This window comes from Streptomyces monashensis (assembly GCF_001866665.1).
Classification (GTDB): domain Bacteria; phylum Actinomycetota; class Actinomycetes; order Streptomycetales; family Streptomycetaceae; genus Streptomyces; species Streptomyces monashensis.
This window is the reverse complement of record NZ_MLYO01000100.1, coordinates 1-56,328: the sequence shown is the minus strand read 5'-3', so window position 1 is coordinate 56,328 and position 56,328 is coordinate 1. Positions and strand designations below refer to the sequence as shown.

53 protein-coding genes and 1 pseudogene are annotated in these 56,328 nt (G+C 71.0%); 11 read left to right on the top strand and 43 right to left on the bottom strand.

The annotated features are described in order from the left end of the window. Window positions 1-106 precede the first annotated feature (106 nt). Window positions 107-1,309, top strand: coding sequence for an amino acid deaminase/aldolase (locus BIV23_RS41980; protein WP_071386264.1), 1,203 nt, complete (start codon window positions 107-109; stop codon window positions 1,307-1,309). A 20-nt stretch (window positions 1,310-1,329) separates the two neighbouring features. Here the strand turns inward: BIV23_RS41980 and BIV23_RS41975 are convergent, their stop codons facing one another. Genes BIV23_RS41975 through BIV23_RS41965 form a run of 3 tightly spaced genes read right to left on the bottom strand, consistent with a single transcriptional unit; the run spans window position 1,330 to window position 4,870 of the window. Further along, window positions 1,330-2,112, bottom strand: a complete 783-nt coding sequence (locus BIV23_RS41975) for a 3-oxoacyl-ACP reductase (protein ID WP_071386263.1) — start codon at window positions 2,110-2,112, stop codon at window positions 1,330-1,332. After that, on the bottom strand, window positions 2,109-3,482 hold the full coding sequence (locus BIV23_RS41970) for an aldehyde dehydrogenase family protein (protein WP_071386262.1): 1,374 nt from the start codon (window positions 3,480-3,482) through the stop codon (window positions 2,109-2,111). The genes BIV23_RS41975 and BIV23_RS41970 overlap by 4 nt, the downstream gene beginning before the upstream one ends. Before the next feature lie 23 nt (window positions 3,483-3,505). Continuing rightward, entirely contained in the window at window positions 3,506-4,870 is a 1,365-nt protein-coding gene (locus tag BIV23_RS41965) for a glutamine synthetase family protein (protein WP_071386261.1), read from the bottom strand. A gap of 107 nt (window positions 4,871-4,977) precedes the next feature. Between BIV23_RS41965 and BIV23_RS41960 the strand changes: the two genes are divergently transcribed. Together BIV23_RS41960 and BIV23_RS41955 are read left to right on the top strand one after the other, a co-directional pair. After that, window positions 4,978-5,715: a FadR/GntR family transcriptional regulator gene (locus BIV23_RS41960; protein ID WP_071386260.1), complete on the top strand. Its 738-nt coding sequence runs from the start codon at window positions 4,978-4,980 to the stop codon at window positions 5,713-5,715. Window positions 5,716-5,769: 54 nt separating this feature from the next. Further along, window positions 5,770-6,468: a gamma-glutamyl-gamma-aminobutyrate hydrolase family protein gene (locus BIV23_RS41955; protein ID WP_071386259.1), complete on the top strand. Its 699-nt coding sequence runs from the start codon at window positions 5,770-5,772 to the stop codon at window positions 6,466-6,468. Here the strand turns inward: BIV23_RS41955 and BIV23_RS41950 are convergent. Together BIV23_RS41950 and BIV23_RS41945 are read right to left on the bottom strand one after the other, a co-directional pair. Further along, the gene (locus BIV23_RS41950; protein ID WP_071386288.1) at window positions 6,443-7,414 is read right to left on the bottom strand and encodes a phosphotransferase; all 972 of its coding nucleotides are present in this window, start codon (window positions 7,412-7,414) and stop codon (window positions 6,443-6,445) included. The two genes, BIV23_RS41955 and BIV23_RS41950, sit on opposite strands and share 26 nt — an antisense overlap. 58 nt (window positions 7,415-7,472) lie before the next feature. Continuing rightward, window positions 7,473-8,396 carry a LysR family transcriptional regulator gene (locus BIV23_RS41945; protein ID WP_071386258.1) on the bottom strand — a complete coding sequence of 308 codons (924 nt, stop codon included), beginning with the start codon at window positions 8,394-8,396 and terminating at the stop codon, window positions 7,473-7,475. Window positions 8,397-8,482: 86 nt separating this feature from the next. Between BIV23_RS41945 and BIV23_RS41940 the strand changes: the two genes are divergently transcribed. Then, window positions 8,483-9,649, top strand: coding sequence for a TDT family transporter (locus BIV23_RS41940; protein WP_071386257.1), 1,167 nt, complete (start codon window positions 8,483-8,485; stop codon window positions 9,647-9,649). Here the strand turns inward: BIV23_RS41940 and BIV23_RS41935 are convergent. From BIV23_RS41935 to BIV23_RS41920, 4 genes are all read right to left on the bottom strand, one after another. Beyond that, a complete protein-coding gene (locus BIV23_RS41935; protein ID WP_071386256.1) occupies window positions 9,561-10,283 on the bottom strand; it encodes a helical backbone metal receptor in 723 nt (240 codons plus the stop codon). The genes BIV23_RS41940 and BIV23_RS41935 overlap by 89 nt on opposite strands. Beyond that, complete coding sequence (locus BIV23_RS41930) at window positions 10,280-10,852, bottom strand: helix-turn-helix domain-containing protein (protein WP_071386255.1); 573 nt, start codon at window positions 10,850-10,852, stop codon at window positions 10,280-10,282. The genes BIV23_RS41935 and BIV23_RS41930 overlap by 4 nt, the downstream gene beginning before the upstream one ends. A gap of 373 nt (window positions 10,853-11,225) precedes the next feature. After that, on the bottom strand, window positions 11,226-13,040 hold the full coding sequence (locus tag BIV23_RS41925) for an ABC transporter permease/substrate binding protein (RefSeq protein ID WP_071386254.1): 1,815 nt from the start codon (window positions 13,038-13,040) through the stop codon (window positions 11,226-11,228). Then, on the bottom strand, window positions 13,033-14,121 hold the full coding sequence (locus tag BIV23_RS41920) for a quaternary amine ABC transporter ATP-binding protein (RefSeq protein WP_071386253.1): 1,089 nt from the start codon (window positions 14,119-14,121) through the stop codon (window positions 13,033-13,035). The genes BIV23_RS41925 and BIV23_RS41920 overlap by 8 nt, the downstream gene beginning before the upstream one ends. 149 nt (window positions 14,122-14,270) lie before the next feature. Here BIV23_RS41920 and BIV23_RS41915 point away from each other — a divergent pair, with 149 nt between their 5' ends. After that, a complete protein-coding gene (locus BIV23_RS41915) occupies window positions 14,271-15,191 on the top strand; it encodes a 5'-3' exonuclease (RefSeq protein WP_071386287.1) in 921 nt (306 codons plus the stop codon). A 113-nt stretch (window positions 15,192-15,304) separates the two neighbouring features. Further along, window positions 15,305-16,153 carry a siderophore-interacting protein gene (locus BIV23_RS41910; RefSeq protein ID WP_071386252.1) on the top strand — a complete coding sequence of 283 codons (849 nt, stop codon included), beginning with the start codon at window positions 15,305-15,307 and terminating at the stop codon, window positions 16,151-16,153. Window positions 16,154-16,171: 18 nt separating this feature from the next. On the opposite strand, the gene BIV23_RS41905 is transcribed toward BIV23_RS41910, so the two are convergent. The 5 genes and pseudogenes from BIV23_RS41905 to BIV23_RS41885 all read right to left on the bottom strand — a co-directional run. Then, window positions 16,172-17,110 carry a 5'-nucleotidase gene (locus tag BIV23_RS41905; RefSeq protein ID WP_071386286.1) on the bottom strand — a complete coding sequence of 313 codons (939 nt, stop codon included), beginning with the start codon at window positions 17,108-17,110 and terminating at the stop codon, window positions 16,172-16,174. 37 nt (window positions 17,111-17,147) lie between these two features. Continuing rightward, window positions 17,148-17,924 carry an ABC transporter permease gene (locus BIV23_RS41900; RefSeq protein WP_071386251.1) on the bottom strand — a complete coding sequence of 259 codons (777 nt, stop codon included), beginning with the start codon at window positions 17,922-17,924 and terminating at the stop codon, window positions 17,148-17,150. Then, the gene (locus BIV23_RS41895) at window positions 17,921-18,931 is read right to left on the bottom strand and encodes an ATP-binding cassette domain-containing protein (RefSeq protein ID WP_071386250.1); all 1,011 of its coding nucleotides are present in this window, start codon (window positions 18,929-18,931) and stop codon (window positions 17,921-17,923) included. The genes BIV23_RS41900 and BIV23_RS41895 overlap by 4 nt, the downstream gene beginning before the upstream one ends. Window positions 18,932-19,110: 179 nt before the next feature. Beyond that, a complete protein-coding gene (locus tag BIV23_RS41890; protein ID WP_071386249.1) occupies window positions 19,111-19,731 on the bottom strand; it encodes a PadR family transcriptional regulator in 621 nt (206 codons plus the stop codon). A 95-nt stretch (window positions 19,732-19,826) separates the two neighbouring features. Beyond that, window positions 19,827-20,048 (bottom strand): annotated as a pseudogene (locus BIV23_RS41885) (GNAT family N-acetyltransferase); the annotation flags it as partial. A 138-nt stretch (window positions 20,049-20,186) separates the two neighbouring features. Here BIV23_RS41885 and BIV23_RS41880 point away from each other — a divergent pair. Next, entirely contained in the window at window positions 20,187-21,122 is a 936-nt protein-coding gene (locus BIV23_RS41880) for a pseudouridine synthase (protein WP_071386248.1), read from the top strand. 5 nt (window positions 21,123-21,127) lie between these two features. Here BIV23_RS41880 and BIV23_RS41875 read toward each other — a convergent pair whose 3' ends face one another. From BIV23_RS41875 to BIV23_RS41800, 16 genes are all read right to left on the bottom strand, one after another. Continuing rightward, complete coding sequence (locus BIV23_RS41875; RefSeq protein ID WP_071386247.1) at window positions 21,128-22,621, bottom strand: cytochrome P450; 1,494 nt, start codon at window positions 22,619-22,621, stop codon at window positions 21,128-21,130. A gap of 67 nt (window positions 22,622-22,688) precedes the next feature. Next, the gene (locus BIV23_RS41870; protein WP_071386246.1) at window positions 22,689-23,309 is read right to left on the bottom strand and encodes a GTP-binding protein; all 621 of its coding nucleotides are present in this window, start codon (window positions 23,307-23,309) and stop codon (window positions 22,689-22,691) included. After that, a complete protein-coding gene (locus BIV23_RS41865; RefSeq protein WP_071386245.1) occupies window positions 23,290-23,712 on the bottom strand; it encodes a DUF742 domain-containing protein in 423 nt (140 codons plus the stop codon). The genes BIV23_RS41870 and BIV23_RS41865 overlap by 20 nt, the downstream gene beginning before the upstream one ends. After that, window positions 23,709-24,113, bottom strand: a complete 405-nt coding sequence (locus tag BIV23_RS41860; RefSeq protein WP_071375758.1) for a roadblock/LC7 domain-containing protein — start codon at window positions 24,111-24,113, stop codon at window positions 23,709-23,711. The genes BIV23_RS41865 and BIV23_RS41860 overlap by 4 nt, the downstream gene beginning before the upstream one ends. Then, window positions 24,110-25,783, bottom strand: coding sequence for a sensor histidine kinase (locus BIV23_RS41855; protein WP_177240234.1), 1,674 nt, complete (start codon window positions 25,781-25,783; stop codon window positions 24,110-24,112). The genes BIV23_RS41860 and BIV23_RS41855 overlap by 4 nt, the downstream gene beginning before the upstream one ends. 346 nt (window positions 25,784-26,129) lie before the next feature. After that, complete coding sequence (locus BIV23_RS41850) at window positions 26,130-28,982, bottom strand: DEAD/DEAH box helicase (RefSeq protein ID WP_071386243.1); 2,853 nt, start codon at window positions 28,980-28,982, stop codon at window positions 26,130-26,132. 97 nt (window positions 28,983-29,079) lie between these two features. Beyond that, window positions 29,080-30,030, bottom strand: coding sequence for a twin-arginine translocase subunit TatC (tatC, locus tag BIV23_RS41845; protein ID WP_071386242.1), 951 nt, complete (start codon window positions 30,028-30,030; stop codon window positions 29,080-29,082). A 47-nt stretch (window positions 30,031-30,077) separates the two neighbouring features. Beyond that, on the bottom strand, window positions 30,078-30,356 hold the full coding sequence (gene tatA, locus BIV23_RS41840; RefSeq protein WP_071375762.1) for a Sec-independent protein translocase subunit TatA: 279 nt from the start codon (window positions 30,354-30,356) through the stop codon (window positions 30,078-30,080). A gap of 260 nt (window positions 30,357-30,616) precedes the next feature. Next, the gene (locus BIV23_RS41835) at window positions 30,617-30,811 is read right to left on the bottom strand and encodes a hypothetical protein (protein WP_071375763.1); all 195 of its coding nucleotides are present in this window, start codon (window positions 30,809-30,811) and stop codon (window positions 30,617-30,619) included. A gap of 10 nt (window positions 30,812-30,821) precedes the next feature. Further along, a complete protein-coding gene (locus BIV23_RS41830) occupies window positions 30,822-31,115 on the bottom strand; it encodes a hypothetical protein (protein ID WP_071386241.1) in 294 nt (97 codons plus the stop codon). A 145-nt stretch (window positions 31,116-31,260) separates the two neighbouring features. Continuing rightward, entirely contained in the window at window positions 31,261-32,241 is a 981-nt protein-coding gene (locus BIV23_RS41825; RefSeq protein ID WP_071386240.1) for a helix-turn-helix transcriptional regulator, read from the bottom strand. A 14-nt stretch (window positions 32,242-32,255) separates the two neighbouring features. After that, window positions 32,256-33,209, bottom strand: a complete 954-nt coding sequence (locus BIV23_RS41820) for a helix-turn-helix transcriptional regulator (protein ID WP_071386239.1) — start codon at window positions 33,207-33,209, stop codon at window positions 32,256-32,258. 119 nt (window positions 33,210-33,328) lie between these two features. Further along, on the bottom strand, window positions 33,329-33,700 hold the full coding sequence (locus BIV23_RS41815; protein ID WP_071386238.1) for an FKBP-type peptidyl-prolyl cis-trans isomerase: 372 nt from the start codon (window positions 33,698-33,700) through the stop codon (window positions 33,329-33,331). An 84-nt stretch (window positions 33,701-33,784) separates the two neighbouring features. After that, window positions 33,785-34,789, bottom strand: a complete 1,005-nt coding sequence (locus BIV23_RS41810; RefSeq protein ID WP_071386237.1) for an FKBP-type peptidyl-prolyl cis-trans isomerase — start codon at window positions 34,787-34,789, stop codon at window positions 33,785-33,787. Window positions 34,790-34,931: 142 nt separating this feature from the next. After that, window positions 34,932-36,293 carry a Pup--protein ligase gene (gene pafA / locus BIV23_RS41805; RefSeq protein ID WP_071386236.1) on the bottom strand — a complete coding sequence of 454 codons (1,362 nt, stop codon included), beginning with the start codon at window positions 36,291-36,293 and terminating at the stop codon, window positions 34,932-34,934. A gap of 9 nt (window positions 36,294-36,302) precedes the next feature. Then, on the bottom strand, window positions 36,303-37,562 hold the full coding sequence (locus tag BIV23_RS41800; RefSeq protein ID WP_071386235.1) for an MFS transporter: 1,260 nt from the start codon (window positions 37,560-37,562) through the stop codon (window positions 36,303-36,305). A gap of 120 nt (window positions 37,563-37,682) precedes the next feature. On the opposite strand from BIV23_RS41800, the gene BIV23_RS41795 reads away from it, so the two are divergent. After that, a complete protein-coding gene (locus BIV23_RS41795) occupies window positions 37,683-38,699 on the top strand; it encodes a LacI family DNA-binding transcriptional regulator (RefSeq protein WP_071386234.1) in 1,017 nt (338 codons plus the stop codon). Between the two features lie 79 nt (window positions 38,700-38,778). On the opposite strand, the gene prcA is transcribed toward BIV23_RS41795, so the two are convergent. The 6 genes from prcA to arc all read right to left on the bottom strand — a co-directional run bounded on the left by prcA (window position 38,779) and on the right by arc (window position 44,963). Then, window positions 38,779-39,534, bottom strand: coding sequence for a proteasome subunit alpha (prcA, locus tag BIV23_RS41790; protein ID WP_071386233.1), 756 nt, complete (start codon window positions 39,532-39,534; stop codon window positions 38,779-38,781). Between the two features lie 64 nt (window positions 39,535-39,598). Next, entirely contained in the window at window positions 39,599-40,444 is an 846-nt protein-coding gene (gene prcB, locus BIV23_RS41785) for a proteasome subunit beta (RefSeq protein ID WP_071386232.1), read from the bottom strand. Beyond that, entirely contained in the window at window positions 40,396-40,884 is a 489-nt protein-coding gene (locus BIV23_RS41780) for an endonuclease VII domain-containing protein (RefSeq protein WP_245790910.1), read from the bottom strand. The genes prcB and BIV23_RS41780 overlap by 49 nt, the downstream gene beginning before the upstream one ends. A gap of 167 nt (window positions 40,885-41,051) precedes the next feature. Further along, on the bottom strand, window positions 41,052-41,270 hold the full coding sequence (locus BIV23_RS41775; RefSeq protein ID WP_020939002.1) for a ubiquitin-like protein Pup: 219 nt from the start codon (window positions 41,268-41,270) through the stop codon (window positions 41,052-41,054). Between the two features lie 172 nt (window positions 41,271-41,442). Beyond that, window positions 41,443-42,954 carry a depupylase/deamidase Dop gene (gene dop, locus BIV23_RS41770; protein WP_342746415.1) on the bottom strand — a complete coding sequence of 504 codons (1,512 nt, stop codon included), beginning with the start codon at window positions 42,952-42,954 and terminating at the stop codon, window positions 41,443-41,445. A 242-nt stretch (window positions 42,955-43,196) separates the two neighbouring features. Continuing rightward, complete coding sequence (arc, locus tag BIV23_RS41765) at window positions 43,197-44,963, bottom strand: proteasome ATPase (protein WP_071386285.1); 1,767 nt, start codon at window positions 44,961-44,963, stop codon at window positions 43,197-43,199. A gap of 523 nt (window positions 44,964-45,486) precedes the next feature. Between arc and BIV23_RS41760 the strand changes: the two genes are divergently transcribed. Continuing rightward, entirely contained in the window at window positions 45,487-45,789 is a 303-nt protein-coding gene (locus BIV23_RS41760; protein WP_071386229.1) for a ferredoxin, read from the top strand. A gap of 33 nt (window positions 45,790-45,822) precedes the next feature. Here the strand turns inward: BIV23_RS41760 and BIV23_RS41755 are convergent, their stop codons facing one another. The 3 genes from BIV23_RS41755 to BIV23_RS41745 form a co-directional block, all read right to left on the bottom strand. After that, window positions 45,823-46,395 (bottom strand): hypothetical protein, encoded by a 573-nt coding sequence (locus tag BIV23_RS41755; RefSeq protein ID WP_071386228.1) that lies wholly within the window; start codon window positions 46,393-46,395, stop codon window positions 45,823-45,825. Window positions 46,396-46,642: 247 nt separating this feature from the next. Further along, on the bottom strand, window positions 46,643-47,545 hold the full coding sequence (locus BIV23_RS41750; RefSeq protein WP_067050546.1) for a tRNA (adenine-N1)-methyltransferase: 903 nt from the start codon (window positions 47,543-47,545) through the stop codon (window positions 46,643-46,645). Between the two features lie 47 nt (window positions 47,546-47,592). Further along, a complete protein-coding gene (locus tag BIV23_RS41745; RefSeq protein WP_071386227.1) occupies window positions 47,593-49,002 on the bottom strand; it encodes a site-2 protease family protein in 1,410 nt (469 codons plus the stop codon). A gap of 178 nt (window positions 49,003-49,180) precedes the next feature. On the opposite strand from BIV23_RS41745, the gene BIV23_RS41740 reads away from it, so the two are divergent. After that, window positions 49,181-50,071, top strand: a complete 891-nt coding sequence (locus BIV23_RS41740) for a RecB family exonuclease (protein WP_071386226.1) — start codon at window positions 49,181-49,183, stop codon at window positions 50,069-50,071. Window positions 50,072-50,085: 14 nt separating this feature from the next. Further along, the gene (locus tag BIV23_RS41735; protein ID WP_071375780.1) at window positions 50,086-50,757 is read left to right on the top strand and encodes a response regulator; all 672 of its coding nucleotides are present in this window, start codon (window positions 50,086-50,088) and stop codon (window positions 50,755-50,757) included. 81 nt (window positions 50,758-50,838) lie between these two features. Here BIV23_RS41735 and BIV23_RS41730 read toward each other — a convergent pair whose 3' ends face one another. The 4 genes from BIV23_RS41730 to BIV23_RS41715 all read right to left on the bottom strand — a co-directional run. Next, window positions 50,839-52,419 (bottom strand): ABC transporter substrate-binding protein, encoded by a 1,581-nt coding sequence (locus tag BIV23_RS41730; protein ID WP_071386225.1) that lies wholly within the window; start codon window positions 52,417-52,419, stop codon window positions 50,839-50,841. 96 nt (window positions 52,420-52,515) lie between these two features. Continuing rightward, entirely contained in the window at window positions 52,516-54,120 is a 1,605-nt protein-coding gene (locus tag BIV23_RS41725; protein WP_071386224.1) for an ABC transporter substrate-binding protein, read from the bottom strand. 436 nt (window positions 54,121-54,556) lie between these two features. Next, entirely contained in the window at window positions 54,557-55,258 is a 702-nt protein-coding gene (locus tag BIV23_RS41720) for an HAD family hydrolase (protein WP_071386223.1), read from the bottom strand. Between the two features lie 109 nt (window positions 55,259-55,367). Next, window positions 55,368-56,328 (bottom strand): vitamin B12 dependent-methionine synthase activation domain-containing protein (locus tag BIV23_RS41715; protein WP_281250208.1); only part of this gene is annotated, 961 nt, incomplete at its 5' end.

Genomic DNA, 56,328 nt, shown 5'->3' with positions numbered 1-56,328 from the left:
CTCTACGGGTTGTCCCTGAGAGAAGGAGAACCAGTACACGCGCCCGGGGGCATCTGCCCGGAACGTCCCCCTACCCTGCGGTAATCCTGTCTGGCAGGCTTCCGTCATGACTGCGCTCGCCGCTGACCGGGCCCGTTACGACCGGGCCACCGCGCATCTCGACGCCCCTCTCGCGATCGTGGACCTGGACGCCTTCGACGCCAACGCGGAGGACCTGGTCCGCCGGGCCGCCGGGAAGCCGGTCCGGGTCGCCAGCAAGTCGGTCCGCTGCCGGGCCCTGCTCGAACGGGTCCTGGCCAGGGACGGCTTCCGGGGCATCATGTCGTTCACCCTGGCCGAGTCGCTGTGGCTCGCGCGCTCCGGGTTCGACGACATCCTGCTGGCGTATCCGTCCGCCGACCGGTCCGGCTTCGCGGAACTGGCCGCCGATCCCAAGCTCGCCGGTGCCGTCACCGTGATGGTGGACGACGTCGCCCAGCTCGACCTGATCGACGCCGCCCGGGACGGCGGGCGTGAAGTGGTCCGGGTCTGCCTGGAGTTGGACACCTCGCTGCAGCTGCTGGGCGGCCGGGTGCGGGTGGGCGCCCGGCGCTCTCCGCTGCGCTCGCCCGGCCAACTCGCCGACCTGGCACGGTCGGTGGCCCGGCGGCCGGGGTTCCGGCTGGTGGGGATCATGGCGTACGAGGGGCACATCGCCGGGGTCGGCGACTCCGTGGCCGGACGGCCGCTGCGGTCCCGCGCCGTGCGGCTGATGCAGGCGGCGGCCCGCCGGGAACTGGCCGAGCGACGGGCCGCGGTCGTGCGCGCGGTACGGGCCGTCGTGCCCGGTCTGGAGTTCGTCAACGGCGGCGGCACGGGGAGTGTGCAGCACACCGCGGCCGAGGACGCCGTGACCGAGATAGCGGCCGGTTCGGGGCTGTACGTGCCGCGGCTCTTCGACAACTACACGTCGTTCACCGGCCGTCCGGCCGCCCTGTTCGCCCAGCCCGTCGTGCGGCGGCCGGGCGTCGGGGTCGTCACCGTGCTCGGCGGCGGCTATCCCGCCTCGGGCGCCGCGGGCCGGGACCGGCTGCCGGTGCCGTATCTGCCCGAGGGGCTGGCGTACGACCCGCAGGAGGGTCCCGGCGAGGTGCAGACCCCGCTGCTCGGCTCGCCCGCCGACGATCTGCTCATCGGCGACAAGGTGTGGTTCCGGCACGCCAAGGCGGGCGAGCTGTGCGAGCGGTTCGCGGCCCTGCGGCTGATCGAGGGGGACACGGTCACGGCGACCGTGCCCACCTACCGGGGCGAGGGGCACACCTTCCTCTGACGGCCGGCCACCACGGGTCGCTACACGGGCGTGACGTACGCGCCCGCGATGCCGCCGTCCACCAGGAAGTCGGTGGCGTTGACGAAGGAGGAGTCGTCGCTGGCCAGGAAGGCGACGGCGGCGGCGATCTCCTCGGCCTCGGCGAACCGGCCGAGCGGGATGTGGACGAGGCGGCGGGCCGCCCGCTCCGGGTCCTTCGCGAACAGCTCCTGCAGCAACGGGGTGTTGACCGGCCCGGGGCAGAGGGCGTTCACGCGGATACCCTCGCGCGCGAACTGCACGCCGAGTTCCCGGGACATGGCGAGGACGCCGCCCTTGGAGGCGGTGTACGAGATCTGGCTCGTGGCCGCGCCCATCCTCGCCACGAAGGACGCGGTGTTGATGATGGAGCCCCTGCCCTGGCGGCGCATGTAGGGGATGGCGGCCTTGCAGCACAGGTAGACGGAGGTGAGGTTGACCTCCTGGACACGCTTCCAGGCCTCCAGGCCGGTCTCCAGGATGGAGTCGTCGTCGGGCGGGGAGATGCCCGCGTTGTTGAAGGCGACGTCGACGCTGCCGTAGGTGTCGTACGCCGTCTTGAACAGCGCCTCGACCTGCTCGGGGTCGGTGACGTCGACCTTGACGAAGAGTCCGCCGACCTCGTCGGCGGCGGCCTTGCCGCGGGCCTCGTCCACGTCCGCGCAGACGACGTGGGCGCCCTCGGAGGCGAGCCGGCGTGCGGTGGCGAGGCCGATGCCGCTGCCGGCTCCGGTGACGACGGCGGTGCGGCCGACCAGGCGGCGGCAAACAGATTCTGCGGTCACTGTGCGGGGCCCTCCGTGCTGATGAAGACGTTCTTGGTCTCGGTGAAGGCGGTCAGGGCGTCGGGGCCCAGTTCACGGCCGAGGCCGGACTGCTTGTAGCCGCCGAACGGGGTCCAGTAGCGGACGCTGGAGTGGGAGTTGACGGACAGGTTGCCCGCGCGGACGGCCTGGGACACGCGCAGGGCGCGGCCGAGGTCCCGGGTCCACAGGGAGCCGGACAGGCCGTAGGGGGTGTCGTTGGCGAGGCGGATCGCGTCGGCCTCGTCGGTGAAGGGCAACAGGACGGCGACCGGGCCGAAGATCTCCTCGCGGGCCGCCTCGCCGTCGTGCCGTTCACCGGTGAGGACGGTGGGCGGGAACCAGAAGCCGGGGCCGTCGGGGGCGCTGCCGCGCAGGGCGGGCGCGTCGGCGGGGACGTACGACCGTACGCGCTCCAGCTGCAGACGGGAGATCAGCGGGCCCATCTGGGTCTTCTCGTCGGCGGGGTCGCCCACGACCACGGCGGCCAGCGCGTCGGCGAGGAACTCCCGGGCCTCCTCCAGCACCGCCTCCTGGACGAGGACGCGGGTGCGGGCGCAGCAGTCCTGGCCGGCGTTGTCCAGGAAGGAGAACGGATCGAGGGCGGTGGTGAGATCGGCGTCGGCGAAGACGATGTTGGGGCTCTTGCCGCCGAGTTCGAGGGTGACCGGCTTGACGAGCTTCGCGCAGCGCTCCATGACCTCGCGGCCGGTACGGCTGGAGCCGGTGAACACGATCTTGGCGATGTCCGGGTGGTCCACCAGGGCGCGTCCGGCGGTGTGGCCGTGGCCCGGCAGCACCTGGAAGACGTACTCGGGCAGGCCCGCCTCCAGGGCCAGTTCGGCCAGTCGCAGGGCCGTCAGCGGAGTGGCCTCGGCGGGCTTGAGGACAACCGTGTTGCCGGCCGCGAGGGCCGGGAAGGAGCCCCAGGCGGCGATCGGCATCGGGAAGTTCCACGGGGCGATCACGCCGATGACGCCGAGCGGCTCCTGGAAGGTGACGTTCCAGCCGCCGGGGACCGGGATCTGCTTGCCGAGGAGGCGTTCGGCGCCGCCGGCCGCGTACAGCAGCAGGTCACGGACGTTGCCGGCCTCCCAGCGGGCGTTGCCCACCGTGTGCCCGGCCTCGCGGACCTCCAGCTGGGCCAGCTCCTCGGTGTGGGCGTCGACCACGTCCGCGAAACGGCGCAGCAGCCGGGCCCGGTCGGCGGGGGCGAGGGCGGCCCACCGGATCTGGGCGCGCGCGGCCCGGGCGACGGCGGCGGCCACGTCCTGCTCGCTCGCTGCGGCAACGGTGGCGACGACCTCTTCCGTGGCGGGGTTGAGGACCTTCAACGCGTCCGTATCAGACACGGATCGACCTTTCACGGGCTGGTTCACAGGCGTTCGAAGGAGCGGCGCAGCTCCCAGTCGGTGACCGCGGCGTCGAAGGCCGCCAGCTCGACGCGCGCCATGTTGCGGTAGTGGGCCACGACCTCGTCGCCGAAGGCGGCCTTGGCGATCGCGCTGTTCTCCCACAGCTCGGCGGCCTCGCGCAGGGTGGTCGGGACGTGCTCGAAGTCCGCGGTGTAGGCGTTGCCTGGGCAGGGCTCGGGCAGTTCGAGCTTCTGCTCGATGCCGTACAGGCCGGCCGCGACGAGTCCGGCGACGGCGAGGTACGGGTTGACGTCCCCGCCGGGCAGGCGGTTCTCGAAGCGCAGCGAGCGGCCGTGGCCGACCACGCGCAGCGCGCAGGTGCGGTTGTCGTGGCCCCAGGCGACGGCGGTGGGGGCGAAGGAGCCTGGCTGGAACCGCTTGTAGGAGTTGATGTTCGGGGCGTACAGGAGCGAGAACTCGCGCAGGGCGGCGAGCTGTCCGGCGAGGAAGTGCCGCATGACGTCGGACATTCCGCCGGGGCCGTCCCCAACCATGGCGTTGTTCCCGTCCGCGTCGGCGAGCGAGAGGTGGATGTGGCAGGAGTTGCCCTCGCGCTCGTTGTACTTGGCCATGAAGGTGAGCGAGACGCCCTCCTGGGCGGCGATCTCCTTGGCGCCCGTCTTGTACAGGGCGTGGTTGTCGCAGGTGACGAGGGCCTCGTCGTAGCGGAAGGCGATCTCGTGCTGGCCGGGGTTGCACTCGCCCTTGGCGGACTCGACGGTCAGGCCCGCGCCCGCCATGTCGTTGCGCAGCCGGCGCAGCAGGGGTTCGACGCGGCCGGTGCCGAGGATGGAGTAGTCGACGTTGTACTGGTTGACGGGCGTGAGCCCCTGGTAGCCCGCGTCCCAGGCCGCCTCGTAGCTGTCCTTGAAGACGATGAACTCCAGCTCGGTGCCGACCTGGGCGGTGTGGCCGAGGTCGGCGAGCCGGTCCAGCTGGCGGCGCAGGATCTGGCGGGGCGCGGCCACGACGGGGGAGGCGTCGTTCCAGGCCAGGTCGGCGACGAGCAGGGCGGTGCCGGGGTGCCAGGGGATGCGGCGCAGGGTGGTGAGGTCGGGGTGCATGGCGAAGTCGCCGTAGCCGCGCTCCCAGGAGGACATCGCGTAGCCGTCGACGGTGTTCATCTCGGTGTCGACGGCGAGGAGGTAGTTGCAGCCCTCGGTACCGTGGTGCAGGACTTCGTCGAGGAAGAAGCGGGCGGCGAACCGCTTGCCCTGGAGCCGCCCTTGCATGTCGGGGAAGGCCAGGACGACAGTGTCGATCTCACCGCTCGCGACGAGGGCGTGCAGTTCCTCGACGCTGAGCGGGGGTGTGCGGTCTGCCACGGGAAAGCCTCCTTCGGAGCCTTCGCGCTTCCTTCGCGCTTTTTCGGCCGGGCCGGGAGCCATAAGGTATTGCCCAGAACCATTGCTTGGGAAGGGGGTACGGCCGGATGTCCTGGGAGAGTGACGCACAGGGGGTGGGTGACCGGCTCGCTCCGGTGCTGCGGCCGGTGCGGGCGGGCAACGGGTTCGAGGAGGCGCTGGAGCAGATTCTCCAGGTCGTGCGGCTCGGCCTGGTGCCGGGCGGGGAGCGGCTGCCGGCCGAGCGGGAGCTGGCGGAGCGGCTCGGGATCAGCCGGGTGACGCTGCGCGAGGTACTGAAGGTGCTCCAGGACCAGGGGCTGGTCGAGGCGCGGCGCGGGCGGTACGGCGGAACGTTCGTGCTGCCCCGCGCGGACGCCGGCGGCGAGGACGAACTGCGGCGGCGGATCGCCGAGGTCGACATCGAGGACGTGCTGCGCTTCCGCGAGGTGCTGGAGGTGGGCGCGGCAGGGCTGTGCGCCGCGTACGGGCTGACGCAGGAGCAGGCGGACCGGCTGCGCGAGGCGCTGGCCCGCACGCACGACGCCCCGCTCGCCGACTACCGGCGCCTGGACACGCTGCTGCACCTGACGCTGGCCGAACTGTGCGGCTCCCCCTCCCTGACGGCGCAGTACGCGGCGGTGCGGGCCACGGTCAACGACCTGCTCGACTGCATCCCGCTGCTGGTGCGCAACCTGGAGCACTCCCAGCGGCAGCACACCGCGCTGGTGGAGGCGGTGCTGGACGGGGACGCGGACGGCGCGCGCGAGATGATGCGCGAGCACTGCGCGGGCACGGCCGCGCTGCTGCGGGGCTTCCTGGCCTAGCGCCAGGTGATGTAAAGGTGTGCACATAAACCTTTAGCTTCCAGGGAGGGCGGTATGACGACCGTACGACCGCTGATCGGCATCAGCACGTATCTGGAGTCAGGGGCGCGCTGGGGCGTGTGGGAGCTGGACGCGGTGCTGCTGGCGGCCGGTTACCCGCGGCTGGTGCAGCGGGCCGGCGGACTGGCCTGCATGCTGCCGCCGGACGACCCCGGGCGCGCGGCCGAGGCGGTGGCCCGGGTGGACGGGCTGGTCGTCGCCGGCGGCCCGGACGTGGACCCCGCCCGCTACGGCGCCGAGCGCTCGCCGCGCACGGGGCCGCCCGCGCCGGAGCGGGACGCCTGGGAGCTGGCGCTGATCGACGCGGCGCTGGCGGCGGGCGTGCCGCTGCTCGGGGTCTGCCGGGGCATGCAGCTGCTGAACGTCGCCCTCGGCGGGACGCTCGTCCAGCATCTCGACGGGCACACGGAGGCGGTCGGCGTCTTCGGCCGCCATCCGGTCAAGCCGGTACCGGGCACGCGCTACGCCGGCATCGTCCCGGAGGAGACCGCCGTACCGACCTACCACCACCAGGCCGTCGACCGGCTCGGCCGGGGCCTGGTCGCCTCGGCCCACGCGGCGGACGGCACGGTCGAGGCACTGGAACTGCCGTCGGCGGCAGGGTGGGTGCTCGGGGTGCAGTGGCATCCGGAGATGGGCGAGGATCCGCGGGTGATGCGGGCGCTGGTCACCGCTGCCGCAGCCGCCGGCTGAGCCAGGCCGACGCCGCGTCCCCCTGGGCCCGTTGGAAGGGGCGCAGGGTGGGCAGACCGGGTGGGGCGGGGTTCAGGGAGCTGCGCAGCGCGAAGCCCGCGAAGGCGGCCAGGGCGGCGGTCACCGCGTCGGGGTCGGCGGCCCGGCCCAGGGGGTGCGCGGTGAACACCTCCTCGGGATCGGGGCCGCCCTGCGCCCGCACGCACGGCAGCATGACGAGCAGGTCGAACCAGGGCGCGGCGCGCATCGCGTGCGGCCAGTCCACGAAGGCCACTCTCCCGTCGGCCGTGAGCAGCACGTTGTCCGCGCGCACGTCGGCGTGGGCGAGGGTGTCCCCCGAGGCGCCCTCGGACCAGCGGGCCTCCAGCGCGGCGAGCTCGGGCAGTCGGTCGGCGGCCCACGCGCCGAGCCGGTCGCGCACGCCGCGGACGCCGCCGGCCTCGCCGTCGAGGAGCCGGCGCCAGCCGCTGAAGGCCTCCGCCAGGTCCTCGGCGACGGGCGGCACGTCCAGGGCGCACGGTGTGCCGGTGCGGGCGAGCACGGTGAGGGCGTCGAGCACCCGGCGCAGCTCGTCCGGCCGCCAGGGCACGTGCGGCTGGCGTCCCGCCACCTCCTCGAAGACCAGCGCCACCCAGGTGCCGTCGTCGTACGTCCCGAGCAGGCGCGGCGCGGGTACGGCGGCCGGGAGCGCGGCGGCGACCCGGGCCTCCCGGCGGTGCAGAACGGGGCTGTGCGGGTTGGCCTCGGCGCTCACCGCCTTGACGAAGCCGGTGCCGCCCGCGGCGGTGCGTACGCGCGCGGCGACGCCGGGCGAGAAACCGCCGCGCTGCGTCTCGGCGCGCACGACCGGTGCGCCGAGCGTCTCGCCGACGGCGTGCCGGACGTCGGCCGGGAGTTCCTCCCAGGAGGCACGGACGCCTGTGGCGGGCGGGGCGGTATGGGTCATGGACGCCATGGTGATGTGTCGGCCCGGGCGGTGGCCAGCGGTTTTCTCTGTCGCCCCGTCACCCCCGCGTCAGCGACAGCAACTCCCGCGCGGGTCCCGTCGGCCGGTGTCCCGTCGGCCAGACCGCCCGCAGCTCCCGCTGCAACGACACTCCCTCCACCGGAATGCTGACCAGGCGGCGCATCGCCAGCTCCTCCCCCACCACCAGCTCGCTGAGGACCGAGGGACCTGCTCCGCTGACCGCCGACGCCTTGACCGCGGTGGTGGAGGACAGCTCGATCAGGGGGCGGGCGAGGCCGCCGAGTGCCGCGTCGAGGACCTGCCGGGTGCCGGAGCCCCGCTCGCGCAGGATCAGCGGGGTCTCGGCCAACTCCCGTGCCGCGAGCGTGCGTCGGCGGCGGGCCCAGGGGTGGCCGGGGGCCGTGACGACGATCAGCCGGTCGCGGGCGATGACCGTCGCGTCCAGGCCGCTCGGCACCGTCAGCCCCTCCACGAAGCCGAGGTCCGCCTCTCCGGACAGCAGCAGTTCCGCGACCTTCGTGGAGTTGCCGGCGAGCAACGAGACGGCCGTGTCCGGGCGTTCGGCGTGCAGGGCGAGGAGCCAGCCGGGCAGCAGGTACTCGGCGATGGTCATGCTCGCCGCGACCCGCAGGCGCGAGTCCCGGCGGTCCCGCAGCGCCCGCGCGCCCGCGTCGAAGGCGGCCGCCGCCTCCACCACCCGGCGGGCCCAGTCCGTCACGAGGGCCCCGGCGTCGGTGAGCCGGGAGCCGCGCGGCGAGCGGTCGACCAGGGCCACCCCCAGCTGCCGCTCCATGGAGCGGATCCGGCTGCTGGCGGCGGGCTGGGTGATGCCGACCTCGCGTGCCGCCGCGCCGAGACTGCCCAGCCGGGCCACCGCAAGCAGCAGTTCGAGTGCGGCCAGGTCCGGCACCCGGTGCGCCAGGGACGCCGCGCGCGCGTGCTGCGCCTCCGCCTCAGCCATAAGACACCTCGCTCATAAGACCAGCTTATGCCCTCATAGAGAGGAACTCCCTGGTCAGGGGCGGATCCCAGCGGGACGGTGGAGTCATGGTCACCGCAGCCCCTCCCGCGCCTGCCCCCGCCGTCCTGCCCGACGCCCGTCTCCGGCACCTCGGCCCGAACTGGTACGCCGCCGTCATGGGCACCGCCGTCGTCGGCTCGGCCGGCGTCGCGCTGCCGGGGCACGGGGCGGTGCGCAGCGGTGTGCTCGCGGGAGTCTGGGTGCTGTCCCTGCTCGCGCTGACGGCCCTGCTGGCGGCCCGTGCCGTGCACTGGACCCGCCACCGCGACCAGGCCCGGGCGCATCTGCTCGACCCGGGCACGGCGCCCTTCTACGGCTGTCTGTCCATGGGGCTGCTGGCGGTCGGCGGCGGTGCCCTGACCGCCGGACAGCCGCTGATCGGCACGCGGACGGCGGTGGCGCTGGACACCGTGCTGTTCACGGCCGGTACGGCGGTCGGGCTCGTGGCCGCCGTGGCCGTGCCGTATCTCATGGGCGTACGTCATCGCGTCGAGCCCGCGCGGGCGACCCCGGTGTGGCTGCTGCCGCTGGTCGCGCCGATGGTGTCGGCCGCGCTCGGTCCGCTGCTCGTGCCGCATCTGCCGCCGGGGCAGCCCCGGGAGACCCTGCTGCTGGCCTGCTTCGCGATGTTCGGGCTGAGCCTGTTCGCGACGCTGGTGATGCTGCCGCTCGTCTTCGCCCGGGTGATCGGCCCGGACCCGCTGCCGCTCGCGCTGACCCCGACCCTGTTCCTGGTCCTCGGCCCGCTCGGGCAGTCCACGACCGCGGTCGGCAAGATCGCGGACGCGGCGCCCGGTGTCGTACCGGCCCCGTACGACCGCGGTCTCGACGTCCTCTCCGTGCTCTACGGGGTGCCTGTGATGGGCTTCGCGCTGCTGTGGCTGGCGCTCTCGGTCGCGCATGTGGTGCGGGCCCGGCGTCGGGGCATGGGGTTCGCGATGACCTGGTGGGCGTTCACCTTCCCGGTGGGCACCTGCGTCACCGGCGCCGCGGTGCTCGACCGGCACACGGGCCTCGCGTTCTACGACGCCCTGGCCGTGTGCCTGTACGCCGTCCTGGTCACCGCGTGGCTGGCGGCCGCCACGGGGACCGTACGGGGCCTGCTCAGCGGCGAGTTGCTCGCAGCGCCTCGCCCAGCACCCGGGGTGCTTCGGCCAGCGACGGGCCGTACCACGTCAGGTGCCGTCCGCTGACCAGGGCGCAGGGCAGTCCGGGGAAGGCCTCCGGGCCGTCGTCGGCGGTGAAGCGGTAGGGCTCGTCGGGCAGCACCACCAGGTCCGGGGCCGCCGCGCGCAACTCCTCCGGCGGGACGCGGGGATAGCGGTCCGGGTGGCCGGCGTGGACGTGGTCCACGCCGAGCCGGGCCAGGACGTCGTCCGCGAAGGTGTCCCGGCCGAGGACCATCCAGGGCCGACGCCAGATCGGTACGACGGCGGTCCTGCGCCGGGCCGGCTCCGGCAGCTCGCTCCACGCCGCCTCCGCCTTCGCCAGCCAGCGCGGGCGCCCCGGCGCACCGCACGCGGCGAGCACCCGGGCCAGCTCCGCGAAGGCCTGCGGCACCCCGCGCACCTCGGTGACCAGCACGTCCAGGCCCGCCGCGCGCAGCGCGTCGAGGTCGGGGGCGCGGTTCTCCTCCTCGTTGGCGAGCACCAGGTCGGGGGCGAGGGCGAGGATCCGGTCGAGACGGGGGTTCTTCGTACCGCCGATCCGGGTGACGTCCAGGCCGGCCGGACGGACGCACCAGTCGGTGGCGCCGACGAGGACGCCGGGCAGGGTCGCGGCGACCGCTTCGGTGAGGGACGGGACGAGGGAGACGACCCTCGTCAACGGGGCCGGTCCTGCACGGCCTCGATGTGTTCCGCCACCGCCACCACGATCACCCGGGTGTCCGGCACCGTCGCCCGCCAGCGGTGCCGTACCCCGCCGGTCAGGTAGAGGGTGTCGCCGCGGCCGAGGCGGTACGCGCGGCCCTCGGCCTCGATCTCCACGGCGCCGTCGGCGACGTACATCAGCTCGTCGTTGCGGTGCTGGAACTCGCGGCCCGCCTCGTGGTCGCCGGTGATCTCGGAGGCGTGCAGCTGGTGGTGGCCGCGGACCAGGGCGCGGGTGCGGGGCTCGAAGTCGCCCTCGGCGGCCGGCTCGGCGCGCACGACGTCCACGCTGGCGGCGGGGTCCGCGGCGGCGAGGAGTTCGACGGCGGTGGTGCGCAGGGCGTCGGCCAGCTTCTCCAGGGAGGTGCGGCTCGGGCGGGCCCGGTCGTTCTCGACCTGGCTGAGGAAGGGCACGGACAGGCCACTGCGCTCGGCCACGGCGGCGAGGGTCAGCTCCAGCGCGCGACGGCGTCGCCGGACGGCCGCGCCCACCCGCACGGGCTGTTGCTCTTTGTGGTCGCCCATCGCTCCGGCTCCCTCCCTCGCTCGTCGTGCCGCGGACTCTCCTGATGACTTCTCTGCACCCTACGCATGTTCGGCAAACCGTTTCACGCGCCTGCCACATCCCTGTCCGGTCCGCGCACCCCCGCCCTTACGGTTCAGGCAGGTTTGTCGGGTTCTGCGAGCCGGTCGCGAGGGTGCCCCGGCCGGTGGTGGATATGCCGACGAGCTGGGTCGGGAGCACCGGCCCCCCACCCACGGCCGTCACGTTCCGTGATTGGCCGGATCCTTCTCGTGCCCGCGGTCCCGTGCGCGGACGCGAGGGGCGGGGCCTGCCGGACGCGCGACGGCGTACGGCGGGCCCCGCCCCTCGGGTGGGCGGTCCGGACCGGTCAGGTCACCCGGCCGCCCGGCTCCCGGACCCCCGCCCGGCGACCGGGGCCCATGTGTCGACCAGGCCCGGGTGGGCTCGCAGCCAGGAGCGCACGGCGTCCTGCTCCTTGCCCTTGCCGGCCCGCTGGATCTGCGACTCCAGGCTCGTGAGCTGCTGCTCGGTCATCGAGAAGTTCTTCAGCCACTTCCCGACCTCGGGGTTGTCCCGGGTGAAGCCCTTGCGGGTCAGGGTGTGCACGCCGTCGCCCTTGCCCCAGGCGCCCTGCGGGTCGTTCAGCTTCTTCAGGTCGTAGTCGCTGTAGGCCCAGTGCGGGGACCACAGGGTGACGACGACCGGCTGCTTCCTGGCGTAGGCGCGCTTGAGCTCGGCGAGCATGGCCGGGGTGGAGCCGTCGATCACCTGGTAGGCGCCGTCGAGGCCGTACGCCGTGAGGACCTTGCTCTTGAGCAGGCTCATCTCGCCCGCGCTGGGCTCGATGCCGACGATCTTCCCGCCGAACTCGGAGGCGTGGGCCTTGAGGTCCGCGAGGGAGTTCACGTCCTTCACGTACGAGGGGACGGTCAGCTCCAGGGAGGTGGGGCCGAACCAGGAGCCGAGGTCGTCCAGCTGCTTGCCGTACTTCTTCCAGTACTCGGCGTGCGTGGTGGGCAGCCAGGAGTCGGTCTCGAAGTCGAGCTGGCCGGTGGCGAGGCCCGTGTAGAGGGGACCGGCGGCGTACTGGGTGGTGGTGACCTTGAAGCCGCGTTCCTCCAGGATCTCCTTCCAGAGGAACGTGGAGGCGACGCCCTCGTCCCAGGGGATGTAGCCGATCGTGATCCGCTTGCCCTTGCCGACGTTCGTGCCGGAGGCCTGCGAGGAGGAACCGGAGGTGCCGAAGATGCCGAGGCCGCCCGCGACGAGGGCGAGGACGACCACGCCGGCGACGGCGACGACCGGGCGCGGGCGGTACGACCACGCGCGCGTGGGGGCCTTGGCGAGTGCCCTCCGGCCCTGCGGGGAGAGCTGGGTGCCGAGGGCGCCGGTGATCCGGTCGAGGTAGATGGCGAGGACGACGATGCCGACGCCCGCCTCGAAGCCGTAGCCGATGTCGAGCTGGCCGATGGCCTCGTTGACGGCACCGCCGAGGCCGCCGGTGCCGACCATGCCGGCGATGACGACCATGGACAGGCCCAGCATGATCACCTGGTTGACGCCGGCCATGATGGTCGGCAGGGCGAGTGGCAGCTGGACGCGGACCAGGATGTCGCGCGGGCTGGTGCCGAACGCCTCGGCGGCCTCGACCAGGTCGGCGTCGACCTGGCGGATGCCCAGCTCGGTCATGCGGACGCCGGGCGCGAGCGCGAAGATCAGGGTGGCGACGACACCGGCGGCGGTGCCGAGGCCGAAGAAGAGCATGGCCGGGATCAGCAGGACCATCGACGGCATGGTCTGGAGCAGGTCCAGGACCGGTCGCAGGGCCGCGCTGACCGCCTTGGAGCGGGCCGCCCAGATGCCCAGCGGGACGGAGATCACGAGCGCGAGCACGGTCGCCACGAGGACCAGCGCGAGCGTCGACATGGCCTGGTCCCACAGCTGGAGCGAGTCGACCAGCGCGAATCCGGCGAAGGCGAGGACACCGGCCGCGAGGCCGCGCAGCCACCAGGCGAGGACGGCGAGGATGCCGGCCATGAGCAGCGGCTGGGGTGCGCCGAGGACGGCGTCGATGCCGTTGTACATGCCCTCCATGACGGCCTTGACGGCGTCGAAGAGCCAGGAGAGGTGGTCGACCAGCCAGTTGACGCCGGAGTCGACCCAGTCGCCGAGGTGGATCCTAGGCACGGCTGATCACCTTCTTCCCGTCCTCGCCGCCTTCGTTCCGGCAGGGCGTCGGCTCGGCGTCCTCGTCGCCGAGGAAGCCGACCAGACGCTGCCGGGGCACGACGCCGACGAGGGCGCGGTCCGTGCCGAGGACGGCGACCGCGTGGGGCACGCGCGCGCTGATGGCGCACAGCTCGGTGAACGGCGTGTCGGGGGTGGCCGTCTCGCAGGCGCAGTCGGCCTCGTCGCCGCGCGGGTCGGTGTCCATGACCGCGGCGGCGGTCAGCACGCGGGAGCGGTCGACGTCCTGGATGAAGGAGGCGACGTAGTCGTTCGCGGGGCGCAGCAGGATGTCCTCGGCGGTGCCGGTCTGCACGATCCGGCCGTCGCGCATGACGGCGATGCGGTCGCCGAGGCGCATGGCCTCGTTGAGGTCGTGGGTGATGAAGACGATGGTCTTCTTCAGGGTCTTCTGCAGTTCGAGGAGCTGGTCCTGCATGTCGCGGCGGATCAGCGGATCCAGGGCGCTGAAGGACTCGTCCATGAGCAGCAGGTCGGCGTCGGTGGCGAGGGCGCGGGCGAGGCCGACGCGCTGCTGCATGCCGCCGGACAGCTCGTCGGGCCAGGACTTCTCCCAGCCGGCCAGACCGCACAGGGCGAGCGCCTCGTCGGCGCGGCGTTCGCGCTCGGCGCGGGGCACGCCCTGCACTTCCAGGCCGTAGGCGGCGTTGTCGCGGACGCTGCGGTGCGGGAAGAGCGCGAAGTGCTGGAAGACCATGCTGATCTTCCTGGAGCGGACCTCGCGCAGGGCGCGGTCGGTGAGCGCGGTCAGGTCCTGGCCGTCGTGGCGCACCCTGCCCGCGGTCGGCTCCAGCAGCCCGTTGAGCATGCGCAGCAGGGTGGACTTGCCGGAGCCCGACAGACCCATGACGACGAAGATCTCGCCCTCGCCGACGCTGAAGGACGCGTCGATCACGGCGGCCGTGGTGCCGTCGCCGCGCAGTTCCTCACGGTCGGCGCCCTGTCGCAGGCGCTCCACCGCCTCGTCCGGTCGTCTGCCGAACACCTTGAACAGATGCTCCGCCTCAAGCCTGGCTGACACGCGTACCTCTCGAATCGGGGACAGAACAGAAGCCGCGCCTCCCCGGTAAGGAGATGGTCAAACTTTTAAGTGGGCCACCTCACATGATCGCGATCTTCGGTGGTGTGCGGTTCGGCGTGACTGTCAGTGGTGTGCGGCATGATGCGAACGTGACCGGACGACTCATGCTCCTCGACACCGCATCGCTCTACTTCCGCGCCTATTTCGGCGTCCCGGACTCCGTGAAGGCCCCCGACGGCACGCCGGTGAACGCCGTGCGCGGGCTGCTCGACTTCATCGACCGGCTGGTCAAGGACCACCGGCCGGATCAGCTCGTGGCCTGCATGGACGCCGACTGGCGCCCGCAGTGGCGGGTGGACCTGATCCCGACGTACAAGGCGCACCGGGTCGCCGAGGAGCACGAGAGGGGCCCGGACACGGAGGAGGTGCCGGACACCCTGGCCCCGCAGGTGCCGGTCATCGAGGACGTCCTGGACGCGATCGGGATCGCCCGGGTCGGCGTCGCGCGCTACGAGGCGGACGACGTGATCGGCACGTTCACCGCGCGCGCCACGGGCCCGGTGGACATCGTCACCGGCGACCGCGATCTGTACCAGCTGGTGGACGACGCCCGCGGGATCCGGGTGCTGTACCCGCTGAAGGGCGTGGGCACGCTCCAGCTGACCGACGAGGCGGTGCTGCGCGAGAAGTACGGCGTCGACGGGCGGGGGTACGCGGATCTGGCGCTGCTGCGCGGCGACCCGAGCGACGGCCTGCCCGGCGTGGCCGGTATCGGCGAGAAGACGGCCGCCAAGCTGCTCGCCGAGTTCGGCGACCTGGACGCGATCATGGCGGCGCTGGACGACCCGCGGGCGAAGCTCACGCCGTCGCAGCGCAAGCGGCTCGACGAGGCCCGGCCGTACGTCGCGGTCGCCCCGACGGTGGTGCGGGTCGCCGCCGACGTGCCGCTGCCCGACATCGACCCGGCGCTGCCGCACGCCCCGCGCGACCCCGAGGCGCTGGAGCGGCTGGCCGAGCGGTGGGGGCTCGGCGGCTCCCTGCAGCGGCTGCTGACGACGCTGGCCCGGTGACCTTGACCGAAATTTTCCGGCAAAGGGCGCTCGGTGCGTTCCCTCATGAGCGGTGTGACCACGGAGCGAGGTGCTAACTTAGGTAAACCTAACCAATTCGCAGGAGGTCCGTGATGGCAGAGCGCCCGGGACGTACACCGCGCACGCCCCGCACCGCCCAGGTGGTGCGCACCGAACGGCTGACTCCGCACATGCAGCGTGTGGTGCTCGGCGGCGAGGGCCTCGCCGACTTCGCGGCGGACACCTGCACCGATCACTACGTGAAGCTGCTGTTCGGCCCCGCGGGCGTGACCTACCCGGAGCCGTTCGACCTGGAGCGGATCCGCGAGGAGTTCCCCCGGGAGCAGTGGCCGGTGACCCGGACCTACACCGTGCGGGCCTTCGACCCCGAACTGCGGGAGTTGACGCTGGACTTCGTCGTGCACGGCGACGAGGGACTGGCCGGCCCGTGGGCGACCCGCGTGCGGCCCGGCGAGACGATGCGCTTCATGGGCCCCGGCGGCGCCTACGCCCCCGACCCGGAGGCCGACTGGCATCTGCTCGCCGGTGACGAGAGCGCGCTGCCCGCGATCTCCCGGGCGCTGGAGTCGCTGCCCGCCGGTTCCCGCGCGCATGTCTTCGTGGAGGTCTCCGGCCCCGGGGAGGAGCAGAAGATCGACTCCGACACGGCGGTCGTCTGGCTGCACCGCGGGGAGCGCCCGGTCGGCGAGGCCCTGGTGGAGGCCGTACGGGGGCTGGACTTCCCGGAGGGGCGGCTGCACGCGTTCGTGCACGGCGAGGCGGGCTTCGTGAAGGAGCTGCGCCGGCTGCTTCGGATCGAGAAGCAGGTCCCGCGCGAGGACCTGTCGATCTCCGGCTACTGGCGCCTCGGCCACAACGAGGACGGCTGGCAGGCCTCCAAGCGCGACTGGAACGCCCGCATCGAGGCCGAGCAGGAGGGCGGCACGGCGGCGGCCGCGTAGGCGCACGTCCGGACGGCCTCAGGGGGCCGCCTCGTTGAGCTTGCCGAACGGGACGTGCACGCTGGGCGTGGTCCGGGACGTGCTCTCCAGGTGGGTCACCTGGTCGTCGAAGAAGATGTGCGGCCGGAGCACCTTCAGGACCGCGCCCTTCTCGATCCCGCCGAGGAAGAAGGCGTCGTTGACCCGCACGCCCCACTGCTTCAGGCTCCGTACGGCCCGCTCGTGCGCCGGCGCGGCGCGCGCGGTCACGAGCGAGACGTGCACCCGGCTCGGGTAGTCCGGGTCGGTCCGGCGCCGTTCCTCCTCGCGCCGCTGTATCCGGTTGACGCCGGCCAGGAAGTCGCGCAGCGGCCCCGGATCGTGCGGGGTCGCGGCGTTGCGGGTCTCGTGCTCGCGGAACTCCTCCAACCCGCCGGACTGGTAGACCTGTTCGGCGGCGTCACCGGCGAGCACCCCGTCGAAGTCGAACGCGATCCGCAGCTCCCCGTCCGCGGGGTCGTCCGCGTACGACGATCCGAGCACATGCCCGGCCGGCAGTCCGGCGGCGACCGCCTCGCGCACGTCGGCGCCGTTCGCGGACAGGAACAGGGACATGTTCAGCGCGGTGACGAACGCGTACGGCGCCCTTCCCTGCATGAACACGGCTCGGCTGATGCGCAGTTCACGGGCCTGGATGGAGCGCATGACCCGTAGGCCGGTGTCGGGGTCGTTGCGGGAGAGGATGATGACCTCGACGAGCGGATCGCCCGGCTCGCCGAGGTCGTTGAGCGACAGCAGCCGGCGGATGAACGCGAACGCGACGCCGGGCCGCAGCGTGTCGTCCACGTGCGCTTCCTGGTAGGCCCGGTAGGCCTCCTCGCCCTGCTCGCGGAAGACGGCGTCCGACTCCCGCAGGTCGAACAGGGCGCTGGAGGCGACACCGACGACGAGTCGGTCCGCGAGGTCGTAGGGCGGCATGCCCTCCATCTTCACACCGGCCGGCCACCGGAAACCGTCACACCGACCGCTGGTAGGAGCGGACGGTACGGATCGACAGCCACACCGCCGCGACCGCGAGGGCGAGCAGCGCGCCGCCCCGGCCGAGCACGTCGCCCCAGTCGGGCCGCTCGGACATCGCCGAACGGCCCGCCACCATGGCCCAGTTGACGGGGTTGAAGTCGGCGATGTCCCGCATCCAGCCGGGCATCTGGGCCGGTGCCATGAAGGCGCTGGAGAGGAAGGTCAGCGGCAGCAGCAGGAAGGTGTTGATACCGATGATGGACTCCCGTTCGCGCACGACCATGCCGAGCGCGTTGGACAGTGCCCCGAAGACCGTGCCGAGCAGGACGGAGGCGAGCACCAGGAGCACGATGCCGCCGACGCCGCCGGGGTAGTCCGCGCCGCCGAGCAGGCCGAGCAGCACGATGACCACCGACTGGAACGCGGTGACCAGGCCGTTGTTGACGACGTTGCCGTTCATCAGCGCGGCCCGGCTGACCGGGGTGGTCAGAAAGCGGTCGAGGGTGCCGCGCTGGATCTCCTCCAGCGTGCCCATCCCGGCCCACATGTTGGCGCCGAGGGCGCTCATCACGACCACGCCCGGCACCAGGTAGTCCAGGTACGAGGTGGTGCCGAAGCCGCCCAGCCGGACGACCTTCCTGAAGAGGCTGCCGAACAGGAACAGCCAGATCACCGGCTGGATCAGCGTGATGACCGCGTAGGCGGGCTGCCGGGCGAACACCCGCAGCTGACGCTGGGTCATGTACCAGGTCTGGGTGACGGCGGTGCTCATCGCACACCTCCCGCGAGGCCCGCGAGCGCCGTGTCGGCCCCGGCCCCGGCGTAGTGACGGCCGGCGTGCCGGAGGTAGACGTCGTCCAGTGAGGGCCGGGCGACGGTGGCCGAGGCAACGCCCGCCCCGGCGCGGTCCAGCGCGGCGAGCAGGGCGGGCACCGAGGCCGCCCCGTCGTCGGCGCGCACACTGATCCGGCGCCCCTCGCACAGCACCTCGTGCACGCCGGGTACGGCCGTCAGGGCGGCGGTGAGCAGGGCGCGCCCCGCCTCGCCGACCGGCTCGCGCAGCTCCACGTGGACGGCGTCCCCGCGCAGTTCGCCCTTGAGGGAGTCCGGCGTGCCCTCGACCACGATCCGGCCGCGGTCGACGATGGCGATGCGCTCGGCGAGCCGGTCGGCCTCCTCCAGGTAGTGGGTGGTGAGCAGGATCGTCAGTCCCTCCTCGCCGGCCAGCCGGCCGATCTCCTCCCACATCGCGGCGCGCGCCTCGGGGTCCAGCCCCGTGGTCGGCTCGTCGAGGAAGAGCACCTCGGGCCGGTGCACCAGCCCGAGGGCCACGTCCAGGCGGCGGCGCATGCCGCCCGAGTAGCCCTTGACCGGGCGGCGGGCGGCGTCGGCGAGGGCGAAGCGCTCCAGCAGCGCGTCGACCCGGCGCTCCAGCGTGCTGCCGCGCAACCCGTAGAGCCTGCCCTGGAGTTGGAGGTTCTCCCGGCCCGTCGCGACCGGGTCGGCGCCGGAGTGCTGGGCGACGACGCCGATCGCGCGGCGCACCCGGTCGGGGTGGCGCAGCACGTCGTGCCCGGCGACCGTGGCGGTGCCGGAGTCGGGGCGGGCCAGGGTGGTGAGGATCTTGACGGTGGTGGACTTGCCCGCGCCGTTGGGGCCGAGCAGTCCGAAGACGGTGCCCGGTGCCACGGTGAGGTCCATGCCGCCCAGCGCCGTGACATCACCGGGATAGGTCTTGATCAGCTGACGCGCCTCGACCGCGGGCGCACGGGTGTTCATGACGACTGCTCTCCTGACTGAGCGGACGTGGAAGATCCGCGTGCGAGAGCGCCGGGCTATCCTGGGTGTGCCGCACCTCGATCGCCCGGAGCCGCCGCACGGCGGGTCCGTCTCGGGGTTCGAGACCCCGGCGGAGCTGCTGCAACAGCCCGTCGGGGTCGTTCTTCTCAGCTGAGTTCTCAGGTGAGTTCCGCGGGCAGCTCCCCCGTTTCGTGGAAGTGCCGCCATTCCTCGACGCCGGGCAGTGAGCCCTTCCTGATCTCCTCCAGGAAGCCGCGGACCCACTCCGCCTGCGCGAGGATCATGTGCACCTGGTACTCGGTCTCGACGAGGAAGAGCCTCGGCAGCGTCTCGTACAGCTTCTCCAGCCCGCCCCGCGCCGCCGCGGCCTGGTACTCCAGGGCCGCGAGCCGTTCCTCCAGCAGCCGCACCACCTCGTCGGGGTGCAGCGCGCCCACGAGGGACAGAGCGCTCGCGAAGATCGGGTACTCCTTCGCCGGAACGGCCATGAGGTCCGACAACCACTCGGTCATCTCCTCGCGGCCGGCCTCGGTGAGCCCGTACACCGTGCGCTCAGGGCGGTTGCCCTGCCGCTCCACGTCGGTCACCTCGACGAAGCCGTGCTTTTCGAGGTTCTGCACGACCGTGTAGAGCGAGCCGTAGTTGATCTTCGTGCTGGTGTCCTTTCCCTGGCGGCGCAGGGTCTGGGCGATCTCGTACGGATGCATCGGCTTCTGCCAGAGGGTCACCAGGACGGCGAGTGCCAGCGGATTGCCGAGCTTGCGGCGCTTCCCGGCCATGACGCCCCCTCAGACCCCTCGATATCGAATATCCGCAGCCGAACATATCGCGTATGCATCGCAACGGTCAATACACACGATGTATCGCGTCTGGCTCAGTCGCTCCGCGGGCGGGCGTGCACAGGCATGTCGTGCCGGCCGTCGGGGTGCAGGTGGGCACTGCGCCGGGTGCCCTCCGCGGCGAACCCGGCCTTCACGGCCACCCGGCAGGAGGCTTCGCAGGCGGTGGCGTGGGACAGTTCGAGGCGGTGGAGTCCGATCTCCCCGAACGCCCACCGGGACGGCGCGGTGGTGGCCCGGACCGCGACACCGCGGCCGTCCAGCAGGCGACCTGGCCCTCCCAGCCCGCGCGCCACCACTCGATCATGATCCGCGTCCTGCCGACCCCGGCGCTCGCCCGGCCCACCCCTTTTCCCGGCGCCCCGCCCGCCCGTCACCTCGTACCCTTGACCCCGATGAGACGCCGTACCCCGCCCCCGCCCGCCCCGCTGCCCCAGCGCGACGGGGTGGATCCCGTACGGCTCCGGCTGCCGCACGACGGAGCGTGGGCCACCGTGCGGGAGCATCTGGTGGAACGGCTCACGGGGGCCGGGCCCGGGACGGTCGAGGGCATGCTCGCCGCGGGGCTGATCGTCGGCGCCGACGGGCGGGCGGTGGCGCCGGACGCGCCGTACCGGCCCGGGATGTTCGTGTGGTTCCACCGCGAACTGCCCGCCGAGGTGCCGGTGCCGTTCCCGGTGGAGGTCGTGTACCGGGACGCGCACATCGTCGTCGCCGACAAGCCGCACTTCCTCGCCACGACGCCGCGCGGCTCGCACGTCACCGAGACCGCGCTGGCCCGGCTGCGCCGCGAGCTGGACCTCCCGACGCTGGGCGCCGCACACCGGCTGGACCGGCTGACAGCAGGGCTGGTGCTGTTCACCGTACGGCCCGAGGAGCGCGGCGCGTACCAGAACCTGTTCCGGGACCGGCGGGTCCGCAAGGAGTACGAGGCCGTCGCGCCGTACGACCCGGGGCTGGCCCTGCCGCGCACCGTGCGCAGCCGGATCGTGAAGGAGCGCGGGGTGCAGGCCGCCCGCGAGGTCGAAGGCGAGCCGAACGCCGAGACGTATGTGGAACTGGCCGCGCACCGGGGCGGGTTGGCCCGCTACCGACTGGTGCCGGCCACCGGCCAGACCCACCAGCTGCGCGTCCATCTGAACGCCCTCGGCATACCCATCCTCGGCGACCCGCTCTACCCCGAGGTGACCGCCCCGGTCCCGCCCGACGACTTCGGCCGGCCTCTCCAACTGCTCGCACGGCGGCTGGAGTTCAGGGATCCGGTGACGGGCGTGGAGCACGCGTTCGCGAGCGGACGCGTGCTCGACACGCTGGTGCGGAGCGCCCCGTAGGACCGCTACTCCCCCCGCCACCACCTCAGCAACCGCTGCCAGACCCCCCGCTTCCGCACCGGCTCAGGGGCCGCGGGCACGGGTGCGGGCGCGGGCGGGGCGGGGCGGGGAGCGGCCGGCGGCGGCGTGGTCGCCGGCGCCGGGTCCGTGCGCAGCGTACCGACCTGCCAGCCGGAGCGCGGTGCCGAGACCGCCATCGGCCGCGGCGGCATCCCGACGTCCTGCTGCGGCTTCGGTTCGAAGCGGACGGGCAGGGCCACCAGATGCCGGGAGGCGATGGAGGAGCGCCAGCTCAGCTCGTCCTCGGGGCAGTCGAGCTGCACGTCGGGCAGCCGCATCAGCAGCGCGTCCACGCCGACGTCGGCGATGGCACGGCCGATGTCCTGGCCGGGGCACTCGTGCGGGCCGCCGCCGAAGGCGAGATGGGAGCGGTTGCCCTGCATGCTCGCGGACAGGTCGGGGCGGATCCGCGGGTCGAGGTTGCCCGGCGCGGGCGCGAAGAGCAGCCCGTCGCCCTTGCGGATGCGCTGTCCGCCCAGCTCGGTGTCCTGCTTGGCGTAGTACGCCAGGACGGTGCTGAAGGGCGGCTCGTCCCACAGGGACTGCTCGATCGCCTCCGGCACGGTCATCTGGCCGCCGCTGAGCTGGGCGCGGAAGCCCGGCTCGGTCAGCACCATGCGCAGCGCGTTGGCGAGGAGGTTCGCGGTGGCCTCGTAGGCCGCGAAGAGGACGAGCCGCAGGTGTTCGCGGACCTCGTCGTCGCTGAGTCCGGCGGGGTGGGTGACGAGGTGGCTGGTGAAGTCGTCCTCGGGTTGGGCGCGGCGCCGGGCGGTGAGCCGGCTCAGCGCCTCCATGACGTAGGTGTGGCTCTGGATGGCGGTCTCGGTGCCCTTCAGGGCGTCCCGGGCGGCCTGCACCATCCGGTCGTTGTACTCCTCGGTCATGCCGAGGATCTCGCACATGACGGCCATCGGCAGATGCTCGGCGAACTGGGAGACCAGGTCGGCGCGGCCGCGTTCGCAGAACCTGTTGACCAGTTCCTGGGTGTAGCTGCCGATGTGCCGGCGCAGGCTGCGGTGCTCGATGGTCTCCATGGCCGCGGTGACCGCCGCCCGCAGCCGCTGGTGCTCGTCGCCCTCGGCGTGGGAGCAGATCGGCTGCCAGGCGATGTGCGGCATGAGCGGGTGGTCGGGCTTGACGGTGCCGTCCGCCAGCGGGGTCCAGATCCGGCTGTCGCGGGTGAACACGGAGGAACTGCGCACCAGGTGGAGGTTCTCGGCGTGCCCGAGGACCACCCACATCGGCACGTCGTCGTGCAGCAGCGCGGGCGCCACGGAGCCGTGCTCCTCCCGCAGGCTTTCGTAGAGGTCGCCCAGTTCCTCCGCGTCGGGGCCGTAGAGGCGGTGCAGCGCGCCGGGGCCGCGGCCGTGCGCGGGGCAGCCGGGAGGGGGGCCGGGAAAGGGATCGGTGCCGGTCAGGGACGTGGGTTCAGACGTCACGGTGTCGCTCCGGAACAGAAATAAGGTGGTGAGGGCCGATAAGGGTGTGGGGGCTGTGGCCCGCGGGTCAGGCGCGGGCGCCCGACAGGGCGATGGAGTGCAGGAAGCGCATCAGGGTCAGCAGCACGTCCTTGCTGGAGGCCCGGCGGCGTACGTCGCACTCGATGATCGGGATCTCCGGGGCCAGGTCGAGCGCGGTACGCAGTTCCTCGACCGCGTAACGCGGCGCGTCCGGGAAGGAGTTGACGGCGATGACGAAGGGCACGCCGCGCTCCTCCAGCCGGTCCATGACGTCGAAGCTGACCTCCAGGCGCCGGGTGTCGACCAGGACGACGGCGCCGAGCGCGCCTTCGAACAGGCCGTTCCACAGGAACCAGAAGCGCTCCTGGCCGGGGGTGCCGAACAGGTAGAGCACCAGCCGGTCGGTGATGCCGATGCGGCCGAAGTCCATGGCCACGGTGGTGGCCGTCTTCGTGTCGGAGCCGTAGTTGTCGTCCACGCCGATGCCGGCCTGGGTCATGGTCTCCTCGGTGGTCAGCGGCCTGATCTCGCTGACGGAACCGACCATGGTGGTCTTGCCGACACCGAAGCCGCCCACGATCACGATCTTCACCGCCGCCTGGGTGGTGTGCGGCAGATGATCCTCGGTACGTGGGCCGGGGAGGGTGTCAGAGCCGTTGAAGTCCATGCATCACCGCTTCGAGGAGTGAACGGTCGGGGAGCGCCTGTCGGACGATCGGGGCGCGCGCCTGCACCAGTTCGGCCGTGATCAGTTCGGTGATCAGTACGGTCATCGCGCTGAACGGCAGGTTCAGATAGGCCGACAGCTCGGCCACGGACAGGGGGGCGACGCACAGCCGCAACACCGCCGTGTGCTCCGGCGAGGCGCCCGGCTGAGGTGCGGAGCGCGCCACGATTAACGTCACGAGGTCGAGTTCGGCGCGCGCGCCGTCCTCGGCTTCGGCGAAGGCGTACAGCCGCTCGGGGTTCTTGGGCTCGGCCTGGCCGTCCGGCGGCTCGGGGGCCGGCGGCGTCGGCAGCGGAGGAGGCGGCGGTTGCGGTCGGCGCCGTTTGCGTCGTGGAGGAGTCATACGGTCTGCCCGTTCCGCCGGGGCGGACTGGTGAGGTGGGCGCCGATCCGGACGACCAGGTCACGCATCATGCCGCTCATCCGGCCGGGTTCGCAGGTCACGTCGGCGAGTACGGCGAGGTAGGCGTTGTCGCCGGCGTTCATGAGGTAGAAGTAGCCGCCCTCGATCTCGAAGACGACGACCTGCATGTCACCGGCGCCGGGCAGCTCCTGGATGATGGCGCCCGCCAGGCTCTGCACGCCCGCGCAGGCGGCGGCCACCCGGTCGGCGGCGTCGGGGTCGCCGCCGTAGCGGGCGATGCGCAGTCCGTCGGCGGAGAGGACCACGATCATCTCGATGCCCGGCACGCCGTCGTTGAGCTGCTTGAGCATCCAGTCGATGTTGCCTCGCTGCTGGATCACTTGAGGTCCCCCTCGTCATAGGCCTCGGTGGCGCCCTCGGCGGGCTCGTCGGCGTAGTCGTTGAGCAGGTGCACGTACTTTTCCGGGTGCCTCGTGAAGTCGGTCAGTTCGGGGCCGGTGGCGTCCTCGGGCATGCCCTTGCGCAGGCCGTTCCAGAAGTCCTCGATCCCCTGGCCGATCGGCCGCTCCCGGAGCTTCTTGATCTCGGGGTCCAGCTCGGGCTCGGGCTCCGGCTCGCGCTTGGCCTGCGACCAGATGGTCGGCCTGCCCTCGCGCTCGGCGCGCTCGATCTCCGCCTGTTCGGCGTACCGCTGGCTCAGCGGGGTCTTCACCTTGCTGCGGCGCTGCGGCAGACCGCCCGCCGTCCACTCGGTGACGACGGGGACGTCGTCCTCCATGGAGATCCCGGCGGGGATCTTGGGGCTGGTCGGGCGGCGCTTCTTGGGCCGGCGCTTCGGGCCCTCCACCGCGCCGAGTTCGGGCTTGGGGATGCCGGTCGCGCCGATGCCGTGGGCGGCGCCCACGCCGGGCTCGGTGGTCGTCATGACGCGCGGAACGATGAGGATCGCCCGGACGCCGCCGTAGGCGGAGGCGCGCAGCGAGACCTCCATGTCGAACATCTTGCACAGCCGGCCCACGACCGCGAGGCCGAGGCGCGGGTTCTCGCCGAGGTTGTGCGCGTCGTCGCCGTTCTTGGCGTCCTCGATCATCCGCTCGATGCGGACGCGGCCTTCCTCGCTGAGGCTGACACCGGCATCCTCGATCTCGATGACGACGCCGGTCTGCACCTCGGTGGCGGTGACGTGCACCTTGGTCGAGGGCGGTGAGTAGCGGGTGGCGTTGTCGAGGAGCTCCGCGGCGGCGTGGATGACCGGCTCGACGGCGGTGCCCTTGATGTTGATGTTGACGATGGAGTTCAGCTGGATACGGCGGTACTCCAGGATGCGCGACATGGCACCGCGCAGCGTGCTGTAGAGGGAGACCGGCAGGGGCCACTGGCGGCCCGGCCGGCCGCCGCCGAGGACGGAGATGGTGTCGGCGAGCCGGCCGATCAGCGAGGTGCCGTGGTCGATGCGCAGCAGGTCGTCGAAGACCTCGGCGTTACGGCCGTGGTCCTCCTCCATCTCCCGCAGTTCCTTGGCCTGTTGGTGGACGATGGCCTGGACGCGGCGGGCGATGGTCACGAAGGAGCGCTCGGTCGCGTCGCGCATCGAGATCTCGTGGTCGGCGCCGCGCAGCCCGACCCGGAACATCTCGCGGTACATCGGGGGCAGCGCCCGCAGCTCGGGGTCGGCGTCGTAGACGTTGGCCAGCACGGTGCGCAGCGGGGCGCCCGCGCGCAGGTGCAGCAGACCGGTGGGGATGACGTCCGTGGCGAACTTCTCGATCAACTGGTCCTGGGCGGCGATCCGGTGTTCCAGATACGCGGTGTGACGGGCGTGCTCGGCCTGTTCCGCGCGGAGCCTGCGGCCGCGCCGGGCGGCCTCCGCGCCCAGGGCGAGGACCAGGAGCAGGGCCAGGGCCCCGACCGCGCCGGCGACGAGCCGCGCGGACTGTGGCGCCAGGGCTACCGCCGCCCCGGTCGCGGCGGCCATCACTATGGCCGGTGGCAACAGCACGCGCGCATAGGGACGTTCACGGCGACCGGGCGGCTTCTGAACACTCACCATGGATGCCTTCTGAGACGAATCGGCTGGGTGTCGGAGGTGCTTGTGGGGGGAAGGTTCATGGAACTGAAGGGATCTATCACCTGTTTGGGAACAAGCGCGCGAATTACCTCAACTCGGTGCGCCGCGGGCGAGCTTAGTCCGACCGGATCATCGCCGTGTCATATTCAGCAAGCACCTGAAATCGCCCTCGCAACAGGAGTACGCTCGGCCCCATTTATACGCACGGCTGCGATTCGAACACGTGCGGTAATGACTTCAGGGCGTGCGAAAGCGACTCACCGTAACGAGTGAAGGGGCCGCAGAATGCGGCCCCTTCAGACTCCGGCAGGTCGGGTCACCCCACGGGTCACCCCACGGACGAGTAGGCGACCACACCCCGGAGCAACTGATCAACAGCCTTGCGCGCAGCCTTCGCCACGGTCGAGCCCTCGGAGGGAGACGCCGCCGAGATCTGCCCCAGCACGTCGATCACCTGCTTGCACCACCGCACGAAGTCACCGGCCGGCATCTCCGCCTCGCGCAGCACCTCGTCGAGCCCCTTGCCGGAGGCCCACATGTACGCGGCCCAGGCGAAGCCGAGGTCCGGCTCGCGCTGGCCGACGCCCTCGGTCTGGTTGATCCGGAAGTCCTCCTCCAGGGCGTCCAGCCGGCCCCAGATCCGGACCATCTCCCCCAGCGCGGCCTTCGCCTTGCCGGACGGCAGCTTCGGCGCCATCGCGTCGTCGCTGAGCCGTGCCTCGTACACCAACGCCGAGACGCACGCGGCGAGTTCCGCGGGAGCGAGGCCCTCCCAGACACCGGCCCGCAGGCATTCGCTGGCCAGCAGGTCGAGTTCGCCGTAGAGCCGGGCGAGCCGCTTGCCGTGTTCGGTGACCTCGTCGCCGCGCAGGTAGTCCAGCTCGGCCAGCAGGGCCACGATGCGGTCGAAGGTGCGCGCGATGGTGTTCGTACGCCCCTCGATCCGGCGTTCCAGCTGCGAGGTGTCGCGCAGCAGCCGGTGGTACCGCTCGGCCCAACGGGCGTGGTCCTCGCGGTCGTTGCAGCCGTGGCAGGGATGCGCGCGGATGGCCGTGCGCAGCCGGGCGATCTCGCGGTCGTCGGCGGCCTGCGAGCGCTTCTTGCGGGCCCGCTCCGGCGGGATGTGCCCGGCCTTGGAGCGCAGCGCGGAGGCGAGGTCCCGACGGGACTGCGGCGAGCGCGGGTTGAAGCTCTTCGGGATCCGCATCCGGTCCAGCGCCTCGACCGGCACCGGGAAGTCCATCGACGCCAGCCGCTTGACCTGCCGTTCGGCGGTGAGCACCAGCGGGCGCGGGCCGTCGTGGTGGTCGAAGCCGCGGTGTCCGGTGGCCCGGCCGGCGGGCAGGCCCGGGTCGAGCACGAGGGCGAGGCCGGCGTACTTGCCCGTGGGGACGTGGATGACGTCGCCCGGCTTGAGCTTCTCCAGGGCGGTGGCGGCCTCGGCGCGCCGCTGGTTGACGCCCTGCCGGGCCAGCTCCGTCTCACGGTCCTTCAGCTCGCGGCGCAGTCGCGCGTACTCCTCGAAGTCGCCGAGGTGGCAGGTCATCGACTCCTGGTAGCCCGCGAGTCCCTCTTCGTTGCGCTGCACCTGGCGGGAGATCCCGACGACCGACCGGTCCGCCTGGAACTGCGCGAAGGAGGTCTCCAGCAGCTCGCGCGAGCGGGCCCGGCCGAACTGCTCGACCAGGTTGACCGCCATGTTGTACGACGGCTTGAAGCTGGAGCGCAGCGGGTACGTACGGGTGCCCGCGAGACCGGCCAGGTGCTCGGGGCTGATGCCGCGCTGCCACAGCACGACGGCGTGGCCCTCGACGTCGATGCCGCGGCGCCCCGCGCGGCCGGTCAGCTGGGTGTACTCGCCCGGCGTGATGTCGGCGTGCTGCTCGCCGTTCCACTTGACGAGCTTCTCCAGCACCACCGAGCGGGCGGGCATGTTGATGCCGAGGGCGAGCGTCTCGGTCGCGAAGACGGCCTTGACCAGACCGCGCACGAACAGTTCCTCCACGACCTCCTTGAAGGTCGGCAGCATGCCCGCGTGGTGCGCGGCGATGCCCCGCTCCAGGCCTTCCAGCCACTCGTAGTACCCGAGGACGTGCAGGTCCTCGGACGGGATGGCGGCGGTGCGCTCCTCGACCAGGGTCCGCACCTGGGCGCGTGCCTCCTCGTCGTTGAGCCGCAGGCCCGCGTACAGGCACTGCTGTACGGCGGCCTCGCAGGCGGCGCGGCTGAAGATGAAGGTGATGGCCGGGAGCAGGCCCTCGGAGTCGAGTCGCTCGATGACCTCGGGCCGGCCCGGCGTCCACACGCGCGAGCGCTGTCTGCGCTCCCGCTCCCGGTCCGCCTCGCGCATCGCCCGGCCGCGGCGGCGGTCCTGGTACGACGGTCTGGTGGCCTCCATGCGGGCGAGGCGCACGAGGTCGGGGTTGACGGCCTTCTTGTGGCCCTCGCCCTCCTCGAACAGGTCGTACATCCGGCGGCCGGCGAGCACGTGCTGGAACAGCGGGACGGGCCGGTGCTCGGAGACGATCACCTCGGTGTCGCCGCGGACGGTGTCCAGCCAGTCACCGAACTCCTCGGCGTTGGAGACGGTCGCCGACAGCGACACCAGCGTCACGGACTCGGGCAGGTGGATGATCACCTCTTCCCAGACGGCGCCGCGGAACCGGTCGGAGAGGTAGTGCACCTCGTCCATGACCACGTGGCCGAGGCCGAGGAGGGTCTGGGAGCCGGCGTACAGCATGTTCCGCAGGACCTCGGTGGTCATCACGACGACCGGGGCCTCGGAGTTCACGCTGTTGTCGCCGGTGAGGAGGCCGACCTTGTCGGTGCCGTAGCGGCGGCACAGGTCGGCGTACTTCTGGTTCGACAGCGCCTTGATGGGTGTCGTGTAGAAGCACTTCTTGCCCTGCTGGAGGGCGAGGTGGACGGCGAACTCGCCCACGATCGTCTTGCCCGAGCCGGTGGGGGCGGCCACCAGCACGCCCTTCCCCGCTTCGAGCGCCTCGCAGGCCTCGATCTGGAAGGGGTCGAGGCCGAAGTCGTACATCTCGCGGAAGGACGCGAGCGCGGTGGCCTGCTCGGCTGCCCGCCTGCGGGCTGCCGCGTACCGCTCGGCCGGTGAGAGGTCCTCTGTCATCGTGCTTTCGAGCGTACCGGGCCCCACTGACAACCGGACGATCATTATCCCGATCGTGTGCCACGTGACACGACGCTGCCCCCGTCCACCTGGGCGGGGGCAGCGTGCGCGGCTCGGTGAGGGTCGTGGTGCGGGTGCGGGATCAGGTCACGTCGTCGTAGCCGTTGACCCGGTCCGTGCCCGGCGGCTCCGGCAGCGCCCGGCTGGCCGGGACCGGCTCGGCCTCGTCGATGGCCTCGGGGGTGAGGTCCAGTTCGGAGGCCTCGTCGTCGGCGGGGCCCGCCTCCTCACGACGGCGCTTGCGCTTGTCGTTCATCAGCGAGAAGCCGGTCGCGGCGAAGTACAGCAGCCAGATCGGGCCGGCCAGGGCCAGCATGGACAGCGGGTCGGTGCTCGGCGTGGCCACGGCCGCGAAGATCGTGATGCCGAGGATCATGCCGCGCCACCAGCCGAGCATGCGCTGGCCGCTCAGGATGCCGGTGAGGTTGAGGAAGATCAGCAGCAGCGGCAGCTCGAAGGAGAGGCCGAAGACGATCACCATGCGCGTGACCAGCTGGAGTAGGTCGTCCAGCGGCAGCAGGTTCTTGATGCTGCCGCTCGGCGTGAAGTCGATCAGCACCTTCGCCGTGGTGGGCAGCACCTCGTACGCGAAGAAGGCACCGGCGAAGAACAGCGGGGCGCCGATGAGGACGAAGGCGTAGGCGTACTTCTTCTCGTGCCGGTGCAGACCGGGCGCGACGAAGGCCCACAGCTGGTACAGCCAGATCGGCGAGGCGGTGACGACACCGGCCATCAGCGAGACCTGGAGGGCCAGGGTGAACGGCGCGAGCAGGCCGTTGATGGTGATCTCCGCGCACTGGTGACCAGCCTTGGTCTTCGCCAGTTGCTCGAAGCTCTGTGCGCAACCGACCGAGTCGAGGATCGGCTTGGTCAGGAAGTTGATGATGTCGTTGTAGAAGAAGGCGGCGACGATCGTCACGACGACGATGGCCAGCATTGCCTTCGCGAGCCGGTTGCGGAGCTCACGGAGGTGATCCGCGAGAGGCATACGCCCCTCGGGATCCTTCTCCTTCTTGCGGGCGGGCTTGGGCAACCCACGTCCTCATCTCGTGCGGCAGGCCGGGGGCTTCCGGCCGTGCGTCAGCGCTGGGTGGTGTCCGTCGGCTCGTTGACCGGGCGCGAGCTGGTCACGTCGCCGGGGGCCGCCTGGATGGTGCGCTGGGACTGGGCCTGCTCGTCGGAGGCGGGCGCCTGGGCGGAGGCGTTGCCCTCCTCCTTCATCGCCTTGGCCTCGCTCTTGAGGATCCGCGCGGACTTGCCGAGCGAGCGGGCCATGTCCGGAAGCTTCTTCGCGCCGAACAGCAGGAAGATGACGACGAGGATGAGAATGATCTCGGGGGCTCCGAGCCTTCCGAACATAAGTCTTTACCTTCTCACCGAGGCGGCTGGGGTGGGATGCTGTCCGATCAGTCGGACATGCGTCCGATGGTCGTGCTGGCAGCGATCGTAACGCCGGGGGGTAAACACGAAGCAATCCCCTTGCGTACTCCCGGTCCACGGAACGGGCCTCGTTCTCCGCACCGCGACAAGCAGCGTACCTGTCCCGACGGGCAGCGTGACAGGGCGAAGGGTCCCGGAGCGCGTGCGTCGCACTACTCACCGGGGGCCCGCGGGCGGGCTCACAGGGAATCGGCGGCACGGGCCGCGCTGACGGCCGCCCGCTCCAGGTCCTCGGCCGCCCTGCTGATGCGGCGCCCGGAGTCGGCGACCTGCAGTCCGAGGCGCCGCGCCGCCAGGAAGACCCGGACGGCGAGCACCCCCAGGACGACGAGACCCAGGAAACCCAGCGCTACCGCACACATCGGCCAGAACATGACGACGAGACTAGACGGTGGAGTGCAGACGCAGCGTCCTGACCCCGCCTCCCGTGAGCAGCTCGACGATGCGCTCACCGGCCGGTTTGCGGACGGCGGCGCCGCAGTCGGGGCAGGTGAAGGAGTAGAACGTCGTACGGCTGGAGGCGCCGATGGCCAGGCGCAGCGCGCTCGCGGCGAGCTCGAAGCGGCCCCGGCAGTCCGGGCAGCCCGCCCTGAACATCACGGGGGCGACTCTGCGCATCCCGGCGAAGGCGGATGCCACGGTCATGCCACCAGCAGTGGTCACCGGAGACTCGGTCATGGGCCTGCTCCTTGTTGTGGTTGTTCGCCAGCCGTCGTGCCGTGATGTGCCGCACCGCGCGGCTGCCGCGCCGTCGGGGCCGCTCGCGCCCCCGCGGCGGAGCCGCATCGCTCCCACAGCCCCGCACCCCCGCAGCGGCGCCGGCTCACTCCGCGTATGCCGCCAAAGCCTCTCCGGCCGCCCTCCGGGCGCTCTCCGCCAGTTCCGGCGGAGACACGATCCGGCCGTCGGCGCCGAGCCGTAGGGCGAGGCGGCGCAGGGAGGCCGGGTCGGGGGTGCGCAGAGTGATACGCAGCCCGCCGTCGGGAAGCTCATCGGCGCTGTCGTGCGGGTAGTACTCGGCGACCCAGCGGCCGCCGGGGCCGACCTCGACCACCACCTCCGGGTCCTCGGCGGCCGGCTGCACCAGGGCCTCGGAGAGGTCCCGCAGCTCTATCTCGGGTGGTGCGGACGGCTCGTCCAGGATCCGGATCTCGGCGACCCGGTCGAGCCGGAAGGTGCGCCGGGCCTCGGAGCGGCGGCACCAGGCCTCGACATAGGTGTGGCCGACGCTGACCAGGCGGATGGGGTCGATCTCGCGCTCGGTGACCTCGTCGCGGGCCGGGGAGTAGTAGCGGATCCACAGCCGGCGACGCTCGGAGATCGCCCGGTCGACGTCGGCGAAGACGCCGCCCTCGGACTCGAAGGTCACCGACAGCCGGGAGCTGGCGCCGGCCGTCTCCCCGGCCGCGGCCTCCACCTTGGCGGTGGCCCGCAGCAGGGCCTGGCGGTCGCCCTCGCGCAGGCCGGGCAGCGTGGCGACCGCGCGGGCGGCCACCAGCAGGGCCGTGGCCTCGTCGGCGGCGAGCCGCAGCGGCTCCGCGGCCTCCTCGCCGAGCGCCGCCGGGTTGTGCCACCAGATGCGCTCGCCGTCGGTGTCGATGTCCAGCAGGTCGCCGCCGCGGAAGCTGGTGCCGCACATGGGCAGCAGATCGAGGTCGGAGACCAGCTCGTCCTCGGTGATGCCGAAGGCGCGGGCGACGTCCGCGATCCGCGCGCCGGGGCGCTCCCTGAGATAGGTGACCAGGGACAGCATCCGCCGGGTCTGGTCGATGGCGTTCACGGGCCTGACCGGTTTGCCTGCCACAGTTCCGCTCCCCCTCAGCCCTTGGCCACGGCGCGCAGCCGGTCCACGACGTCCGCGCGCAGCTCGGCCGGCTCCAGCACCACCACGTCCGGCCCGAACTCCACCAGCCAGGCGTCCAGGCCGTGCCCGTACGGAATCTCCAACTCGTCCCAGCCGTCGCCGAGTTCCCGGACCTCGGTGGCCTTCGCCCGAAGGGGGTACCCGGAGCCGGCGCGCAGCCGGATCAGCGCCGAGCGGTCGGCGATCTCGCCCGCCCAGCTCGCGACGGTCTCGCGCACGGTGACCACGTCCGGCACGGGCACGGTGAAGCCCGTGCCGCGCGAGCGGACCCGGCCGGTGATCCGGGACAGCCGGAAGACGCGCTCGGCACCCCGGTCGCGGTCGAAGCCGGCCAGGTACCAGTGCCCGCGCCAGCACTCCAGGGCCCACGGCTCGACGTGCCGGGGCTCGGGGTGGGCGGCGGAGGCCTTGCGGTACTCGAAGAGGACCGGACGGCGGTCGCGGCAGGCCAGCATCAGCGGCTCGAACGCGGCCTCGTGCACCGGGATACGGGGTTCCAGCGCGCCGTGCGCCTCGTACGGATCGACGTCCTCCGGGAGCCCCGCGGCCCGCAGCTTCTGCAGGGCGCCGCTCGCGGCACCGGCGAGCCGCGCCTGCTGCCACACCTTGGCGGCCAGGCCGAGCGCGGCGGCCTCCTCGGCGTCCAGGGTGATGGGCGGCAGGCGGTTGCTGTCGCGGCGCGCGAGGTAGCCCACCTCGCCGTCCAGGTTCTCGACCGTGTCGATGACCAGGCCCAGCTCGCGCAGGTCGTCCTTGTCCCGCTCGAACATGCGGTTGAAGGAGTCGTCCGAGCCCGCCTCCAGATAGGCCTCGACGGACCCCCGCAGCTCACGCTTGCTCAGCGGCCGGCGCGCCCCGAGCAGGCACAGCGCGAGGTTCATCAGCCGCTCGGCCTTGGCAATGGCCATCGACGCCCTTCGCCTCCCCTTTTCATGCTTCCGACCGACGACCGTACCGCTCCTCGGTGCGGTGGCAAAAGCGAGGGCCCATGCCCGGGCAGGCATGGGCCCCGACCGATCGGATCCGATCAGACGGCGAGGAGGTCGACCACGAAGATCAGGGTCGAACCCGCCGGGATGAGCGGGCTCGGGCTCTGGTCGCCGTAGGCGAGGTGGGCGGGGATGGTCAGCTGGCGACGACCGCCGACCTTCATGCCCTGGACGCCCTGGTCCCAGCCCTTGATGACCCGGCCGGCACCCAGCGGGAAGGCGAACGGCTTGCCGCGGTTCCAGCTGGCGTCGAACTCCTCACCCGTCTCGAAGGTGACGCCCACGTAGTGCACGGTGACGTTCTGGCCGGCCACGGCCTCCGCCCCGTCACCCTCCCAGATGTCCTTGATCTCAAGGTCCTTCGGGGGCTCGCCGCCCGGGAAGTCGATCTCGGGCTTCTCGATGCTCACGTCAAAGCTCCTGCTTGTGTACGACACGAATCACGGACAGTCTTTCATCCCCGCGGCTCCCCCGCCCGCCACCGGGGCCCGGAGCTACATCGCGGCGAGCACGTCCACCGTGAACACGAGGGTGGCACCCTTCCCGACGGGGCCGCCGCTCGGCGGGGTGTCGCCGTAACCCAGCTCCGGCGGGACCACGATCAGCACGCGGCTGCCGACCTTCTTGCCGGTCAGGCCCTGCGCCAGGCCCTTGACCGTCTGCTGCATCCGCTCCAGCGAGAACTGCGCGAGCCGGCCCGAACCGTACGTCCGCTGGAACGTCTTGCCGCCGTCCCAGACCAGGCCCTGGAACTGGCACAGCACCGTCTGGTCGGCCTTCAGCTCCTCGCCGTCGCCCTCCAGGACATAGGTCGACACGAGCTTCTTCGGCGGGGCGGTCTTCGGGACCGTGACCTTCGGGACCTCGCCGTCGGTGTTGGCGGCCACCTTCGGCAGGGCCGCGTCGCTCTGCGCGACCGCCTTGCCCGTGACGGAACTCTTGGAGTTGTACGACTCGATCACGTCGATGACGAACACCAGGGTGTCGGTGCCCTTGATGCCTGCCTGCGGCTCACCGGACGTGCCGTAGCCCCACGTGGGCGGGACGGCGATCTGGACGCGGCTGCCGACCTTCTTGCCCGTCAGACCGTACCGCCAGCCGTCGATGATGCTGCCCTGCGCGAGCTGCATGACCAGCGGGCGCCTGCGGTCGTAGGAGTTGTCGAAGACCTTGGCCGTGTCCCAGATCTGGCCCAGGTAGTTCGCCTTGATGAAGTCGTTCTCGGCGACCGTGCGGCCACTGCCCGCGATCACCGTCTTGACCGCGAGGTCCTTCGACGGCTCACCCGCGCCCTTGGCGACCGTCGGCTTCTCGCCGAACTTCGTGCCCGCCGTGATCGCCGGCAGCGGTCCCGCCACGATCTTCGGCGGAGGTGCCGCGGACACCGAGGGCGTCGGCGAGGCACTCGTCGTGCCGGAGGCGGACTTGTTGTCACCGCACGCGGAGAGCGTGACCAGTCCCGCGGGGACGGCGGCGAGGAGGAGTGAGCGTCGGCGCACGGAAGGCCTCGTAATCGGTCGATCTTGTGGATTGGCGTGCGCGCAACTCTACGACGCGAGAAGGGCGCCGTACGGGAAACGTACGGCGCCCGTGTGGCGTTCCGGCATTGCGGTACGGAAACGCCCGACTCGGAATCCTTCGTCACATTCCGGCGATGAGCTTTTCCACCCGGTCGTCCACCGAACGGAACGGGTCCTTGCACAACACGGTGCGTTGTGCCTGGTCGTTGAGCTTCAGATGGACCCAGTCGACCGTGAAGTCCCGGCGCTGCTCCTGCGCCCGGCGGATGAAGTCGCCACGCAGACGGGCCCGAGTGGTCTGCGGAGGAACCGACTTGCCCTCGAAGATCCTCAAGTCGTCGCAGACCCGCGTCGCTTGGCCCTTGCGCTCCAGCAGGTAGTACAGGCCGCGGCGGCGGTGGATGTCGTGGTAGGCGAGGTCTATCTGCGCGACCCGCGGATGCGACATGGTCATGTTGTGCTTGGCCCGGTACCGCTCGATGAGCTTGTACTTCATGACCCAGTCGATCTCGGTGCCGATCCGGTCCAGTTCCTCGGCCTCGATCGCGTCGAGCGTGCGGCCCCACAGCTCCAGCACCCGGGCGACCGTGCCGGTACGGATGCCGCGGCGGTCGCAGAAGTCCACGGCCTTGTCGAAGTACTCGCGCTGCACCTCCAGCGCGGAGGCCTCCCGGCCGCTGGCCAGCCGCACCTTGCGGCGGCCGGTGATGTCGTGACTGACCTCGCGGATCGCCCGGATCGGGTTCTCCAGGGTCAGGTCGCGCATCACGGTGCCCGCCTCGATCATGCGCAGCACCAGATCGGTCGCCCCGACCTTGAGCAGCATGGTCGTCTCGGACATGTTCGAGTCACCCACGATGACGTGCAGCCGGCGGTAGCGCTCCGCGTCCGCGTGGGGTTCGTCGCGGGTGTTGATGATGGGCCGCGAGCGGGTCGTGGCCGAGGAGACGCCCTCCCAGATGTGCTCGGCACGCTGGCTGACGCAGTACACGGCGCCGCGCGGCGTCTGGAGCACCTTGCCCGCGCCGCACAGCAGCTGCCGGGTGACCAGGAAGGGGATGAGGATGTCCGCGAGCCGGGAGAACTCCCCGTGCCGCGCCACCAGATAGTTCTCGTGGCAGCCGTAGGAGTTGCCCGCCGAGTCGGTGTTGTTCTTGAAGAGGTAGACGTCGCCTGCGATTCCCTCCTCGTGCAGGCGTCGTTCCGCGTCCACCAGGAGTCCTTCGAGAATGCGCTCGCCGGCCTTGTCGTGGGTGACCAGTTCGATCACGTTGTCACATTCGGGTGTCGCGTATTCCGGATGTGAGCCCACGTCGAGATAGAGCCGGGCGCCGTTTCGCAGAAAGACATTGCTGCTGCGGCCCCATGACACGACACGGCGGAAGAGGTACCGCGCCACCTCGTCAGGCGACAGGCGGCGCTGTCCCCTGAACGTGCACGTGACACCGTACTCGTTCTCCAGCCCGAAAATGCGGCGGTCCATGACTGAACATTACGCCCGATCCCCCGAGCTGAAACGGGGTTCGACAGCACGATTTGGATCAGTTTCCGATGAAGCCGCAACCACCGCGCCCCGCGCGGGAGCTGCGAGGACCCGCCCGGTGACGAGCAGGACCAGCAACGACACGGCGCCCGCGACACCGGGAACGGCGAAACCCCACACCGTGCCCCCGGCCTGGACCACCGGACCCGCGAGCCCCGTACCGACCGAGGCACCCACGGTGAACGTCGTGACAAGCCAGGAGAACGCCTCCGTGACGGTACCCCTCGGCGCGTGCCGGTCGACGATGATGAACGCACAGGCGATACAGGGCGCGAGGAACACCCCCGAGACGACCGAGAGCAGCACCATGGACACCGCGCCCGGCACCAGCATGAGCGGCAGGTAACACACCGCCAGAAGCGCCACCAGGAACCGCAGTCGCCGCTCGGGCGCGCCGGACCACTGGCGGGCGCCGTAGACCGCGCCCCCGACCAGCGCGCCCAGCCCCAGCCCGGCCATCATCCAGCCGTAGACCGCGTCACCGCCGTGCCCGTCGGCGTACGACACGGACGCGACCGTGATGGACCCCAGCGCCATGCCGACGAACAGGAAGGCGCCGAGCAGGGCGAGCAGGCCGGCCGAGCGCAGAGCACCGAGCCAATGGGCCTCGCGCGGGGCCGAACGCCACGCGCGCGAGGGCGGCGAGACGACCACCGAGAGCGCGCCGAGGACACCGAGGACGTTCAGCACGAGCAGAGCGGCGCGCGCGTCCCACACGGACGCGCACAGGGTCACCAGCAGCGGCCCGACCGTGAACATGACCTCCTGCGCGATCGCGTCCATGGCGTACGCGGTATGCACCTGCTCCTCGCCGCGCAGCACGGACGGCCACAGGGCACGCAGGCCGCCCTCCAGAGGCGGCGCGAACAGGCCCGCCGCGGCGACGGACACATAGGCGAGAGACAGCGGACCGGTGCCGCAGAACGCGAAGACGGCCATGCAGGCGGCGGCGAGGACCGCGGCGGGCAGCTGGACGCGCGGCTGCCCGAACAGGTCCACGAGCCGGCCCAGCACCGGCTGGCCGACCGCGTTGGCGACGCCGTACACGGCCGCCAGAGCACCGGCCAGGCTGTAGGTGCCGCCCTCGGCACGCACGAACAGCACCAGGGCGATGGCCGCGGTCGCGTTCGGCAGCCGGCCGACCAGCGTGCCCGTGAGCAGCCGCAGCGCGTGCCGCGCCCGGAGTATCCCCAGGTATCCGGTGGCCATGTCCTGCCCCTCAGCAGCTCGCACGCGGAGCCCCGCCCGCCCCACGTGTTACGTATAACGTCCTCCCTCATACGTACCATGTGCGCTGTTCGGACGTCCAGGTGAAGGAGCGCAACCACGGTGGCACGCAGCAGCACGCGACCGACCAGCCGTGACGTCGCCCAAGCGGCCGGAGTCTCGCAGGCCGCCGTCTCCCTCGTCCTCGGCGACAAGTGGCGCGGACGCGTGTCCGAGACCACTGCACAACGAGTCCGCGAAGCAGCACGCGAACTCGGCTACCGGCCCAACCTCGCCGCCCGCAACCTCCGCCTCGGCCGCACCCGCACCGTCCTGCTCGTCGTCCCCGCCCTCACCACAGAATTCTTCGCAGGCGTCTACACCGGCGCCGCACGCGTCGCAGCCGAGCACGGCTTCGGCGTCGTCCTGTACCCCTCCCCCGAAGGCATCGGCCCCGCCCGCGACCCCTTCGCCTCCGCGCAAACCGCCCTGGACGGCGTCCTCGCCTCCTCCATGGCCGCCGACGCACTCACCGCCATCCGCGGCGACCAGCTACCCCTCGTGATGCTCGACAGCGACCCGGAGGGCAGCCTGGGCGCCGCCACAGTCAACCTGGACATCGGCGACGGGGTCCGCCAGGTCGCCGACCACCTGCTGAGCCTCGGCCACCGCCGCGTGCTGCACCTCGCCGCGGACGTGCCCTCCTGGACCTTCGAACTGCGCGCACGGGAGCTGGCCGCACGCATGGCAGCCGTACCCGGCACCCAGGTACACACCGCCCGCGCCCCCATCTCCATCGAAGGCGCCCTGGCCGCCACCGAGACCGCGCTCACCACACCCGGCCCACGCCCCACGGCGGTCGTCTGCGACGACGACAAACTCGCCGCCGGCGCCTACAAGGCCATACGCCGCCTCGGCCTGCGCATCCCGGACGACATCTCCGTCACCGGCCTCGACGACCTCGCCCTGGCCACCGCCATCGACCCCGAGCTGACGACCGTACGACTGGACGCCGAGCTGTTCGGCGAACGCGGCATGCGCGCCCTGCTGGCGGTCCTGGAAGGCGCCCTGCCCGAGAGCGGCGACATCCCGGTCCACCTGGTCGTCCGGGGCTCCACGGCGCCGCCACCGGGCCGCTGAGCAGACCGGACGACCGAAAACACATGTGCCCCGGCCAGGACAACGGCCGGGGCACACCTGAGCAGGACGAGGCGGCAGGCTACTCCTCGCCCGACTCCTCGGCCTCCTCGGCGCTCTCCGCCTCGGTCGCCGCACCGTCCGCCTCCAGCAGACGAGCGAGCTGACGGCCGACGACGCGCTTGAACTTGCGCTTCTGCGGCCGCGTACGGTCCAGCACCGCGACCTCCAGACGCTCGGCGGGAATCTCCCGCTGCGTACCGTTGGGCTCACGGGACAGAGCCTGCACCGCAAGCTTCAGCCCCTCGGCCAGGGTCATGCCGTCACGGTGCTCACGGTCCAGGTACGTACTGATCTGCTCGGCGTTGCCGCCCACCGCGACCGAGCCGTGCTCGTCCACGATCGAGCCGTCGTGCGGCAACCGGTAGATCTGGTCACCCTCGGGAGTCTCCCCCACCTCGGCGACGACCAGCTCCACCTCGTACGGCTTCTCGGCGGCAGAGGAGAAGATCGTGCCCAGCGTCTGGGCATACACATTGGCGAGACCACGCGCCGTGACGTCGTCACGGTCATAGGTGTAACCGCGCAGGTCCGCGTAGCGCACACCACCGATGCGGAGGTTCTCGTACTCGTTGTACTTGCCGGCGGCCGCGAAACCGATCCGGTCATAGATCTCGCTGAACTTGTGCAGCGCACGGGACGGGTTCTCGCCGACGAACACGATGCCGTCGGCATACTGCAGCACGACCAGGCTGCGACCGCGGGCGATGCCCTTGCGGGCGTACTCGGCCCGGTCGGCCATGGCCTGCTGGGGTGAGACATAGAACGGCGTCGACACCGGTTATCCGTCCCTTTCTGTCGTGGTCACTGGATCACCTTGATAAGAACCGGGGCCCGCCGCCTCAGAGCAGGGCGGCCTTGGGGCCGTCGGGCTCCTCCAGACGGCGCTGGAGCACCGCGCGGGACAACTCCGAGGACTCGCCCTCGGTGAGCCGGCGGAAGCCGTCCTCGGTGATCACGGTGATGATCGGGTAGATCCGGCGGGCGACATCGGGACCACCGGTCGCCGAGTCGTCGTCTGCCGCGTCGTAGAGGGCCTGGACCACCAGAGTGGTGGCCTGCTCCTCGGTCAGGTCGTCACGGAACAGCTTCTTCATCGCACCACGCGCGAAGATCGAGCCCGAGCCCGTCGCCGCGAAGTTGTGCTCCTCGCTGCGACCGCCCGTGACGTCGTACGAGAAGATGCGCCCCTTCTCACGGTCCAGGTCGTACCCCGCGAAGAGGGGCACCACGGCCAAGCCCTGCATGGCCATGCCGAGGTTGGAGCGGATCATCGTCGACAGCCGGTTGGCCTTGCCCTCCAGGGACAGCTGGGCACCCTCGACCTTCTCGAAGTGCTCCAGCTCCAGCTGGAAGAGCTTGACCATCTCGACGGCCAGACCCGCGGTGCCGGCAATGCCCACCGCCGAGTACTCGTCCGCCGGGAAGACCTTCTCGATGTCCCGCTGGGCGATGACATTGCCCATCGTCGCCCGCCGGTCACCCGCCAGCACGACGCCGCCGGGGAACGTCACGGCCACGATGGTCGTACCGTGCGGCGCCTCCAGCACGCCCTGGGTGGCCGGCAGCCGCCGATTGCCCGGCAGCATCTCGGGCTGGTGCTCGGAGAGGAAGTCCATGAACGAAGAAGAGCCCGGCGTCAGGAAGGCAGCTGGTAGACGCCCGGTGCCACGAGTATTGGCTTCCACGAGTTTCCTTCCAGATAGGCAGCGGCCCGGCGCACGGCGTCGGGGTCGTCACCCAACTTGCCGATGGCCGAGTTGCAGTTGAAGCACAGTACGCCTCGGACCCTACCCGTCTTGTGGCAGTGATCCACATGCACGGGCAGAGCATCCAGGCAGATCACACAGAGCCCACGCTGGGCGGCGATCATCGCGTCGCGCTCGGCTTCGGTGAGGCCGTAGTTGCGCTTCAGATGGTCCTGCCGTCCCTGCACCGCCCGGCAGGCCTTGCAGCGCGTGGACAAGCCGTCGGACGCAGTCGCGTTGCGATGCCACTCACTGTGTGGCTTGATCTCGCCACATGTCCGGCAGAGCTTGTGCCCGACCGGGACGTCAACCTTCTCCCGGACAGGCCTACCCATTGCCGCCCGGCGACGCCGGTAATGCGCAGCGCTGTACTCAGCCACGCACTCCCGGCAATGCACCTGGAGGCCATCGCGCCGATTCCTGTCCCTCGCGAAGGCCGCGAGGGACAGTTCCCGCCCACACTTCCCACATTGCTTTGCGTCTGGCTCCTCGGCCACCCGTCCCCCCGCCAGCCTTCACTTCAAAGGCCCGATGTCCGATTTGCCTGCTATTCTCCACCTTTTTGCACAAATGAGCGCACGAAGTCCTCGGCATTTTCCTCGAGTACGTCATCGATTTCGTCGAGTACCGAGTCCACGTCATCCGACAACTTCTCGTGCCGCTCCTTGAGGTCCTCCGAAGCCTGCGCGTCCTGCGCCTGCTCCTCGACTTCCTCGGTGGAACGCGTGGCCTTCTGCTGGCCGCCGCCGGTGTCCTTCGTTGCCATAACCCTCACCCCGCTCAGTTCGCCTGCCGATCGGTGATGATCAGACCCTACAAGCCGGGTCCGACATCGGCCCCGCAGTTTCCACAACGTGCGGGGGCCACCTCGATGATTCCCGGACGGCGGGTTTTCCACCCTGCCCGCCCGGGGCGCCACGGCTGTCCGCCGGCCGCGCTCAGCCGCCCGACAACACCCTGACCAGGTCTTCTGCCGTGCGGCAGCGGTCCAGGAGCTCCTTGACGTGATTTCGCGTTCCGCGTAGCGGTTCCAGGGTTGGAACGCGCTGGAGGGAGTCGCGGCCGGGCAGGTCGAAGATGACCGAGTCCCAGCTCGCGGCGGCGACGTCGTCCGCGTACTGCTCCAGGCAGCGGCCGCGGAAGTACGCGCGTGTGTCCTCCGGCGGCTTCGTGCGGGCCCGGTCGACCTCGGACTCGTCCAACAGGCGCTTCATGCGGCCGCGGGCCGCCAGACGGTTGTAGAGGCCCTTCTCGGCGCGTACGTCGGCGTACTGGAGGTCGACCAGGTGGAGCCGGGCCGCGTCCCAGTCGAGGCTGTCGCGGCGGCGGTAGCCCTCCATGAGTTCTCGCTTGGCGACCCAGTCCAGCTCGCCGGCGAGGCTCATCGGGTCGTTCTCGAGCCGGTTGAGCGTGTCCTCCCAGCGGGCCAGGACGTCCTTGGTCTGTTCGTCGGCGTCGACGCCGTAGCGCTCCTCGACGTACTTGCGTGAGAGCTCGAAGTACTCCATCTGCAGCTGGACCGCGGTGAGTGTGCGGCCGCTGCGGAGGGTGATCAGGCGCTGGAGGCCGGGGTCGTGGGAGACCTGGTGGAGGGTGCGTACGGGCTGGTCGACCGCGAGGTCCACCGCGATGAAGCCGTCTTCGATCATGGACAGCACCAGGGCGGTCGTGCCCAGTTTCAGGTAGGTCGAGATCTCCGACAGGTTCGCGTCGCCGATGATCACGTGCAGTCGGCGGTATTTCTCGGCGTCGGCGTGCGGCTCGTCGCGGGTGTTGATGATCGGGCGTTTGAGGGTGGTTTCCAGGCCGACCTCGACTTCGAAGTAGTCGGCGCGCTGGCTGAGCTGGAAGCCGTGTTCGTGTCCGTCCTGGCCGATGCCGACGCGGCCGGCTCCGGCGAAGACCTGGCGGGAGACGAAGAAGGGCGTGAGGTGGCGCACGATGTCCGAGAAGGGGGTTTCCCGTTTCATCAGGTAGTTCTCGTGCGTGCCGTAGGAGGCGCCCTTGTTGTCGGTGTTGTTCTTGTAGAGGTGGATGGGCTGGGCGCCGGGGAGCTGGGCGGCGCGCTCTGCGGCCTCGGCCATGATCCGCTCGCCGGCCTTGTCCCACAGGACGGCGTCGCGGGGGTTGGTCACCTCGGGAGCGCTGTACTCGGGGTGGGCGTGGTCGACGTACAGCCGGGCGCCGTTGGTGAGGATCACGTTGGCGAGGCCGATGTCCTCGTCGGTGAGCTGGCTGGCGTCGGCGGCCTCCCGGGCGAGGTCGAAGCCTCGTGCGTCCCGCAGCGGGTTCTCCTCCTCGAAGTCCCAGCGGGCCCGGCGGGCCCGGTGCATCGCCGCCGCGTAGGCGTTGACGATCTGGGACGAGGTGAGCATGGCATTGGCGTTGGGGTGGCCGGGGACGGAGATCCCGTACTCCGTCTCGATGCCCATTACTCGCCGTACGGTCATGCGGCCCTCCTTGCCCGGCGGCGCCCTCGGTCGTGGGCGCCGCTCACGTACCGCCGGGGCTCCGGTGCGTGCGCGGTGCCCGTCCCCGCGCGGCGCGACTCGGCGGCAGGAACGAGCCTAGAACGCCTTTGCGCTGGTGGGGAGATCATTTGCGTCATTGCCTGCTCCGGTCGTGGCCGGTTGTGGCCGGAAAAACAGAGGGCTGCGGGTACCCGGTGAGGGCACCCGCAGCCGCCCTGTTTTTACAGGTACTGACCGGTGTTCGCCACCGTGTCGATGGAGCGTCCGGTGTCCGCGCCCTGCTTTCCGGTGATGAGCGTGCGGATGTATACGATCCGTTCGCCCTTCTTTCCGGAGATCCGGGCCCAGTCGTCGGGGTTGGTGGTGTTGGGCAGGTCTTCGTTCTCCTTGAATTCGTCCACGCAGGCCTGGAGGAGGTGGGAGACGCGAAGGCCTTTCTGGCTTTTTTCGAGGAAGTCCTTGATGGCCATCTTCTTGGCGCGGCCGACGATGTTCTCGATCATGGCGCCGGAGTTGAAGTCCTTGAAGTAGAGGACTTCCTTGTCGCCGTTGGCGTAGGTGACTTCCAGGAAGCGGTTCTCCTCGGATTCGGCGTACATCTGCTCGACCGCCGTCTGGATCATGCTCTGGACGGTGGTGGTCTTGTCGCCGCTGTGTTCGCCGAGGTCGTCGGCGTGCAGGGGGAGGCGTTCGGTGAGGTATTTGCCGAAGATGTCCTTGGCCGCCTCGGCGTCGGGACGCTCGATCTTGATTTTCACGTCGAGTCGGCCGGGGCGCAGGATGGCGGGGTCGATCATGTCCTCGCGGTTGGAGGCGCCGATCACGACCACGTTCTGCAGGCCTTCCACGCCGTCGATCTCGGCGAGCAGCTGGGGGACGATGGTGTTCTCCACGTCCGAGCTGACACCGGAGCCGCGGGTGCGGAAGAGGGATTCCATCTCGTCGAAGAAGACGATGACGGGGGTGCCCTCGCTGGCCTTCTCGCGGGCGCGCTGGAAGACGAGGCGGATCTGTCGCTCGGTTTCGCCGACGTATTTGTTGAGGAGCTCGGGGCCCTTGATGTTCAGGAAGAAGCTCTTGCCGGCGGCTTGGCCGGTGACTTCGGCGACTTTCTTGGCCAGGGAGTTCGCGACGGCCTTGGCGATGAGTGTCTTGCCGCAGCCGGGGGGGCCGTAGAGCAGTACGCCCTTGGGCGGGCGCAGCTCGTGTTCCTTGAACAGGTCGGGGTAGAGGTACGGCAGCTCGACCGCGTCGCGGATGGCCTCGATCTGGTTGCCGAGGCCGCCGATCTGGTCGTAGCCGATGTCCGGGACCTCTTCGAGGACGAGTTCCTCGACCTCGCTCTTGGGTACGACCTCGTAGACGTAGCCGGAGCGGGGTTCGAGCAGGAGGGCGTCGCCGGGGCGGATGGTGACGTCCAGGAGTGGCTCGGCGAGCCGGACCACGCGTTCCTCGTCGGTGTGTCCGAGTACGAGGGCGCGTTCGCCGTCCTCGAGGATCTCCTTGAGGGTGACGATGTCGCCGACGCTCTCGTACTCCATGGCCTCGACCACGTTGAGGGCCTCGTTGAGCATGACTTCCTGGCCGCGCCGCAGGTCGTCGAGGTCGACGCTTGGGCTGACGTTCACCCGGAGTTTGCGGCCGCCGGTGAAGATGTCGGCGGTGCCGTCCTCGTTGGCCTGTAGGAAGACACCGAAGCCGGCGGGCGGCTGGGCGAGCCGGTCGACCTCTTCCTTGAGGGCCACGATCTGGTCGCGGGCCTCGCGGAGGGTGTTGGCCAGTCGTTCGTTCTGGGCGGACACGCCGGCCAGGTTCGTCTGTAGCTCGACGATCCGCTCTTCGAGAATCCTCGTGTGCCGCGGAGAGTCGGCGAGCTTGCGTCGCAGGACGGCGATCTCCTGCTCAAGGTAGGCGATCTGCCCGGCCGGGTCGTCGGACCCTCGTCCCGGGCGGATGCCGCGGTTCATGTCGTCGTCGTGGGCTGCCACGGTCCTCACCTCCTCCAAGGGGAGCTGGACGCTTCCAGACCCTACCTGGGTGGGTGTCGATTGAAACCCCTAGATCACCAAGACTGTCAAGGTGTGTCGTCGGTCACCCGATGCGCTCTCCCTCGCACGGAGGGGATACCCACTCAACGTGATGTGGAAGCAGCTTGTTCCGGGCATCGCGTGGTCGAATTCCTTCGAAGCTGGCCGGAGTTGTCCGTTCAGGGCTGGTCGTCCCGGAGGCGGGCAGCATGCTGTGCGCTCGCACGTCATCACGCAGAGCGATGGTCCGGGTGGACGGTGTCACCGTCGGCCCGGCCTGAAGTGGTCGTTCCCCTGGCTGGGACTCCCCTGTCCCGGTCGGGCCGTCGTACCCGCGTGTGATCGTGGGGAAACCCGGTCACCGGCGGAAGAGGGCTCGAAAGCGGCGGAGGTAGGGTCGAGGGGTGTTCAACAGCCGCTGGAGCGGACCTGGCTGGCGCTCGCGGCGTCCCGGGCCGTCCGGCGAACCGAGACGGCAGGAGAGGTGACCGTGCAGCAGGAGGCCCCGGGGGGCGAGGCGCTGGAGGTCTGGATCGACCAGGATCTGTGTACCGGCGACGGGATCTGCGCCCAGTACGCCCCGGAGGTGTTCGAGCTGGACATCGACGGGCTGGCGTATGTGAAGGGCGCGGACGACGAGCTGCTGCAGAGTGCGGGGGCGTCGACGCCGGTGCCGCTGCCGCTGCTCGCGGACGTGGTGGACTCGGCCAGGGAGTGTCCGGGCGAGTGCATCCATGTGCGGCGTGTTTCGGACAGGGTCGAGGTGTACGGGCCCGACGCGGACTGAGTCCCCGCCGGGTGCTGGGCCGGTCGCCGCGGGTCAGACGCTGTGGGTGTCGGCGGGTGTGGAGCGGACGAACGCGCTGCCGCTCCATTTCCAGGTGACCGGGGTCTTCACGTCGGGGCAGCAGTTGGGCACCGCGTCCGAGGAGTAGCCGAGCAGGGTGGCGCCGACGGCGCCCGCGCGCAGGGAGAAGCCGGTGACGGTGTACCGGTCCTGGGGCTTCACGAGGGTGGCGACCACGCGTGGCCTGCCGCCGTCGGAGGGGCGTGTGATGACGTAGACGCCGTCCGGCGGGGTGCCCATGGCGGTGTCGCAGTGCACCACGGCGACCGTCTCGGGTCTGCCGTCCCCGTCCAGGTCCCCGCTGGCCTTCTTCACCACCACCGCTTTCACCGGACCGCAGTTCAGCGGGAAGGCCACGCCGTCGGTGCTCGGCGGGTCGGCGACCGCGTGGGCGGCTCTGGGCTGTGTGGCGGTGGCGGCCGTGGCGGAGCCGGGCTGTACGACGGAGGAGAGGGCCATGACGCCGGCGACGGCGGTGGCCGTGGCGACCCAGTGGATGGGCCTGGTCTGGGTGTGGGCGAGCTCCGGGACGGCGGATTGCTGCACGAGGAGTGTCTCCTGTGAGGGCTGTGCCGGTGGGGGTGGCCAGCATGGTGCCACACGTCACAGTGCGGGGGAACGGCGGGGTGCGGGATTCCCGTGGGCGCAACGCCCGCGCGCGTGCGGGGCGTACGCGTCGTGGGGGACGGGGAGCGCTGGCACCCCGTCAACGAGCGGGCGCCGTGCCCGGGTTCCCGGTGGCCGGTGGGAACTCGGGCACGGCGCCCTCACGTTGAGCCGTGTGTGCGGCCGGTCAGCGGCCGGTGCCGCCGTCGGCGTTCGGTCCGGCGTAGTCCTCGCCGTAGGCGCCCTTGGCGGGGCGGCGGCGGCGCATGGGCGGTTCGACGCCGTCCGCGAGGCGGCGGGCGGTGAGCAGGAAGCCGGTGTGGCCGATCATCCGGTGGTCCGGGCGGACGGCAAGGCCCTCGATGTGCCAGTTGCGGATCATGGTCTCCCAGGCGGTCGGCTCGTTGAAGCAGCCGATCTCCCGGATGGACTCCACGGTCCGGGCGAGCTGGGTGGTGGTGGCCACGTAGCAGCACAGGATGCCGCCGGGGACGAGCGCCTTGGAGACGGCCTCCAGGCACTCCCAGGGGGCGAGCATGTCGAGGATGACGCGGTCGACGTCGGTGTCGGACAGGTTGTCCTGGAGGTCGCCGACGGTGAGCTGCCAGGCGGGGTGGGGGCCGCCGAAGTAGCGCTCCACGTTCGCCTGCGCGATCTCGGCGAAGTCCTCGCGGCGCTCGTAGGAGTGCAGCATGCCCTGGTCGCCGATGGCGCGCAGCAGGAAGCTGCTGAGCGAGCCGGAGCCGACGCCGGCCTCGACGACGCGCGCGCCGGGGAAGATGTCGGCGAAGGCGAGGATCTGCCCGGCGTCCTTCGGGTAGACGACGGCTGCCCCGCGGGGCATGGACAGGACGTAGTCGGGGAGCAGGGGGCGCAGCGCGAGGTAGGCCACGTTGCCGGTGGTGCGGACAACGCTGCCCTCGGGAGCACCGATCAGTTCGTCGTGCGGGAAGGAGCCCTTGTGGGTGTGGAAGTTCTTCCCTGCTTCGAGCGTGAACGTGTAGTGGCGGCCCTTGGGGTCGGTCAGCTGAACCTGGTCCCCGACCTTGAAGGGCCCGCGCCTGCGGGCGGCACCGGTCGGTTCGGACATGTGAACAGACTACCGGGCCCGGCGGGGGCCGCCGACCACTGCGGGCTCTAGGCGGACGGGCGGGCCATGGCTCTGACGAAGGCGCGCTCGACGTCGGCCGCGGACAGGACGCCGTAGATCTCGCCGGTCTCCTCGACGACCAGGTACTCGGTGGCCGGGGTGGCCCGCAGGACGTCGAGGAGGTCCTCGCCGGCCAGTTCGGCGGAGACGCGCATGCCGTCGGTGAGGTCCTGGGCGAGGCCGCTGACCGCGACCCAGGGGCGGCGGTGCTCGGGTACGCCGACGATGGCGGCCTCGCGGACGAGGGAGAGGGGGTTGCCCTCGGCGTCGACCACGACCAGGGCGCGGGCGCCGGCGGCGTTGGCGCGGCGCAGGGCTTCGGAGAGCGGGGTGTCGGTCTGTACCGGTACGGCCCGGCGGGTGAGGGTGCGGGCGCGCAGTTCGGGGAGGTGCTCGCGCAGCCGGGCCATGCGCAGGCTGTTGCCGGCGCCGGTCCAGATGATCGCGGCGAGGATGGCGGCGAGCAGGGCGTCGGTGACGGTGTCCATGCCGTTGACCTCGGTGCCGTCGCCGCCGAGCGCGCCGGACTGGTTCATCAGCGGCAGGCCGATCAGGACGGCGACGGCGAGTGCGCGGCCGACCCAGGCGGCGGCGACGGTGCCGCTCATGGGCTTGCCGGTGACCTTCCAGACGACGGCGCGGAGCATGCGCCCGCCGTCGAGGGGCAGGCCGGGCAGGAGGTTGAAGATCGCGACGATCAGGTTGGAGATCATCAGTCCCGCGAGCAGGACGCCGGGCACGGAGCGGGGCTCGACGGGCCGCATGGCGAGGTAGAAGACCCCGGCGAGGACGAGGGAGAGCAGGGGGCCGACGAAGGCCAGCACGAATTCCCGGCCCGGGGTCTCGGCCTCCTTCTCGATCTCGGAGACACCGCCGAAGAACTGGAGCTGGATGCGGCGGACCGGGAGCTTGAAGCGGATCGCGGCGACCGTGTGGGCCAGTTCGTGGACCAGCACGGAGGCGTAGAAGGCGACGGCGAAGAACAGCGAGACCAGGTAGCGGGCGGCACCGAGTTCGGGCAGCACGCGGTCGAGCTGGCCGCCGAACACCCAGGTGATCAGCGCGGCGACGAGGAACCAGCTGGGCGCCACGTACACCGGGACCCCGAAGGGCCGCCCCATGAGGATGCCGCCGCCGGGTTCCTTGGGCCGGGGCTGCGGCGGCTCGCCCTTGGCGATGCCGGAGTGGGCGAGGGAGCGGTGTTCCGTGGGACGGTCCTCCGTGTCGGTGGCGGCTTCGGGACGTCGCGGGGTGCCCGCGCGGTCGTCGGCGTCCTGGGTGCCGGACTGCCGGGCGCTGTCGTCCGAGGCGTCCTCGGGGGCCGCAGGAACCGCGGGGGGCTCGGTCGGCTCGTCGTCGCCGGGCCGTGGCCGCCCGCTCCCGCCGCTCACGTCCACGGTGTCCCCTCGTTCGAAGCGTCTTCCGCACCTGTCGGCCGGAAGGGTCCGATGTCGATGGTATGCGGCCGTGGTGACGTGTTTCGCCCCGGCACCCCCTGTGTTCGCCGCGTGGTCGCGGGGCCGGTCAGGGCGGCGGGTGGGTCACTGTCAGTGGCGGGCCGTAAGGTCTGTGGGCATGGACAGCAGCTTCGAGGGCGCGGCGGCCGATCGCGTCGCCACGGCGCCCACCTCCCTGTCGCCCTCGCGGGCCGGCGACTTCATGCAGTGCCCGCTGCTGTACCGGTTCCGGGTGATCGACCGGCTGCCGGAGAAGCCGAGCGCAGCGGCGACGAGAGGCACGCTGGTGCACGCCGTGCTGGAGCGGCTGTTCGACGCGCCGGCCGGGGAGCGGACGGCGCCGCGGGCCAAGTCGCTGATCCCGGGGCAGTGGGACCGGCTGCGGGAGAGCCGCCCGGAGGTGACGGAGCTGTTCGCCGACGATCCGGACGGCGAGCGGCTGGCGGGCTGGCTCGCGGAGGCCGAGCGGCTGGTGGAGCGCTGGTTCACGCTGGAGGATCCGACGCGCCTGGAGCCCGCGGAGCGGGAGCTGTTCGTCGAGGCCGAGCTGGAGTCCGGGCTGCGGCTGCGCGGGATCATCGACCGGGTCGACGTGGCGCCGACGGGCGAGGTGCGGATCGTCGACTACAAGACCGGCAAGGCACCCCGGCCCGAGTACGCCGAGGGTGCGCTCTTCCAGATGAAGTTCTACGCGCTCGTGGTCTGGCGGCTGAAGCAGGTGGTGCCGCGCCGCCTCCAGCTCGTCTATCTCGGCAGCGGGGACGTGCTGACGTACGACCCGGATCCGGCCGATCTGGAGCGGGTCGAGCGCAAGCTGCACGCGCTGTGGCAGGCCATCCGGCAGGCCACGGAGACCGGCGAGTGGCGCCCGCGCCCGACCAGGCTGTGCGGTTGGTGCGACCACCAGGCGCACTGCCCGGAGTTCGGCGGCACTCCCCCGCCGTATCCGCTGCCCGTGAGGGCGGCCGAGTCGGAGGCCGGGTCGCAGGGCAGAATGGGCCCGGACTAGCGAAGGAGTGTCACGTGGCCATCCGCGTCCTACTGGTCGACGACCAGCCCCTGCTGCGTACGGGTTTCCGGATGATCCTGGAGGCCGAGCAGGATCTCGCGGTCGTGGGCGAGGCCGGTGACGGCCTGCAGGCTCTCGATCAGGTACGGGCTCTGCAGCCGGACGTCGTGCTGATGGACATCCGTATGCCGCGGATGGACGGTGTGGAGGCGACCCGGCAGATCACCGGGCCCGACCGGTCCGGCCCGGCGAAGGTGCTGGTGCTGACCACGTTCGATCTCGACGAGTACGTGGTGGAGGCGCTGCGTGCCGGGGCCAGCGGCTTCCTGCTGAAGGACGCCCCCGCCAACGAGCTGGTGCAGGCGATCCGTGTGGTGGCGGCCGGCGAGGCGATGCTGGCGCCGAGTATCACGCGTCGTCTGCTGGACAAGTACGCGACGCATCTGCCCTCCGGCGAGGAGCCCGTGCCGGACACCCTGCACACGCTCACCGACCGCGAGGTGGAGGTGCTGAAGCTGGTGGCGCGCGGGCTGTCGAACGCGGAGATCGCCGCCGATCTGTTCGTCAGCGAGACGACGGTGAAGACGCACGTGGGGCATGTGCTGACCAAGCTGGGGCTCCGGGACCGGGTGCAGGCGGCGGTGTACGCGTACGAGAGCGGGCTGGTCCGCCCCGGCGCGCAGTAGCGACGGGGCGCGTACGACGGCGAAGGGCGCCCCTTCCGTACGGGAGGAGCGCCCTCGGTGCCGGCGGGTGCCGGTGGGCGGTCAGCCCTTGCTGAGTTCCCAGAACCGGAACACCGTCGAGGCGTCCAGGCAGTACTCCAGGCCGTAGACGCCGTCGCGGGTGACGGCGTACTGCTTGGCCTGCCACACGGGCAGGACGGGCAGTTCGTCGGCGACGATGTCCTGGAGCCGGCCGAAGTCCTGGTCGGTGGCGCCGCGGTCGCTCTGCGCGGCGGTGTGCGGGATGAGCGTGCCGGTGATGGTGCCGTTGCGGTAGTTGTTGTCCAGCACGTTGCCCTTGCCGAAGAACGGGGCCGTGAAGTTGTCGGGGTCCGGGTAGTCCGGCACCCAGCCCTTCACGTAGACGCCGTACTTGCCGGCGGCGATGTCCTTCTCGTACTGGTCGAAGGCGACCGACCTGACGTCGGCGTCGAACAGTCCGCTGGCGTTGAGCTGTCCGGCGATGGCCTTGAGCTCCTCGCCGGTGGCGGGGCCGTAGCGCGACGGGGTGGACCACAGGGTGAGCCTCACCTTGCCGGTGATGCCGTCGGCGTGCAGTGCGGCGGTGGCCTTGGCCTGCGAGGGGCGGGCGCCGTAGGTGTCGAAGAAGGCCGTGTTGTGGCCGGCGATGCCCGCCGGGACGATCGAGTACAGCGGGGTGGCGGTGCCCTGGTAGACGTTCTTGATGAGGGCGTCGCGGTCGAGGAGATAGGCCATGGCCCTGCGGACGCCGAGCTTTCCGGCGACCGGGTCCTTCATGTTGAAGACCAGGTGCTGGACCTCGGCGCTGCTGCCCTCGATGACGTCGATGCCCTTGCGGTCGTCCTGCTGGTCGAGGCCGGCGACGTCGGAGGCGGACAGGCCTCGGTAGGCGAGGTCGACGCTGCCGTCGAGGAGGGCCTTCTTCAGGGCGGCGCGGTCGCCGTGGAAGAACTTCAGGGTGATGCCGGAGTTCTTGACCTTCGCGGTGCCCCGGTAGTCGGCGTTGACCGAGAAGACGGCCTTGTCCTTGTCGAGGGAGTCCAGTTTGTAGGGGCCGGAGCCGACGGCCTTGCCGTCCTTGCGGAGCCCGTCCGCGTCGTACTGCCGGTGGTCGACGATGGAACCGGCGCCGGAGGCGAGCTTGCTGGGGAAGGTGGCGTCGGGGACCTTCAGGCGGAAGACGACCTTCTTCGCGTCCGGGGTGTCGACCGAGCCGAGCATCGGGAACATGATCGCGGGCCCCGACGCGTCGTTGATCTTCAGCATGCGGTCGAAGGAGAACTTCACGTCCTGCGAGGTGAGCGCGTCACCGTTGCTGAACTTCAGGCCGTCCTTCAGCTCGCACTGGTAGACCGTGGCCCGCACGTCGGTGAAGGTGCACTTCCTGGCCAGTTCGGGCTGGGGTTCGGTGCCGCCCTTGGGGAAACTGAGCAGCGACTGGAAGACGTTGTCGAACAACAGCCAGGAGCCGGGGTCGTAGCCGGACGCCGGGTCCGTGGCGAGGACGTCGTCGGACATCCCCATCACCACGGAGGAGCCGGTACCCCCGGAGTCACCGCTCCCTGTTCCGCAGCCGGTCAATAAGCCGGAGGCCAGCCCCGCCACGATGGGCAGGACTGGCCACTGGTAACGCATGTTCACTGCATGTGCCTTGTCGTCGGTTCCGTCACCCGGGGCCGCCGTCCTGGCCCCGGGTCCCGGGCAGCCGTCCCCGGCCCCCGGATAAGAGGGGAGCCGTCAGCCGCTCACACCGCGGCTGAGCTCCCACAGCTGAAGCGTCGAGGAGGAGTTGAGGGCGTATGCGACGCCCGTGATGTCGTCCCGTGCGGCGACGTACTGCTTGCCCTGCCACAGCGGCAGGACCGGGACGTCCTCGGCGACGGTGTCCTGGATCTGGGTCAGGCTCTTGGCGGCGGAGAGCCGGTCGGCCTCGCGGCGGGACTCCGGGATCAGCGTGCTCTGGATGGTGGGGTTGGAGTACGGCGAGCCGAGGAAGTTGTCCTTGTCGAGGAAGGGCGCGAGGAAGTTGTCGGCGTCCGGGAAGTCGGGGAACCAGCCCATGCCGTAGACGTCGTACTGGCCCTTCTTCTCGGCGGGCCGGAACTGCTCCCAGGGGTGCCCCTGGATGGAGACGTCGAACAGACCGCTGTCGTTGAGCTGCTTCTGCAGGACCTCGAACTCCTGCTTCGTGGCCGCGCCGTAGTGGTCGGTCGTGTAGTGCAGGGTCAGCTTCACCGGGGTGGTGATGCCGGCCTTGGTGAGCAGGTCCTTGGCCTTGGCGGCGCTGGGGTTGCCGTACTTGTTGAAGAACGAGTTGGAGTGGCCCGTGATGGTGGCCGGGACCAGCGAGTACAGCGGCTCGGCCTCGGTGCCGTAGACCTTGTTGACCAGTTCGCCGCGGTTGATCAGCTGGGCCATGGCCTGGCGGACGGCCTTGGACTTCACGCTGGGCGCGTTGGTGTCGAAGGCCAGGTAGCGGATCTCCAGGCCCGGCATGTCGACCAGGTCGACCTTGCTGTCGCTGCCGGAGTCCAGCTTCTGGATCTGCGCGGGATCCATCGTGCGGGTCATGACGTCGATGTCGCCCTTGTCGATCGCCGTGCCCATGGCCGCGGCGGAGTCGTAGGAGCGCATCACGACCTTGCTGTTGTTCACCGTCACCGCGCCCTTGTACGAAGGGTTCTTGGCGAAGGTGGCGCTGACGATCGCGTTGTCCTTGACCTCGGCCTGGAAGGTGTACGGGCCGGAGCCGTCCACCGAGAAGCCGTCGCGCAGCTTGTCCTTCGCGTAGTCCTTCGGGTCGACGATGCCCGCGGGCGGCGTGGACAGCTTGTACGGGAAGGTGGCGTCGGCCGTCTTGAGGTGGAAGATGACGTCGCGGTCGCCCTGCGTCTCGATCGTGTCGATCGTGTTCAGCAGCGCGGAGACACCGCTGTCCGACTTGAGGTTCAGCACGCGCTCGATGGAGTACTTGACGTCCTCGGCGGTCACCGGGTCGCCGTTGGCGAACTTCAGTCCGTCGCGCAGCTTGCAGGCGTAGCGCTCGCTGCCGCTGTCGGTGAAGCCGCAGCTCTCGGCGGCGTCCGGGACGGGGTCGCCCTCGCCCTTGGGCTGGGCCATCAGCGTCTGCTGGGTCTGGCGCAGGATGTTCCAGAGGCCGACGTCGTAGGCGTAGGCCGGGTCGAGCGGCGCGGGGGCGTCCTTCGTGGCGGTGAACCGGTCCGTGGTGCCCACGACGATGGCGCCGCCGCTCTTGCCCCCGCCGCCGGATCCGCCGCACGCGGCGAGAACCGGGGTGAGCAGGCCGGCCAGCGCCGGCAGCACCAAAGTCTTGCGGTTCATGCGGGAGTTTCTCCAGAGCTGTTCGGGTCCGTGTATCCGGTACGCGGGGATGGTGCGGCGGAAACGCGGGGGATGCGGCGATGTTCTCGCGACGAGATTAGTCCGCGCCCGCAGGAGGCTTCACGGCCCGGCGAGTTGGACCGTCATCACGCAGTGAAACCGGCTGCGGACGCACAGAAAACCCGACAGCGGCAGGATTAGTGCAGCTTCTCACCAATCAGGACACAAGGAACCGCCGATCCCCCTCGAACGGGACCGTTCAGCACACTCGGGTAACGTTGTCGAGACCCGTGAGGGTGGGGAACGTCACACCATCAACTGTGCGGACAGTCAGTGGAATTAGGCCGCGCGGCCGGAGCGGAATTCCACTCGGGTGTACTTCCCCGGATATTTGTCCAGGACGCCTCTTCGCACCCGGGGCACCCGCAGTGAACGGCTAGGGCATTTCCGTCATCAAGCCGCGCAGAAATGCCAGGTCGACCTCTTCCAGGGAGGTCACGACGGTGCGTCCGGAGGCCGGGGCGATGGGGGCGACGGACGGTACGGCGACCACCCGGCAGCCCGCCGCCTCGGCGGCGGCGACCCCGGTCGCGGTGTCCTCGACGACCGCGCAGCGGGCCGGGTCGGCGCCGAGCCCCGCAGCGGCGAGCAGGTACGGGTCGGGGTAGGGCTTGGTGCGCGAGACCTCGTCGCCCGCGATGGACAGCGCGAAGTGGTGCGGGCCGAGCACGCTCAGCACACGGTCGATGATGCGCCGGTGGGAGGCCGAGACCAGGGCCGTGGGCACGGCCTGTTCGTGCAGTTCGGCGAGGAGCCGCGCGGCGCCCGGCATCAGCGGCAGCGTGCGGCCGATGCGGCTCTCGAAGCCCTCGTTGAGCAGCACGCTGAGTTCGGCGAGGGTGACGGCGGCGCCGGTGGCCTCGATGAGGAAGCCGGCGCTGCGCGTCATGGGGCCGCCCACCACGACATGCCGCCAGGACTCGTCCAGGGTGTGGCCGAGCGCGGCGAAGACCTCGACCTCGACGTCCCACCAGAATCCCTCGGTGTCCACCAGGGTGCCGTCCATGTCCAGGAGCACCGCCTGCAGCGCCGAGCCTTCGGCCGTACGAGTGCCGAGCGCGGGGACCGTACTGGTCATCCACGCACCTCCTTGCGGGACGAGCAGGCCGGTTCCCGCGCGGGAACCGGCCTGCAGTGGACCGACAAGTGTACGACTTATCCGATCAGTGTGCCGGGTGAGACGCGCCTCACCGGGCGTTGAAGTACTTCGCCTCCGGGTGGTGGATCACGATCGCGTCCGTGGACTGCTCGGGGTGCAGCTGGAACTCCTCGGACAGGTGGACGCCGATCCGCTCGGGCCGGAGCAGCTCGGCGATCTTCGAGCGGTCCTCCAGGTTCGGGCAGGCGCCGTAGCCGAGGGAGAAGCGGGCGCCCCGGTACTTCAGGGCGAACATGTCCTCGATGTCGGCCGGGTCCTCACCGGCGAAGCCGAGCTCGCTGCGGACGCGGGCGTGCCAGTACTCGGCGAGCGCCTCGGCCAACTGCACGGACAAGCCGTGCAGTTCGAGGTAGTCGCGGTAGGAGTTGGCCGCGAAGAGCTTGGCCGTCTCCTCGCCGATGCGGGAGCCGACGGTGACGACCTGGAGGCCGACGACGTCCGTCTCGCCCGACTCCTCCGGGCGGAAGAAGTCGGCCAGGCACAGCCGGCGGCCCCGGCGCTGGCGCGGGAAGGTGAAGCGGGTGCGCTCGTTGCCCCGGTCGTCCAGGATGATCAGGTCGTCGTCCTTGGACACGCAGGGGAAGTAGCCGTAGACGACGGCCGCTTCGAGGAGGTTCTCCGTCTGGAGCCGGTCGAGCAGACCGCGCAGCCGGGGCCGGCCCTCGCTCTCCACCAGGTCCTCGTACGACGGTCCCTCACCGGTGCGGGCCTGCCGCAGCCCCCACTGGCCCTTGAACAGGGCGCCCTCGTCGAGCCAGGAGGCGTACTCCTTGAGCTGGATGCCCTTGACGATCCGGGTGTCCCAGAACGGCGGGGCCGGTACCGGGTTGTCGGTGGCGACGTCGGAGCGGACGTGCCCCTCCTGCGGGCGTTCCTCGGCCGGGGCGACGGCCGCGGCCCGCACCCGGCGCTGCTTCAGCTCGGGCAGTGCGGCGCCGGGGACACCGCGCTTGACGCCGATCAGGGCGTCCATCAGGCGCAGCCCCTCG

Bases quoted from the DNA above. Each gene is read 5' to 3' on its own strand.
- BIV23_RS41980 (WP_071386264.1), top strand. From the start codon at position 107: ATGACTGCGCTCGCCGCTGACCGGGCCCGTTACGACCGGGCCACCGCG.
- BIV23_RS41960 (WP_071386260.1), top strand. From the start codon at position 4,978: ATGTCCTGGGAGAGTGACGCACAGGGGGTGGGTGACCGGCTCGCTCCG.
- BIV23_RS41955 (WP_071386259.1), top strand. From the start codon at position 5,770: ATGACGACCGTACGACCGCTGATCGGCATCAGCACGTATCTGGAGTCA.
- BIV23_RS41950 (WP_071386288.1), bottom strand. From the start codon at position 7,414: ATGACCCATACCGCCCCGCCCGCCACAGGCGTCCGTGCCTCCTGGGAG.
- BIV23_RS41945 (WP_071386258.1), bottom strand. From the start codon at position 8,396: ATGGCTGAGGCGGAGGCGCAGCACGCGCGCGCGGCGTCCCTGGCGCAC.
- BIV23_RS41940 (WP_071386257.1), top strand. From the start codon at position 8,483: ATGGTCACCGCAGCCCCTCCCGCGCCTGCCCCCGCCGTCCTGCCCGAC.
- BIV23_RS41930 (WP_071386255.1), bottom strand. From the start codon at position 10,852: ATGGGCGACCACAAAGAGCAACAGCCCGTGCGGGTGGGCGCGGCCGTC.
- BIV23_RS41910 (WP_071386252.1), top strand. From the start codon at position 15,305: ATGGCAGAGCGCCCGGGACGTACACCGCGCACGCCCCGCACCGCCCAG.
- BIV23_RS41905 (WP_071386286.1), bottom strand. From the start codon at position 17,110: ATGCCGCCCTACGACCTCGCGGACCGACTCGTCGTCGGTGTCGCCTCC.
- BIV23_RS41900 (WP_071386251.1), bottom strand. From the start codon at position 17,924: ATGAGCACCGCCGTCACCCAGACCTGGTACATGACCCAGCGTCAGCTG.
- BIV23_RS41895 (WP_071386250.1), bottom strand. From the start codon at position 18,931: ATGAACACCCGTGCGCCCGCGGTCGAGGCGCGTCAGCTGATCAAGACC.
- BIV23_RS41890 (WP_071386249.1), bottom strand. From the start codon at position 19,731: ATGGCCGGGAAGCGCCGCAAGCTCGGCAATCCGCTGGCACTCGCCGTC.
- BIV23_RS41880 (WP_071386248.1), top strand. From the start codon at position 20,187: ATGAGACGCCGTACCCCGCCCCCGCCCGCCCCGCTGCCCCAGCGCGAC.
- BIV23_RS41870 (WP_071386246.1), bottom strand. From the start codon at position 23,309: ATGGACTTCAACGGCTCTGACACCCTCCCCGGCCCACGTACCGAGGAT.
- BIV23_RS41865 (WP_071386245.1), bottom strand. From the start codon at position 23,712: ATGACTCCTCCACGACGCAAACGGCGCCGACCGCAACCGCCGCCTCCT.
- BIV23_RS41855 (WP_177240234.1), bottom strand. From the start codon at position 25,783: ATGGTGAGTGTTCAGAAGCCGCCCGGTCGCCGTGAACGTCCCTATGCG.
- BIV23_RS41850 (WP_071386243.1), bottom strand. From the start codon at position 28,982: ATGATCGTCCGGTTGTCAGTGGGGCCCGGTACGCTCGAAAGCACGATG.
- tatA (WP_071375762.1), bottom strand. From the start codon at position 30,356: ATGTTCGGAAGGCTCGGAGCCCCCGAGATCATTCTCATCCTCGTCGTC.
- BIV23_RS41835 (WP_071375763.1), bottom strand. From the start codon at position 30,811: ATGTTCTGGCCGATGTGTGCGGTAGCGCTGGGTTTCCTGGGTCTCGTC.
- BIV23_RS41830 (WP_071386241.1), bottom strand. From the start codon at position 31,115: ATGACCGAGTCTCCGGTGACCACTGCTGGTGGCATGACCGTGGCATCC.
- BIV23_RS41820 (WP_071386239.1), bottom strand. From the start codon at position 33,209: ATGGCCATTGCCAAGGCCGAGCGGCTGATGAACCTCGCGCTGTGCCTG.
- pafA (WP_071386236.1), bottom strand. From the start codon at position 36,293: ATGGACCGCCGCATTTTCGGGCTGGAGAACGAGTACGGTGTCACGTGC.
- BIV23_RS41800 (WP_071386235.1), bottom strand. From the start codon at position 37,562: ATGGCCACCGGATACCTGGGGATACTCCGGGCGCGGCACGCGCTGCGG.
- BIV23_RS41775 (WP_020939002.1), bottom strand. From the start codon at position 41,270: ATGGCAACGAAGGACACCGGCGGCGGCCAGCAGAAGGCCACGCGTTCC.
- dop (WP_342746415.1), bottom strand. From the start codon at position 42,954: ATGACCGTACGGCGAGTAATGGGCATCGAGACGGAGTACGGGATCTCC.
- BIV23_RS41750 (WP_067050546.1), bottom strand. From the start codon at position 47,545: ATGTCCGAACCGACCGGTGCCGCCCGCAGGCGCGGGCCCTTCAAGGTC.
- BIV23_RS41740 (WP_071386226.1), top strand. From the start codon at position 49,181: ATGGACAGCAGCTTCGAGGGCGCGGCGGCCGATCGCGTCGCCACGGCG.
- BIV23_RS41725 (WP_071386224.1), bottom strand. From the start codon at position 54,120: ATGAACCGCAAGACTTTGGTGCTGCCGGCGCTGGCCGGCCTGCTCACC.
- BIV23_RS41720 (WP_071386223.1), bottom strand. From the start codon at position 55,258: ATGACCAGTACGGTCCCCGCGCTCGGCACTCGTACGGCCGAAGGCTCG.